Source organism: Lentzea alba, assembly GCF_047445655.1.
Classification (GTDB): Bacteria; Actinomycetota; Actinomycetes; order Mycobacteriales; family Pseudonocardiaceae; genus Lentzea; species Lentzea alba_A.
Window position 1 is genome coordinate 54,783 of sequence record NZ_JAJAEG010000030.1, and the last position, 57,345, is coordinate 112,127.

51 protein-coding genes (2 of these 51 running past the window's edge) are annotated in these 57,345 nt (G+C 68.8%); 34 read left to right on the forward strand and 17 right to left on the reverse strand.

Features of this window, described 5'->3' with window-relative positions:
• The 3 genes in view from LFM09_RS38290 to LFM09_RS38300 are tightly spaced (at most 20 nt apart) and all read right to left on the reverse strand, a layout consistent with a single transcriptional unit that may run on beyond the window.
• Positions 1-905: the 5' portion of a cytochrome P450 family protein gene (locus tag LFM09_RS38290; protein ID WP_414101516.1), read on the reverse strand. 346 nt of this gene lie to the left of the window's left edge; only the first 905 of its 1,251 coding nucleotides appear in the window; it begins with the start codon at positions 903-905; its stop codon lies beyond the left edge, outside the window.
• A 20-nt stretch (positions 906-925) separates the two neighbouring features.
• Entirely contained in the window at positions 926-1,687 is a 762-nt protein-coding gene (locus tag LFM09_RS38295) for an Fpg/Nei family DNA glycosylase (RefSeq protein WP_414101517.1), read from the reverse strand.
• Positions 1,680-2,525 (reverse strand): ParA family protein, encoded by an 846-nt coding sequence (locus LFM09_RS38300; protein ID WP_414101518.1) that lies wholly within the window; start codon positions 2,523-2,525, stop codon positions 1,680-1,682. The genes LFM09_RS38295 and LFM09_RS38300 overlap by 8 nt, the downstream gene beginning before the upstream one ends.
• A gap of 33 nt (positions 2,526-2,558) precedes the next feature.
• On the opposite strand from LFM09_RS38300, the gene LFM09_RS38305 reads away from it, so the two are divergent.
• The 7 genes from LFM09_RS38305 (at position 2,559) to LFM09_RS38335 (ending at position 7,246) form a co-directional block, all read left to right on the forward strand.
• Positions 2,559-3,278 (forward strand): class I SAM-dependent methyltransferase, encoded by a 720-nt coding sequence (locus LFM09_RS38305; protein ID WP_414101519.1) that lies wholly within the window; start codon positions 2,559-2,561, stop codon positions 3,276-3,278.
• A 100-nt stretch (positions 3,279-3,378) separates the two neighbouring features.
• The gene (locus LFM09_RS38310; protein ID WP_414101520.1) at positions 3,379-3,948 is read left to right on the forward strand and encodes a sigma-70 family RNA polymerase sigma factor; all 570 of its coding nucleotides are present in this window, start codon (positions 3,379-3,381) and stop codon (positions 3,946-3,948) included.
• On the forward strand, positions 3,945-4,661 hold the full coding sequence (locus tag LFM09_RS38315; RefSeq protein ID WP_414101521.1) for a class I SAM-dependent methyltransferase: 717 nt from the start codon (positions 3,945-3,947) through the stop codon (positions 4,659-4,661). The genes LFM09_RS38310 and LFM09_RS38315 overlap by 4 nt, the downstream gene beginning before the upstream one ends.
• Before the next feature lie 85 nt (positions 4,662-4,746).
• Positions 4,747-5,313: a sigma-70 family RNA polymerase sigma factor gene (locus tag LFM09_RS38320; RefSeq protein WP_414101522.1), complete on the forward strand. Its 567-nt coding sequence runs from the start codon at positions 4,747-4,749 to the stop codon at positions 5,311-5,313.
• A 118-nt stretch (positions 5,314-5,431) separates the two neighbouring features.
• A complete protein-coding gene (locus LFM09_RS38325) occupies positions 5,432-5,707 on the forward strand; it encodes a sigma factor-like helix-turn-helix DNA-binding protein (RefSeq protein ID WP_414101523.1) in 276 nt (91 codons plus the stop codon).
• A 73-nt stretch (positions 5,708-5,780) separates the two neighbouring features.
• The gene (locus tag LFM09_RS38330; RefSeq protein ID WP_414101524.1) at positions 5,781-6,500 is read left to right on the forward strand and encodes a sigma factor-like helix-turn-helix DNA-binding protein; all 720 of its coding nucleotides are present in this window, start codon (positions 5,781-5,783) and stop codon (positions 6,498-6,500) included.
• A 176-nt stretch (positions 6,501-6,676) separates the two neighbouring features.
• On the forward strand, positions 6,677-7,246 hold the full coding sequence (locus LFM09_RS38335; RefSeq protein ID WP_414101573.1) for a sigma-70 family RNA polymerase sigma factor: 570 nt from the start codon (positions 6,677-6,679) through the stop codon (positions 7,244-7,246).
• Here the strand turns inward: LFM09_RS38335 and LFM09_RS38340 are convergent.
• Entirely contained in the window at positions 7,227-8,537 is a 1,311-nt protein-coding gene (locus LFM09_RS38340) for a glutamine synthetase (protein ID WP_414101525.1), read from the reverse strand. The genes LFM09_RS38335 and LFM09_RS38340 overlap by 20 nt on opposite strands.
• Before the next feature lie 12 nt (positions 8,538-8,549).
• Between LFM09_RS38340 and LFM09_RS38345 the strand changes: the two genes are divergently transcribed.
• The 3 genes from LFM09_RS38345 to LFM09_RS38355 all read left to right on the forward strand — a co-directional run bounded on the left by LFM09_RS38345 (position 8,550) and on the right by LFM09_RS38355 (position 11,700).
• Entirely contained in the window at positions 8,550-9,647 is a 1,098-nt protein-coding gene (locus LFM09_RS38345) for an amidohydrolase family protein (protein WP_414101526.1), read from the forward strand.
• 33 nt (positions 9,648-9,680) lie between these two features.
• Complete coding sequence (locus LFM09_RS38350) at positions 9,681-10,955, forward strand: DNA polymerase IV (RefSeq protein ID WP_414101527.1); 1,275 nt, start codon at positions 9,681-9,683, stop codon at positions 10,953-10,955.
• Between the two features lie 85 nt (positions 10,956-11,040).
• A complete protein-coding gene (locus LFM09_RS38355) occupies positions 11,041-11,700 on the forward strand; it encodes a hypothetical protein (protein ID WP_414101528.1) in 660 nt (219 codons plus the stop codon).
• A gap of 414 nt (positions 11,701-12,114) precedes the next feature.
• On the opposite strand, the gene LFM09_RS38360 is transcribed toward LFM09_RS38355, so the two are convergent.
• A complete protein-coding gene (locus LFM09_RS38360) occupies positions 12,115-13,212 on the reverse strand; it encodes a DUF4034 domain-containing protein (protein WP_414101529.1) in 1,098 nt (365 codons plus the stop codon).
• A 15-nt stretch (positions 13,213-13,227) separates the two neighbouring features.
• Positions 13,228-14,727: a M48 family metalloprotease gene (locus LFM09_RS38365; protein ID WP_414101530.1), complete on the reverse strand. Its 1,500-nt coding sequence runs from the start codon at positions 14,725-14,727 to the stop codon at positions 13,228-13,230.
• A gap of 242 nt (positions 14,728-14,969) precedes the next feature.
• Between LFM09_RS38365 and LFM09_RS38370 the strand changes: the two genes are divergently transcribed.
• Together LFM09_RS38370 and LFM09_RS38375 are read left to right on the forward strand one after the other, a co-directional pair.
• The gene (locus LFM09_RS38370) at positions 14,970-18,110 is read left to right on the forward strand and encodes a S8 family serine peptidase (protein ID WP_414101531.1); all 3,141 of its coding nucleotides are present in this window, start codon (positions 14,970-14,972) and stop codon (positions 18,108-18,110) included.
• A gap of 494 nt (positions 18,111-18,604) precedes the next feature.
• Positions 18,605-19,003 carry a DUF3040 domain-containing protein gene (locus tag LFM09_RS38375; protein ID WP_414101532.1) on the forward strand — a complete coding sequence of 133 codons (399 nt, stop codon included), beginning with the start codon at positions 18,605-18,607 and terminating at the stop codon, positions 19,001-19,003.
• Positions 19,004-19,088: 85 nt separating this feature from the next.
• Here LFM09_RS38375 and LFM09_RS38380 read toward each other — a convergent pair whose 3' ends face one another.
• The 3 genes from LFM09_RS38380 to LFM09_RS38390 are packed head-to-tail and all read right to left on the reverse strand — an operon-like array spanning position 19,089 to position 24,017.
• Complete coding sequence (locus LFM09_RS38380; RefSeq protein WP_414101533.1) at positions 19,089-21,563, reverse strand: transglutaminaseTgpA domain-containing protein; 2,475 nt, start codon at positions 21,561-21,563, stop codon at positions 19,089-19,091.
• A 1-nt stretch (position 21,564) separates the two neighbouring features.
• Positions 21,565-22,830 (reverse strand): DUF58 domain-containing protein, encoded by a 1,266-nt coding sequence (locus LFM09_RS38385; protein ID WP_414101534.1) that lies wholly within the window; start codon positions 22,828-22,830, stop codon positions 21,565-21,567.
• A 2-nt stretch (positions 22,831-22,832) separates the two neighbouring features.
• On the reverse strand, positions 22,833-24,017 hold the full coding sequence (locus LFM09_RS38390; protein WP_414101535.1) for an AAA family ATPase: 1,185 nt from the start codon (positions 24,015-24,017) through the stop codon (positions 22,833-22,835).
• Between the two features lie 272 nt (positions 24,018-24,289).
• On the opposite strand from LFM09_RS38390, the gene mraZ reads away from it, so the two are divergent.
• The 5 genes from mraZ (at position 24,290) to LFM09_RS38415 (ending at position 29,746) form a co-directional block, all read left to right on the forward strand.
• Positions 24,290-24,721: a division/cell wall cluster transcriptional repressor MraZ gene (gene mraZ / locus LFM09_RS38395; RefSeq protein ID WP_112273234.1), complete on the forward strand. Its 432-nt coding sequence runs from the start codon at positions 24,290-24,292 to the stop codon at positions 24,719-24,721.
• A 167-nt stretch (positions 24,722-24,888) separates the two neighbouring features.
• Complete coding sequence (rsmH, locus tag LFM09_RS38400) at positions 24,889-25,842, forward strand: 16S rRNA (cytosine(1402)-N(4))-methyltransferase RsmH (RefSeq protein WP_414101536.1); 954 nt, start codon at positions 24,889-24,891, stop codon at positions 25,840-25,842.
• Positions 25,839-26,450 (forward strand): FtsB family cell division protein, encoded by a 612-nt coding sequence (locus LFM09_RS38405; protein ID WP_414101537.1) that lies wholly within the window; start codon positions 25,839-25,841, stop codon positions 26,448-26,450. The genes rsmH and LFM09_RS38405 overlap by 4 nt, the downstream gene beginning before the upstream one ends.
• A complete protein-coding gene (locus LFM09_RS38410) occupies positions 26,450-28,360 on the forward strand; it encodes a peptidoglycan D,D-transpeptidase FtsI family protein (protein ID WP_414101538.1) in 1,911 nt (636 codons plus the stop codon). Before LFM09_RS38405 ends, LFM09_RS38410 begins: the two co-directional genes overlap by 1 nt.
• Positions 28,361-28,558: 198 nt before the next feature.
• Complete coding sequence (locus LFM09_RS38415) at positions 28,559-29,746, forward strand: putative glycoside hydrolase (RefSeq protein ID WP_414101539.1); 1,188 nt, start codon at positions 28,559-28,561, stop codon at positions 29,744-29,746.
• Position 29,747: 1 nt separating this feature from the next.
• Here LFM09_RS38415 and LFM09_RS38420 read toward each other — a convergent pair whose 3' ends face one another.
• Both LFM09_RS38420 and LFM09_RS38425 read right to left on the reverse strand, forming a co-directional pair.
• Positions 29,748-34,724, reverse strand: a complete 4,977-nt coding sequence (locus LFM09_RS38420) for a TIR domain-containing protein (RefSeq protein ID WP_414101540.1) — start codon at positions 34,722-34,724, stop codon at positions 29,748-29,750.
• Between the two features lie 43 nt (positions 34,725-34,767).
• Complete coding sequence (locus LFM09_RS38425) at positions 34,768-35,517, reverse strand: universal stress protein (protein WP_414101541.1); 750 nt, start codon at positions 35,515-35,517, stop codon at positions 34,768-34,770.
• A 277-nt stretch (positions 35,518-35,794) separates the two neighbouring features.
• Between LFM09_RS38425 and LFM09_RS38430 the strand changes: the two genes are divergently transcribed.
• Genes LFM09_RS38430 through LFM09_RS38465 form a run of 8 tightly spaced genes read left to right on the forward strand, consistent with a single transcriptional unit; the run spans position 35,795 to position 45,946 of the window.
• Entirely contained in the window at positions 35,795-37,321 is a 1,527-nt protein-coding gene (locus LFM09_RS38430; RefSeq protein ID WP_414101542.1) for a UDP-N-acetylmuramoyl-L-alanyl-D-glutamate--2,6-diaminopimelate ligase, read from the forward strand.
• Entirely contained in the window at positions 37,318-38,778 is a 1,461-nt protein-coding gene (locus LFM09_RS38435; protein WP_414101543.1) for a UDP-N-acetylmuramoyl-tripeptide--D-alanyl-D-alanine ligase, read from the forward strand. Before LFM09_RS38430 ends, LFM09_RS38435 begins: the two co-directional genes overlap by 4 nt.
• Positions 38,775-39,860 (forward strand): phospho-N-acetylmuramoyl-pentapeptide-transferase, encoded by a 1,086-nt coding sequence (mraY, locus tag LFM09_RS38440; RefSeq protein ID WP_414101544.1) that lies wholly within the window; start codon positions 38,775-38,777, stop codon positions 39,858-39,860. The genes LFM09_RS38435 and mraY overlap by 4 nt, the downstream gene beginning before the upstream one ends.
• A 3-nt stretch (positions 39,861-39,863) precedes the next feature.
• Complete coding sequence (gene murD, locus LFM09_RS38445; protein ID WP_414101545.1) at positions 39,864-41,231, forward strand: UDP-N-acetylmuramoyl-L-alanine--D-glutamate ligase; 1,368 nt, start codon at positions 39,864-39,866, stop codon at positions 41,229-41,231.
• Entirely contained in the window at positions 41,228-42,697 is a 1,470-nt protein-coding gene (gene ftsW, locus LFM09_RS38450) for a putative lipid II flippase FtsW (RefSeq protein ID WP_414101546.1), read from the forward strand. Before murD ends, ftsW begins: the two co-directional genes overlap by 4 nt.
• A gap of 32 nt (positions 42,698-42,729) precedes the next feature.
• On the forward strand, positions 42,730-43,833 hold the full coding sequence (gene murG / locus LFM09_RS38455; RefSeq protein ID WP_414101547.1) for an undecaprenyldiphospho-muramoylpentapeptide beta-N-acetylglucosaminyltransferase: 1,104 nt from the start codon (positions 42,730-42,732) through the stop codon (positions 43,831-43,833).
• Complete coding sequence (gene murC / locus LFM09_RS38460) at positions 43,830-45,197, forward strand: UDP-N-acetylmuramate--L-alanine ligase (RefSeq protein WP_414101548.1); 1,368 nt, start codon at positions 43,830-43,832, stop codon at positions 45,195-45,197. Before murG ends, murC begins: the two co-directional genes overlap by 4 nt.
• Positions 45,194-45,946, forward strand: a complete 753-nt coding sequence (locus tag LFM09_RS38465; protein ID WP_414101549.1) for a cell division protein FtsQ/DivIB — start codon at positions 45,194-45,196, stop codon at positions 45,944-45,946. Before murC ends, LFM09_RS38465 begins: the two co-directional genes overlap by 4 nt.
• Before the next feature lie 42 nt (positions 45,947-45,988).
• Here the strand turns inward: LFM09_RS38465 and LFM09_RS38470 are convergent, their stop codons facing one another.
• The 3 genes from LFM09_RS38470 to LFM09_RS38480 are packed head-to-tail and all read right to left on the reverse strand — an operon-like array spanning position 45,989 to position 46,566.
• Positions 45,989-46,228: a hypothetical protein gene (locus LFM09_RS38470; RefSeq protein WP_414101550.1), complete on the reverse strand. Its 240-nt coding sequence runs from the start codon at positions 46,226-46,228 to the stop codon at positions 45,989-45,991.
• 22 nt (positions 46,229-46,250) lie between these two features.
• On the reverse strand, positions 46,251-46,430 hold the full coding sequence (locus tag LFM09_RS38475) for a hypothetical protein (RefSeq protein ID WP_414101551.1): 180 nt from the start codon (positions 46,428-46,430) through the stop codon (positions 46,251-46,253).
• 13 nt (positions 46,431-46,443) lie between these two features.
• Positions 46,444-46,566: a hypothetical protein gene (locus LFM09_RS38480; RefSeq protein WP_414101552.1), complete on the reverse strand. Its 123-nt coding sequence runs from the start codon at positions 46,564-46,566 to the stop codon at positions 46,444-46,446.
• Between the two features lie 94 nt (positions 46,567-46,660).
• Between LFM09_RS38480 and crtI the strand changes: the two genes are divergently transcribed.
• Complete coding sequence (crtI, locus tag LFM09_RS38485) at positions 46,661-48,073, forward strand: phytoene desaturase family protein (protein WP_414101553.1); 1,413 nt, start codon at positions 46,661-46,663, stop codon at positions 48,071-48,073.
• 44 nt (positions 48,074-48,117) lie between these two features.
• Here crtI and LFM09_RS38490 read toward each other — a convergent pair whose 3' ends face one another.
• Positions 48,118-49,002, reverse strand: coding sequence for an RICIN domain-containing protein (locus LFM09_RS38490; RefSeq protein ID WP_414101554.1), 885 nt, complete (start codon positions 49,000-49,002; stop codon positions 48,118-48,120).
• Between the two features lie 331 nt (positions 49,003-49,333).
• Here LFM09_RS38490 and ftsZ point away from each other — a divergent pair, with 331 nt between their 5' ends.
• The 7 genes from ftsZ (at position 49,334) to LFM09_RS38525 (ending at position 55,189) form a co-directional block, all read left to right on the forward strand.
• Positions 49,334-50,647 (forward strand): cell division protein FtsZ, encoded by a 1,314-nt coding sequence (gene ftsZ, locus LFM09_RS38495; RefSeq protein ID WP_414101555.1) that lies wholly within the window; start codon positions 49,334-49,336, stop codon positions 50,645-50,647.
• Between the two features lie 756 nt (positions 50,648-51,403).
• Positions 51,404-52,108 carry a peptidoglycan editing factor PgeF gene (gene pgeF / locus LFM09_RS38500; protein ID WP_414101556.1) on the forward strand — a complete coding sequence of 235 codons (705 nt, stop codon included), beginning with the start codon at positions 51,404-51,406 and terminating at the stop codon, positions 52,106-52,108.
• The gene (locus LFM09_RS38505; protein WP_414101557.1) at positions 52,105-52,803 is read left to right on the forward strand and encodes a YggS family pyridoxal phosphate-dependent enzyme; all 699 of its coding nucleotides are present in this window, start codon (positions 52,105-52,107) and stop codon (positions 52,801-52,803) included. The genes pgeF and LFM09_RS38505 overlap by 4 nt, the downstream gene beginning before the upstream one ends.
• 68 nt (positions 52,804-52,871) lie before the next feature.
• On the forward strand, positions 52,872-53,525 hold the full coding sequence (locus LFM09_RS38510; protein ID WP_414101558.1) for a cell division protein SepF: 654 nt from the start codon (positions 52,872-52,874) through the stop codon (positions 53,523-53,525).
• An 18-nt stretch (positions 53,526-53,543) separates the two neighbouring features.
• A complete protein-coding gene (locus LFM09_RS38515; protein ID WP_414101574.1) occupies positions 53,544-53,819 on the forward strand; it encodes a YggT family protein in 276 nt (91 codons plus the stop codon).
• 47 nt (positions 53,820-53,866) lie between these two features.
• Complete coding sequence (locus LFM09_RS38520; RefSeq protein ID WP_414101559.1) at positions 53,867-54,682, forward strand: DivIVA domain-containing protein; 816 nt, start codon at positions 53,867-53,869, stop codon at positions 54,680-54,682.
• A 15-nt stretch (positions 54,683-54,697) separates the two neighbouring features.
• On the forward strand, positions 54,698-55,189 hold the full coding sequence (locus LFM09_RS38525) for a hypothetical protein (RefSeq protein ID WP_414101560.1): 492 nt from the start codon (positions 54,698-54,700) through the stop codon (positions 55,187-55,189).
• An 81-nt stretch (positions 55,190-55,270) separates the two neighbouring features.
• On the opposite strand, the gene LFM09_RS38530 is transcribed toward LFM09_RS38525, so the two are convergent.
• On the reverse strand, positions 55,271-56,437 hold the full coding sequence (locus LFM09_RS38530) for a BTAD domain-containing putative transcriptional regulator (protein WP_414101561.1): 1,167 nt from the start codon (positions 56,435-56,437) through the stop codon (positions 55,271-55,273).
• A 155-nt stretch (positions 56,438-56,592) separates the two neighbouring features.
• A complete protein-coding gene (locus LFM09_RS38535) occupies positions 56,593-56,937 on the reverse strand; it encodes a DoxX family protein (RefSeq protein ID WP_414101562.1) in 345 nt (114 codons plus the stop codon).
• Positions 56,938-57,202: 265 nt separating this feature from the next.
• Here LFM09_RS38535 and ileS point away from each other — a divergent pair, with 265 nt between their 5' ends.
• On the forward strand, positions 57,203-57,345 hold the start of the coding sequence (ileS, locus tag LFM09_RS38540) for an isoleucine--tRNA ligase (RefSeq protein WP_414101563.1). Its footprint extends 2,962 nt past the window's final position; 143 of the gene's 3,105 nt are visible here — the first part of the coding sequence; the start codon lies at positions 57,203-57,205; the stop codon falls past the right edge of the window.

The following is a 57,345-nucleotide window of genomic DNA, read 5'->3' on the forward strand; positions in this document are numbered from 1 at the left end:
GGGATCTGCACGCCGCCGATGGTCACCGGCTGCGCGGCGAAGCGCAGCAGGTGCGAGGTCGGGCCGTCGAAGCGCAGGAACTCCTCGATCGCGCCCGGCAGCAGCGACGACGAGCGCTGCAGCAGCTCCAGCTGTTCGGGGTGGCGCAGCAACGCCAGCGTGCCGTTGCCCACGAGGTCGACGGCGGTCGTGTAACCGGCGACGAGCAGCAGGAACGCCAGCGACGCGAGCTCGCTGTCGGTCAGCGCGGCCTCGCCGGTGGCACGAGCCAGGGCTCCGATCAGGTCGTCGTCGCCGGAGGTCCGCTTGTGCGCCACGAGGTCGCGCAGGTAGCCGGAGGTCTCCTCACGCGCCGAGGTCGCGTCGCCGTCGGTCAGCCCGGTGACCACGTCGGCCCAGTACCGGAAGTTCTCCTGGTCGACGGCCGGTACGCCGAGCAGCTCCATGATCACGGTGATGGGCAGCGGCGCCGCGAAGTCCGCGATCAGGTCGCAGCTGCCGGACTCGGCGAACTCGGCGGCCAACGACGCGGCGAGCTGCTCGATCCGCGGGCGCAAGGCGGCGATGCGGCGTGGCGTCAGCTCGCTGGACACGGCGCGGCGCAGGCGGGTGTGGTCGGGGGCGTCGCTGGTCATCATGTGGTCGGACAGGTCGCCGAACCACCAGGACGCGAAGTGCGGATGGCCGCGCAGAGGTTCGGCGAGCGCGGTCCCCTTCGAGGACAGCAGCGGGTTGTCCAACGCGGCGCGCACGTCGGGGTATCGGGTCACGAGCCACATCGGTACGCCGAGGGTCTCGACCCGGTGCACGGGACCTGCGTCGCGCAGGCTCTTCAGCACCGAATACGGGTCGTCGGTGAAGCCGGGGCGCAGCGCATCCAGATTTACCGCCATGTCGAGGGACACGGGCAGGAGACCGCTCCGGTTCAACCGGACTGGCATTTTGGGCAGAAGTACACGAATCTCGTCTCGAACTCGCCCGATCGGACCCTTGTGCCGCAACGCAAACAGGGTTTGCCGGTGCGTTCGAAAACGTAGTGCTGGACGCGGCGGTCGCCCGTCGTGATCTGTTCGGGCCGCCACTGGTTCGCCTGCAACAGCTTGCGCGACAAAGCAACCGCACGTGAGGCGTCCACAGATGACACAGGTGCCGTCGGCAGAACCCCCAACAGGAAACACACTTCCGCGCGGTAGAGATTTCCGACGCCGGCCATGATCCGTTGATCCAACAATGCGGAACCGATCGGACGTGAATCGTCGGCGGTCAACCGCCGAACGGCCTCAGCGGCGTCGAACTCCGGTGAGAGAAGATCAGGTCCGAGATGCGAAATGAGCTCATCTTCGCGGGAGGTCGGCAGGAACTCCATGTCGTGCAACGCGAATCCGATGGCCTGCCGGTCGTCCACCTCGAACACCGCACGGGCCTGGTGCGCCGGGCGTCGCCAGCGCTCGCCGGGCCGGTAGAGGTGCCACGCGCCGTCCATCCGGAAGTGGCTGTGCAGGCTGTTGCCGTCGGAGAACCGGGTGAACATGCGCTTGCCGTACGTGCGCACGCCCAGCACGTCCAGGCCTTTGAGCTCCAATGTGGACAGTCGGGGGTGCCTCAGTTCGCCGCGGAGCAGCTTCTTCCCGGCCAGCGCCTCGTGCATCCGCTGGCCGGCCAGGAAGACGGTGTCGCCCTCAGGCATCCACCGCCTCTTGGATCTCGTCGTCGTCGAAGTCGTGGTGCACCGCGCGGCGGCGACTGCGGGAGATGCGCTGGATGCGGGCGAGCAGCAGGTTGAACGCCAGCGCCACCTCGCGCGCGCCCGGCGTGCCCCACTCGTGGATCGGCATGCACGCGCCCTGGGCCTGCTGCACCGCGAGCCGGTCCGGCAGCGCCACCGGCATCACCAGCGGACCGAAGATGTCGCGCAGCTCCTCGATGCGGAACTGGTGCTCGTGCGAGCGCGGCCGCACGCGGTTCACCACGACGCCCAAGGGCTGCAGGTCGGCGTTGTTGATCTCCCGCTCGTTCTGCACCGCCTCGAACGCCCGCTGCACGCCCGCCACCGCGAACATCGTCGGCTCCGTGACCAGCAGCGCGCGGTCCGCCGCGACCAGCGCGGACCGGGTGAGCTGGCCCAGTGAGGGCGGGCAGTCCAGCAGCACGAGGTGGTACGGGAACTCGTCGTACATGTCCCGCAACGTCCGCAGCGCGTCTTTCAGCCGGTGCAGCCGCGACTCGTTCGGATCGGGGTGGTTGAGCAGCTCGGCGTCCTCCGACCCGGACAGCACGTCGATGCCGTCGCCCCACCTGCTCGGGCGGATCGCCTGCTCCAGGTTCTCCTCAGACGGGTCCTGCAGGACGTCGTAGATGCTCGCCTTGGACTCCTCGGGCTCCAGCGTCGACGTGGCGTTGCACTGCGGATCAAGATCGATCACCAGCGTGCGAACGCCACGACGGAGAGCGGCCGAGGCGAGGCCGAGCACCACCGTCGTCTTGCCGACGCCTCCCTTGAGGCTGAGCACGGACACCGTATGCACAGACCTACTCTAGGGTCTCCTACTCTTATTGCCATGCGACCGGACGCCGTACACAGGGTGCTCGACGCCGAACTGGCAGCCGCACGTCAGCGCAGGGGCGGTGAGCCGCCGCGCGTGCTCGACGTCGGCGGTGGCAGCGGCGTGTGGGCCGTGCCCCTCGCGGCCGCGGGCTGCGCGGTCACGGTCGTCGAGCCGTCGCCGAACGCCCTGGCCACGCTGCACACCCGTGCGCGAGAGGCAGGCGTGACGATCAACGCCGTGCAGGGGGACACCGACTCGCTCGGCGTTCCCGCTGGTGAGGCGGATCTGGTGCTCGCGCACGGCCTGCTGGAGGTCGTGGACGACGCGCCCGCCGCGCTGGCCGCGCTCGCCGCGGCTGTGACGCCGGGTGGCGCGGTGTCCGTGCTCGTGGCGAACCGGTTCGCGGCGATCCTGCACCGGGCGATCGCCGGCCGTATTGTCGATGCTCGGCGGTTGCTGGACGACGACGCAGGCCAGCTGGCCGGGAGGCGCGAGGAGTTGCAGCGCCGCTTCGACGTTCCAGGGCTTGAGAAGCTGGTCCTGGAAGCAGGGCTCTCTGTCGAGATCCTGCAAGGTCATGGCATCGTTTCCGACCTCGTACCCGGAGTCGTGCTGGACATGAATCCGGGTGCCGCCGACGCGCTCGCCGAGCTGGAATTGGCTGCTGCCACACGGTCTCCGCTGAGAGATGTGGCGGCGAGATTGCACGTGCTGGCTCGCCGTACCGCCTGAAAGCGTTTGCAGTCGGGACTTTTATGGTCCCGATGACTGGTCCCAAACGACTTTGCGGCGAAAGATAGTGTGTCCGCTGCCGACCGTAGGGACCAACGCCATGGAGAGTTCCGACCTGCTGGCCTCGCTCGTGAACGAGGCTGTCGCGGGCGACCGGCGTGCCGTCGAACGGCTGCTGGCGTCCGTCCGGCCGCTCGTGTCGCGGTACTGCCGTGCGCGCGTCGGTCGCAACGAACGGGCGTACGCGTCGGCGGACGACGTCGCGCAGGAGGTCTGCCTGGCGGTGCTGACGGCGTTGCCCACCTACCGTGAGCAGGGACGACCGTTTCTGGCGTTCGTCTACGGGATCGCCGCGCACAAGGTCGCGGACGCGCACCGGGTGTCCGCGCGCAACCGGTCCGAGCCGGTCGCCGAAGTGCCGGACGGGCCATCCCTGGCCGTCGATCCGGAGGAGAACGCGCTGCTCGGGTCGCTCTCGGTGCGGCTGGGCCAGTTGCTCGGCGGGTTGCCGGACAAGCAGCGCGAGATCTTGTTGTTGCGCGTGGTGGTCGGCTTGTCGGCGGAGGAGACGGCCGAGGCGGTCGGCTCGACGCCGGGTGCGGTGCGGGTCGCTCAGCACCGGGCGCTGGCGAAGCTGCGGTCGTCCGTGGGGGTCGAGGAGCTGATTTGACCGGCGCCTTCTACGACGGTCTGGCTGGAACGTACGACCTGATGTTCCCGGACTGGGACGCGTCGATGGCCCGGCAGGCGTCGCAGCTCGCGGAGTTCATCCCGGCCGGCGCGCGCGTTCTCGACTGTGCGTGTGGCATTGGCACGCAGGCGATTGGTCTGGCTATGCGCGGCCATGAGGTCGTTGGCACCGATCTGAGCCCTAGGGCGGCCTCTCGGGCCGTTGTGGAGGCCTCTGCGCGTGGCGTCTCGTTGCCCGCAGCGGCGGCGGACATGCGTGCGTTGCCGTTCGCTGACGCGTCGTTCGACGTCGTGCTTGCTGCGGACAACTCGCTGCCGCACCTGCTGACCTCTGATGATGTGCTTGCGGCGCTGCGTGAGATGCGTCGTGTGCTGCGTCCTGGCGGTCGGCTCGTTCTCTCGACGCGCGACTACGACGCGATCCGCAGCGAACGGCCGTTGTCGACGCCTCCGTCCGTTGGTCCAGGCAGGGTCATCTGGTTCCAGCTCTGGCATTGGGACGGCGACCAGTACGAACTGGAGATGTTCCAGCTGCGCGAAGCCGAGTCGTGGCGCGTACTGGTCGGTAAGGCACGGTATTGGGCGATTACTCGTCACGAACTCACCGAATTGGCGGAACGCGCGGGATTTGGTTACGGGGAGTGGTTCCTCCACGCCTATTACCAACCGCTGTTCGTTGCGCCAATCGGGTGACGTTTGAAGTTTCTCCCTACTTTCCGCATAAGGAGTGACGTGTCGCACGTCTCCTCTCCGGGACGTCGACGAGGGGACGCTTCGAATGGAGAGTTCGGCTTTATCCGCGGATGTGGTCAACCTGGCCGTGCACGGCGATGCCAGGGCCATTGACCAGCTACTTCGCTACCTGCGCCCGCTGGTGGTGAAGTACTGTCGCGCGCGTGTGGGGCGTTCTGCGACAACCGCGGACGACGTCGCACAGGACGTCTGTCTGGCCGTGCTGACGGCGCTGCCGAACTACCGGGAGCAGGGCAGGCCCTTCCTGGCATTCGTCTACGGCATCGCAGCGCACAAGGTCGCCGACGCGCACCGGGCTCTCGCTCGTAACCGAGCGGAGCCGATGGCGGAGGTGCCGGACCAGCCGCTGCGCACTGGTGGGCCCGAGGATTACGTCCTTCAAGACGAGCTGAACGGGACCATGGGCCAGTTGCTGCGTCTTCTGCCCGAGAAGCAGCGCGAGATTCTCGTGCTGCGCGTGGTGGTGGGTCTGTCAGCAGAGGAGACCGCTGAGATGGTGGGGTCGACGCCAGGCGCGGTCCGGGTCGCGCAGCACCGCGCGTTGGGGCGGCTGCGCAAGGAGATCGCCGCCGCCAGTGTCGCCATCGGATGATCGACCCGCCGTCGAGCGGCTCCTCGGAACGATCCGCCCGCTGATCGTTCGGTACTGCCGCGCACGTCTGGCGTCGCTGCCATCGGCCGACGCCACCGCACGAGAGGTGTGTCTGGCCGTGCTCGCGGCCTGGCCCTCCGATCGCGGGTCACTTCTGGCGTTCGTCTACCGGATCGCCGCGCAGAAGGTCGCGGCCGTGCCGTCTCGCGAACACTCACAACAGTTCGTCGTGCTGCCCGAACGGCTGCGCGAGATTCTCGTGCTGCGCGTGGTGGTGGGTCTGTCGGCGGAGCAGACCGCAGAGGCCGTGGGGTCGACGCCCAGTGCCGTGCGGCTCGCCCAGCACCGCGCCCTGGTGCGCCTGCGTGAGGCGATCGATGGCGCTAACGGGTGAAGTACGTTTGCTTTAGCGACCAGGTTCGTCCGGATGCGTGGGATGCACGCGTCCAAACGACATACCTATTGACATGGATCGCGAACTGAACGAGCCCACGCCGTCTGTCTCAGACGTCGTGCAGCACTTCAGTTCTCTCGCGGCCGACCGGCTGCACACCGACGACGTGTTCGTGCGGTACTTCCGGCAGTCCGGGCTGGCAGGACCGGTCTGGCACGAGTTCCTTCGCCGACTTCTCGGCTACGGCGTCACGATCGTTACCAACCTCGTCGAGTCCGGCGCGATGTTCGCCCGGTGCGGCAAGCAGGGCCACCACCTGCACCGACAGCACGTGCCCGCGCACGAGGTCGACGAGTTGGTGAACGACGCCGTGTGGGAGGGCTTCGTCTTCTTCCGCGACAAGGGCGTGCTCGGCGAGCAGTGGACGGCCGGGCACGGCCAGCCGGTGAACGAGTACTTCATCAACGCGTGCGTGCTGGCGTTCCCCAACGTCTACCGGCGCTGGCAGACCCGCGTGAACGGGTGGCGGGACGTCCAGCTGCTGGATTCGTGGGCGCGTCTCGAACAGGTCGTCGCCGGCGGGGCTCCCGAGGACCTCGTCATGGCGCGGCAGGCGGTGGACGCGGTGTTCGCCGAGCTGAGCGAGGACAGCCGCACGCTGCTGTTCCTGCAGGACCAGAAGTACTCGCACGCGGAGATCGCGGAGTTCATGCGAATCACGCCGCGTGCTGTCGAAGCGCGGCTCCGGCGGGTCCGTCTCGCCGCGCGCAAGCAAGCGGACGGGGAACGGTGATGGCTGTGGAGTTCTCGGTCGGTCTGCATCGGAAGGTTCACGCCTCGGCGATTCCCGGCTCTTCCGTTGGCGGGGAGGCCGGTCGTCTTGCCGATCGTGCGGACCGGGCCGCGGTCGATGCGCTGGTCGACCGCGCTGGTGATTTGCCCGGTGGTGACGTGCCGGCCGATCCACCGCTGGCGCAGCTCTCGGCTCGCCCTGATCTGCTGCAGGATCACCTGGCAGGTGCGCTGGCGGGGGATCGGGAAGCGGTCTCGCGGCTGCTCACCGCGATCAGGCCGTCCATCGTTCGCTACTGCCGCGCGCGTGTGGGGCGTTCAGCGGCTACGGCTGATGACGTCGCGCAAGAGGTGTGCCTGGCCGTCCTGACCGCGTTGCCGTCGTATCGCGATCAGGGGCGGCCTTTCCTGGCGTTCGTCTACGGGATTGCGGCGCACAAGGTGGCTGACGCGCACCGGTCGGTGGCCCGCAACCGGTCCGAGCCGGTCGCCGAGGTGCCGGACCAGATGTCGTTCGACGGTGGTCCTGAGGAGCACGTGCTGCAGGGCGAGCTCTCCGGGGAGATGGGGCGGTTGTTGCGGCTTCTGCCGGAGAAGCAGCGCGAGATCCTGGTGTTGCGCGTGGTGGTGGGTCTGTCGGCGGAGGAGACCGCAGAGGCCGTGGGGTCGACGCCCGGTGCGGTGCGGGTTGCTCAGCACAGGGCGTTGGGGCGGCTGCGGAAAGCGATCAGTGACGCCAGCGGGTGATGTTCGCGATGCCCTGCGGGCTGGCGTCCTTGTACCGCTCCATCTCGCCCCGCCGCACGTCCACGATCGTGCCCGCGAGCTCCTTGCCGAACGCCTCGGTGAGCACGGCGTCCTTCTCGAACTCCTCGACGGCCTCCTGGAGCGACGTGGGCAGCCGCGGGATGCCGTCCAGCAGCGCCGGGTCGACGTTGATGCTCTCGGGCAGCTCTGCTTTGGTCGCGATGCCGTCCAGGCCGGCCGCGATCACGCCGGCGACGACGAGGTAGGGGTTCGCGGTCAGGTCGAAGCACTTGATCTCCAGGTTGTCCTGGATCAGGCGAAGTGACGTCTCGCGGTTCTCCTCGCCCCACGCCACGAACGGTGCGGACCAGGTGTGCGGTACGAGCCTGAGGTAGCTCGCGAGAGAGGGACAGCCGATCGCGCACAACGCGCGGATGTGGTTGAGGACGCCCGCGCTGAACTGCTTGGCCTCGTCCTGGAAGCCCTCGAAGAGGTTCGTGTCGCCGCGCCAGATGCTGAAGTGCAGGTGGCCGCCGTTGCCGACGCCGCCGTTGATCACCTTGGGGGAGAACGACGGGCGCATGCCGTGGCGGATCGTGATCGCGCGGATGGTCTCTTTGACGAGGACCGCGGTGTCTGCGGCTGCTGTCGGGCCTTCTGGCGCCGTGGAGACCTCGAACTGGCCGGCGGCGTACTCGGGGTGGAACTGAAGGACCTCGACGTCCTGCTGGTCGAGGGCGTTGAGGAGGTCGACGCAGTAGTCGGACAGTTCGACCTGGCGTGCGTGCCCGTACGCGGCGCCGGTCGTGGCGGGGACCCAGTCGTCGGTGTCGGGCTTGCCGACGCACCACTCGATCTCGAAACCGGCTTTGGCGGTGAGGCCGTGTTCGGCGAGGGCTTTCTCTGCTCTGCGTGCTTGAAGGCGCTGGTCCATCGGGTACGGGACGCCGCTCTGGAAGTGGCGGTCGGCGGGTGCCCAGGCCCAGCCGGGCTGGCCCGCGAGCACGGTGAGGCGGTCGATGTCGGGGTGCAGGCGCAGGTCGCCGACCGGGCCGCCGGCGAACCGGCCCTGGATGATCCAGTCGTCGAACAGGAACACGTCGAACACCGGTGACGCGCCGACGCCGTGTGCTGCTGCGTGGGCCAGTCTGCGCAGAGGCACGGACTTCGTGCGTGTGATGCCGCTGTTGTCGACCCAGGTGAGTGCCACGACGCGCACTTCCCTGGCGTTCAGGCCGTCGAAGAGTTCCGTCGCCCGGTCGAACCGCTGGTCCCGTTCCGCAGAGTCCACGATCCTAAGGTTATGGGCATCTTGCCGTTCGTCGCCGAACTCGCGCTGATAGATCACCACTGCCACGGCGTGTTGCGCGTTGACAGCACGCGGTCGGAGTTCGAGTCGCTGTTGTTGGAGGCCGACGGGGTCTCCGCGCTGGGCGGGTCGTTCTTCGACTCGGCGCTCGGGTTCGCGGTGCGGCGGTGGTGTGCTCCTCTGCTCGACCTGCCGCGGCACGCTTCGGCTGAGGCGTACCTCGAACGGAGGAATTCGCTGCACATCACGGAGGTGTCGCGGACGTTCCTGATGGCGTCCGGGATCCACACGTTCCTGGTGGACGGCGGGTTCCAGCCTTCGCGGTTGTTGTCCGCTCTTGAGCTGTCATCGCTGGCGGGGGCGGTGTCGCGCGACATCGTGCGGCTGGAGCACCTGGCCGAGGAGCTGCGGCCGTCGGTTTCTGCTGCCGACTTCGTTCCCTCGGTTCGTGCGCGGCTCGCTTCTGGTGGGGCTGTTGGGGCGAAATCCGTTGCGGCGTACCGGGTCGGGCTGGAGTTGCCGGGCTCGCGGCCGCTGGATTCGGAGGTCGAGGCGGCGGTTCGTGCGTGGTCGGGCGAGCGGCTGGCCGATCCGGTGCTGATCGCTTGGCTGGCGTGGGAGGCGTTGGACGCTGGTCTGCCGTTGCAGTTCCACGTGGGCTACGGCGACTCGGACATCGATCTGCACCGTTGCGATCCGTCGTTGTTGACGCCGTTCTTGCGCGCGACTTCGGGCTTGGGTGTGCCTGTGCTGTTGCTGCACAACTACCCGTTCCACCGGCAGGCCGGGTACCTCGCGCAGGTGTTCCCGCACGTGTTCTGCGATCTCGGGCTGGCGACGCACGGGTTGGGGCATCAGGCGTCGCGGGTGTTCGCCGAGGCGCTGGAGATCGTGCCTTACGGCAAGTTCTTGTTCTCGACTGACGCGTTCGGTCTGCCTGAGTTGTACTACCTCGGCGCGTTGCTGTTCCGGCGCGCGTTGTCGGACTTCTTGTCGGACGGATTGCGTCGCGATGCGTTTCTTGAGGAGGACGCGCATCGCATCGCACGACTCATCGCGTCGGAGAACGCGGCGCGTGTGTACAAACTGTAGGATTCCGTCGAACTGACGTTCGAGGGGGTGTTCATGGGTCGCAGTGCGAACCTGCCACGCGGCCTACGCGATCGGTTCCGTGCGCGTGATGGTGTGTGGCCGGACGACACGGGCTGCCGGATGCTGCACGTGGACATGGACGCCTTCTACGCGTCGGTGGAGATCCGCGAACGACCTGAGCTTTCTAACGTGCCTGTCGTCGTAGGCGGTGTCAGTGGGCGCGGCGTCGTGTGTTCCGCGAACTACCTCGCGCGCGAGTACGGCGTGCGTTCCGCGATGCCCACCGCTCACGCCCGCCGGCTGGCCCCGACCGCTGTGTACCTGCCGCCGCAGTTCGACCTCTACCAGGAGGTCTCGCGCGGGGTCATGGCGATCTTCCGCGACATCACGCCTCTGGTCGAGCCGCTCTCTCTCGACGAGGCCTTTCTGGACGTGGGTGGCGCTCTTCGTCGTCTCGGCCTGACGCCGGGCGGTGTGGGGGAGCTGATCCGGTCTCGGGTGTTCGAGGCTCACGGCGTGACTTGTTCTGTGGGCGTGGCACGGACGAAGTTCCTCGCGAAGCTCGCCTCTGGCATGTGCAAGCCCGACGGCATGATGGTCGTGCCTTCTTCGGCTGCGTTGGAGTTCCTGCACCCGCTGCCCGTGTCGGCGTTGTGGGGCGTTGGCGCGAAAACCGCTGCGCGCCTTGAGACTCTGGGCCTGGAAACCGTCGCCGACGTGGCTGCCACACCGCTGCCCCGCCTGCGCCGCATGATCGGCGTGGCGCTGGCGGAACACCTCTTCGCTCTGGCCGCGGGCGTCGACGACCGCGCGGTGGTACCTGAGTCGCGCGAGAAGTCGATCGGTGCCGAGGAGACCTTCGAGGTCGACCACTACGACCGCGCCGTGCTTCGCCGCGAGCTGCTGCGTCTGTCCGAGCGCTCCGCAGGTTCGTTGCGGGGCAAGGGTTTGCGCGGCCGAACGGTGTCCATCAAGGTCCGCTTCTCCGACTTCACGACGATCACCCGCTCGCGCACCCTGCCCGTGGCGACCGACGTGACGCAGGAGGTCTACCGCACCGCCGTCGAGCTCCTGGACACCCAGGTCCCCGAGGGCGCGGTCCGTCTGATCGGCGTCCGAATAGAGGGACTTGACAACGCCGACTCCGCCGAACAACTGATCTTCGACGCCCCAGAACGCGGCTGGCGCGAAGCCGAACAAGCCGCTGACCAGGCCCGTTCCCGCTTCGGCTCACTAGCGGTCCGCCCTGCCTCCCTGCTCGGCAACAGTCCGGAGAAGCCGGCCGAGTTCGACCCGAAGCCGGAATGATCGCAACCTGTCCACAACCCGCGAGTAATCCACAGCTTCCTCTTGCCCCCGGTTTTCTAGGTTTCGCCTGACGCACCATTGCCCCATGCGCCACCCCATCGACCTGGAAGCCCTCGGCTCCCTGTTCCTGCACCGAGTGGTCCCCACCGCCGCCCTGGTCCACCTGGGCCTCTCCGGCCATCTGATCGACCAGCGCTGCCGCCCAGGCGGCCCCTGGCAACGCCCGTTCCCAGGCATCCTCCTGCTCAGCAGCAAGGACCCGCCCCGCCTGCAGTTGATGCACGCGGCCCTCATGTACGCGGGCAAGGGCGCCATGCTCACCGCCTTCGACGCCCTGCACCTGCACGGCATGAAGTCGACGATCCCCCGCCCAGGCGCCATCCACGTCCTGGCCCCACGCGGCACCAGAGCCAGGGGCTTCGGCCCCCTGTATCTCGAACACACCGACCGAATCCCAAAACCGGTGCTAAGCCGAGGCTTCCACGTGGCCCCGCTGGAACGAGCCGCCATCGACGCCATCCGCCGAACCAAGTCCGCAGCCGACACCAAAGCCATCCTGGAGGAGGTGGCCCACTTCGTAGGCGTCCAATCCCTGCGCGCCGAACTGGCCCTGGCCCCACCGCGCGGCACCGCCCTGGCCCGCAAGCTGCTGGGCGAATCCCCGGCCCGCCAACTGGAACGCGCCGTGATGGACCGCCGAGCCCTGTCGCTGCCGCGGGCGCGCCAACCGCTGGCAATCGGCTAAGGCCTTACCGCACAGGGGATTCCGCGCCCCGGCACGCAACTGGCCCTCTGCACGGCACCGGCTCACGTGCCGTGCCGTCGCAGGCGAAGCCGTGCCGCTCAACGCAACCGCCGCCGAACGCTCGCAACCGGACTACCACCTGCGACGCCACCTCAGTTGTCGGCCAGCCAACCCACAGCCTCGCTCAGCGCTGCCCAACGAAAGGAGCCCCGAACAGCACAGACCTCTGAGTCCCTGTCACCGCAACCGATCCGTCAACCGGCGCCCCCTGTCCGAGTACCTGCGCTACCTCGCGCACATCGACCCGGCCAACGTCCCCGCCAGCCGTCAAAACACGGCCGAGTCGCAGTCCAACTCAAGCCGAGCAACGAAGGGTGCCCCAGCCCTACCGCGCCTGCCCGTCGACCCGCAGCCCTACCGAGCCCGAGCCTTGACCCCCTTGCCCTTGGCCGCAGCCTTGACCGCAACACCCCGCAGGCTCAAGAACTTCAGCCCAGGCTCCTCGTAGTAGTCCCAAGGCCCGGCATCAGCCAACGCCCCCAAAGCCCGGAACTGCCCGACAGCTTCCTCGAACCTTTCCAACTGAATCAGCGCATAAGCCGCATACCCGCGGTCATCCCGCACCGCATAGGTATCGGCACCCTCATCAGCCAACCGATCCAGCAAAGCATCAAGCGCACCAACAACTTCGGGCAACTTCCACGCGTCTGTGCTGCCCTGCCACTCATAAGCGGCCCGCAACGGCCAAGCCAAGAACTTGGGTGACTTGGCAGCAGCCTCCATAGCGAACGCGAGAGCCAGCTCATCAGAACCGTGCCACTTCCGGCACCAGTACTGCAGAGCCTGCGAATGCCCGTTGTGGTGCAAGGGATCCCGCGCAACGAGCTCATCCCAGACCGAACGGAACTCGTCGTGGTCCACCTGCAGTCCGCGGGCGAGCGTCAGCAGCGTGTTCCACGGCGTCGGGTCGTCCGGCAGCACCGCCGCAGCGGCCTGGGCGGCGTCGCGGGCCTCGAACAGGACGCGGTGGAAGCCCTCGAACTGTTCGCGGGTCGTCTCCGAGGCCGACGCGCTGCCGCGGATGTCCCAAGCCAGGGCCACGAGCGACATCGCGTGCACCACCAGCCAGTGCGGGTCGCCTGGGCGGGCCGCGTTCCAGGCGTCGAGCCAGGTCTCGTCCTTCGCGGCGAGGTCGGCCAAGGCCCACGTCACTCGCTGGCGGCGGTCCCAGTCGCCGTAGGTGGCGGCGGTCAGGTCGGCGGCGTTCTCCCAGTTGCCGGCGCGGACGTCGTCCTTCACGGCGGCGAGGGCCAGGTCCTCGATCGGGGAAGTCGAAGTCACCTCGGCGTCGGGGACCAGGCCATAGCGCTCGGGGTGGGTCTTGGGCAGCACGTGGGCTGCCACGACCTCCGGTGGGAGCTCGTCGACCTCCACGCCCAGGCGCTTGGCCTCGCGCATCAGGCGGATGACGGTGATGAGTTCCTTGGGCTTGAAGAGCAGCGAGAGCACCACGGGTTGGACTCCAGTTCAGCGCGCGGGGCGGTAGTCGGGGGCGACACCGGCTACGGCCAGCGCGCCGCGCAGGCCCTGAGTGTTGCCGGACACGGCGGCGTCCAGGTGGTCGGCCATGTCGAAATCATCGGAGGAGGTGACGAAAGTGGTTCGTCCCAGCCAGTCCAGCTCCCAGTGAGCCAGGCCCGCGTCGGAGAACGCCAGTGCCACCAAGGCGGACAGCTCGGGCAGCACCTCGCCGCGGGCCATCTCGCGGCGGGCGCGTTGGCCGGCGTCGCGGGCGCCCGGCGTGTAGGAGCCGAGGTCGGCCAGGCGGCCGGCATCCAGGGCGTCGAGGACGGTCGTGAGTGACGGTGGCTGTGCCATCGCGGCAGAGGCTGCCTGCAGGAGGCGGTCGGTGCCGTGCACGACTCGGGCGCGGGCGCCGATGTGGCCGAGCGTGGCCCAATCGACCCGTTCCTTCGACGAAGCGTCGGACACGAGTGTGTTCAGCACGGCGGCGTCGAGCAGTGGCATGGCGTCGACGAGGAGTTCCAGAGCCGGGCGGTCTCCCCAACCGGACTCCGGTTCCAGGGCCATGGCGTCGATGGCGGTGATGCGGTCCTGCAGGGGCGGGTGGGAGTCGTACGGGCCGCGGTCCGGGTCGGACGGGTCCTGGCGGATCTCCTCCAGCCTCTCGTGCAGCTCGGGGGAGGTGCGCAGGCGGGCGAAGCCGTCGAAGAACGTCGTGGGGAGGTAGCCCAGCTCCCACGCGACGGTGAGGTGGCGGTCGGTGAAGAGGTCCCACGCGGCGTCGATCACCGGCAGTTCGCGGAGCGCGGACGAGGCGGCTGAGGAACCGGCCAGCTGAGCGGAGAAGCGGTCGGCTTCGAACTCCTGGCGCCGGCTGATCGCCTGGGAGACGCGGAGGTACAGCTTGGCGTAACCCAGGAACAGCTTGGCGATCATGCGCTGGAACCAGTGCTCGGCGTTCATGTGGGAGCCGGCGCGCAGCATCGCGTTGCGGCCGGAGACCACGACGCCCGCCAGGCGCGTGTCGTTGTTGGCGTAGTGCCCGAGCTCGTGGGCGAGCACCGCGATGAGTTGCTTCTCGGTCAAGGAGGTGAGCAGGGGAGCGCCGATGAACATCCGGCGCTTGAGCACGCGCAGGCCCAGGAAGCGGGTGTCCTCGGCGACGCCGGCGTTCACCGCGGCGAGGATGCGGATCTCGTCCGGTGGGCGGGTGCCTACCTCGGCGGCCAGGCGGCGGACGAGGTCCCAGAGCGCGGGCTGTTCCGCTGGTGTGACGGGAATGCCCGGCACCTCGTCGTGGGTGCGGCGTTCCAGTGAGACCAGACCCTTGATGAGCGCGAACACCACCGGCACCACGAACAGCGCCAGCTTCAGGCCGACGAACGGCCGTTCGATCAGGGCGTACGTCTCCAGTGCGAGTAGCCCGCCGATCAACCCGAAGGCGAGCACGTAGAAGCCGACGAGGAGCGCGACCGAGATGGCGGCACGCAACGAAACACGCATGAGTAAAGCGACCTTCCCCCAGTGCCGCGTGCAGATGGCGGCAAAACGCAGTGTGCATGATGGAGGGTCACGACTCAATCCCGTATCAACAGCTGTTCTGTCAACCAGTCGAACGGCCAGTCCGCGTACCTCTGCGGGATGAGTTCGGTGGCAGGAGCTCCGGCCTTCAGAAGGAGGTGGGGTGACGCTCGGTGTCCCTACGGTCACTCAGGCAACACCTCATCGAACACTGGAGGTAACCAGTGAGATCAGGACAGCGAGGTGCCCGTCGGGGGATCACCGCGCTCGCCTTGTCGGCAGGCCTCGTCACCGCGACGGTGGCTGTCGCACACGCGGAAGAACCGGCGTCGGGAGAGCGTGACCACAGCGTCACGCTGATCACCGGTGACCGGGTGGAACTGGCGGGCGGCCGCGTCGTGCGGTACGTGCCGGGGCCGGGGCGGGACAAGCTCGCCGTGCGCACCTTCACGCAGAACGGGCACCAGCACGTCGTGCCCGCAGACGCGGTTCCGTTGGTGGCCAACGGAAAGCTCGATCCGCGGCTGTTCGACGTCACCCAGCTCGTCGAGTGGGGTTACGACGACGCGAGCCGCAAGACGGTGCCGGTGATCGTGCGGCCGGCGGCGGGCGCACGTTCGGGCATCACGGCGCTCACGGCCAAGGCCTCGGTGGCCGATCTGGTCACGGGCGCGGTCGAGAAGTCGGGCAGCGCCTGGGAGTCACTGCGCGGCGGCTCGGTCGAGAAGGTGTGGCTCGACGGCGTCCGCAAGGTGACGCTGGACCGCAGCACCAAGCAGATCGGTGCGCCGGAGGCGTGGCAGCAGGGCGTCACCGGCAAGGGCGTGAAGGTCGCCGTGCTCGACACGGGCGTCGACGAGAAGCACCCGGACCTGCAGGGCAGGCAGGTCGCCGAGAAGAACTTCACCACCTCGCCGGACAACACCGACGAGGTCGGGCACGGCACGCACGTCGCGTCGACGATCGCCAGCAAGGGCGAGAAGTACCGCGGTGTCGCGCCGGACGCGGAGATCCTCGACGGCAAGGTCTGCCAGCCGGGCGGCTGCACCGAGTCGGCGATCCTCGGCGGCATGCAGTGGGCGGCCGAGCAGGGCGCGCACGTCATCAACATGAGCCTGGGCGGCGGGGACACCCCGGAGATCGACCCGATCGAGGAGGCGGTCAACCGGATCTCCACCGAGACCGGCGCGCTCTTCGTGATCGCGGCGGGCAACTCGGGCCGGCCGGAGACCATCGGGTCGCCGGGCAGCGCCGAGACCGCGCTGACCGTCGGCGCGGTGGACCGCAACGACGGCATCGCGCCGTTCTCCAGCCGTGGCCCCGCCGCGGACGGTGCGGTGAAGCCGGACGTCACCGCACCCGGCGTCGACATCGTGGCGGCCGAGGCCGGAACGCAGGGCCACGTCGCGATGTCCGGCACGTCGATGGCGACTCCGCACGTCGCGGGTGTCGTCGCGCTGCTCAAGCAGCAGCACCCGGACTGGACCGGCGCGCGGCTCAAGGCGACGGTCATGGCCTCGGCGAAGGCGAACCCCGCGCTGAAGCCGTTCGACCAGGGCGCGGGTCGCGTGGACGTGCCGAAGATGTTGGGGCAGCAGGTGATCGCCGAGCCGGGCAACATCAACTTCGGCGTTCAGCAGTGGCCGCACGACGACGACCAGAAGATCGTCCGCGAGGTCACCTACCGCAACGCGGGCAAGGAGCCCGTGACGCTCGACCTGACCCTGGACGTCACCGGACCGGACGGCAAGCCCTCGCCCGCCGGTCTGTTCGCGGTGTCCCCGGCGAAGGTCACCGTCCCCGCGGGTGGCGAGGCCAAGACCACGATCACCGCTGACACCAAGGTGAACGCGGCCGACGGCGCCTACAGCGGCGCGCTCGTCGCGTCGAACGGCCAGCGCACGCTGATCAGCGTCAACCGCGAGGTCGAGAGCTACGACGTCGGGGTCTCGGTGCTGGGCGCCGACGGCAACCCGACGACGGAGCACGGCACGTCGTTCGTCAACACCAAGACCGGCAAGGGGTACGGGGCGCAGGGCAAGAACGTCCGGCTGCCCAAGGGCGAGTACATCGTGGACAGCGCGGTCTTCACCCCGGACAGGAAGGTCCTGTTCCTGGTCCAGCCCAAGTTCGTGGTGGGCGGCAAGACCACGCTCACGGTCGACGCGCGCAAGGCCAAGCCGGTCGCGCTCAAGACCCCGGACGCCGGGGCCAAGGGCATCATCGGCACGATCTCGTACTCCACCAAGGTGGCGGGCCAGCCGTACGGCTCGGGCTGGGCGTTCTTCGACGGCCTCGCGGGTCAGGTGTCGACCGCTCAGCTCGGCTCCGACGCTGCGGGCTTCTCGACGACGGTGGCCGAGCAGTTCCAGGGCACCCCGCGCGACGAGAAGACGTCGGTCAGCTACCGCCTGATGTGGACCGAACGCGGCTTCCCGACCGGCTACGAGCGCACCGCCAAGCCGTCCGAGCTCGCCGAGGTGACGAGCAACTTCCGCCCGGCCGGTGAGGGCTACCGCCACAGCATCGCGGTGATGCCCTACCCGACCGACGGCAGCGGCGGCTTCGCCTGGTACGCCCCGGCACCGGACGGCGGCCGAGCCGTCGACCTGGTGACGACCACGGGCGGCGAGTGGGGCTGGACCTACGACCGCAGCACGCCGGACAACACCAGCGAGTACTCCACGAGGACCCCGCCCCGCTCCTTCAAGGGCGGCAAGAAGTACACGCTGTCGTTCGGCAAGGCGGTGCTCGGTCCGTCGGTCCCGGCGGCGCCCGGCTTCGGCCTGGCCAGGCTCGAGGACCAGATCGCCGTCAGGGTCCCGCTCTTCACCGACCCCAACGGCGGTGAGGGCCGGGTCGGCACCGGAACGGCGAAGACCACGTTGTTCCACAACGGCACCAAGCTCGGCGAGCAGCCCCAGCCGTTCGCGATCTTCGACGTCCCGGCGGCGGAGGGCTCGTACCGGGCCGAGATGGAGCACAGCCGCAACGCCGAGGTGTCCACGAAGGTCAGCGGAGCCTGGACCTTCAAGGCCAAGCACACCACCGAGGTCACGCACCTGCCGCTCTCGGTGGTGCGGTTCCTGCCCAAGCTCGACGACAAGGACACCGCACACGGCCGTGTGCTCGTCGTCCCGCTGAAGGTCGAGCAGCAGCAGAACACGCCGAAGGTCAAGCGCGTCACCGTCGAGGTCTCGTTCGACGACGGCGCGACCTGGCAGCAGGTCCCGGTGGCGGGCGACAAGGCGATCGTGAAGCACGCGGACGGTGCCGAGTTCGCGTCGCTGCGGGCAAAGACGACCGACGCGGCGGGCAACACGGGTGAGGTGACGATCATCCGCGCCTACCGGATCGCAGGCTGACAGCGCGGCGGGGGGGGGGGGGGGGCACCCNGGCGGGCGACAAGGCGATCGTGAAGCACGCGGACGGTGCCGAGTTCGCGTCGCTGCGGGCAAAGACGACCGACGCGGCGGGCAACACGGGTGAGGTGACGATCATCCGCGCCTACCGGATCGCAGGCTGACAGCGCGGCGCGCGGGCGGGCAGAACCCCGCCCGCGCGCCTCGGCGATGTCACGCTCTGTCGTGGTTCAGGCCGGAACGAGGCGCGATCACCAACTGGAACGAGGATGTGAACGAAAGCCCACAAGGGCCGGAAAGGTGCCTCACGAGGGCCTCACCACTGCCCTAGAAGGATGATGGTGACAGAACCGACCGTATGAGAAGGCTGACTGGGTAGTCGCCGAGCCGTGTGGATCGTATCCTGGGGGGTGACGTCCCCAGGGTGGGCCGTCCGCCGGGTACGGCGGAAACCGAGAACACCCGGCGCCCGCGACCGCTGTGCCGGAGGAGGAACGATGCCACTCTCCGAGCACGAGCAGCGACTGCTCGACCAGATCGAGCGCGCGCTCTACGCCGAAGACCCGAAGTTCGCATCGACCGTACGAGGCGCCAAGTTGCGACGGCCGTCCAAGCGGCGCCGCATTCAGGGCATCGTGCTGTTCGTCGTAGGTGTGGCGGCGCTCGTCGCCGGTGTGAGCTTCCTGTCGAAGCTCGCCATCGTCGGGATCCCCGTCGTGAGCGTCTTCGGCTTCTTGCTCATGTTCTTCGGTGTGCTCATCACCCTGACGACGCTGCGTCGAGGTGAGCAGGTGGCCGAGGGAACGCAGGAGGACGGCAAGCCGTCTCGCACTCGCAGCTCGTTCTCCGAAAGGATGGAGGAGCGCTTCCGTCGGCGTTTCGACGAGGAGCAGTAAGCCTTCAGACCACACGCGAAGGGCCCGCCCCACCGGGAGCGGGCCCTTCGCGTTGCTGGATGAAGACCGGCCGGCCGAAGACCGGCTAGACCGGGACCGGGTCGCGGTCGGGCGTGTCGGCCATCGGCGCGGGCGCCGGCCGCAGCACCGACTTCGGGAACAACCGGGCCCGCAACGACAGCGGAGCGTTCTGTCGCAACGACTGTCGCACCGCCGCCAGCGCGGCGGGCAGCGCGGGATCGGCCGTGGGGTTCGCGCTGTACCAGGACCGCTCAATGGCCCCGATGACCGCCCGCAGTCCGGCCTTGCCCGCGTCGTCCAGGTTGTGCTCGCGCGCCAGCCGTCGTGCGGCGATCCGGATCGTCTCGGCGGACGGCACCGGCGCGCCGCGGTCGATCGACTCGGCCATCAGCTCGCTCCACGCCGCCGAGGCCGCGCCCGGACCGAGCGCCGTCACCGCGTGCAGGTGGTTGTGCCGGCGCACGGCACGGACCAGCAGTGGCGTCAGGGTGACCCCGGCGACCACCAGCGCGATCGCGAGCCACCACGAGAGCAACGCCGCCGCGAGGCCCACGGCTATCAGCCACAACGCGGCCGCGGCCGGGATCAGCAGCTTGCGCGCCCACCCCACGCCCAGCAGGCCCGCGCTGATCACGCCGAACAGCGCGAGCACCAGCAGCACCGTCAGCACCGCCGCGAGCACCAGCGCCACGCCCAGGGCCCAGAGGTGCCACGGCGGCGGTCCGCTGGGGCCGACCTCCTGCAGGTTCTGGTTGTCCTCGGTGCCGTCGGGCGAGGCCGAGGGCTGCGCGGAACCGGCCGTGGACGGGGACGTCGGCTCGGTCGACGTCTGGGCCGACGGCTCGTCCTCGGTGCCCTGCGAGGTCTCCCGCAGGTACGGCGGCACGACACCGCGACCGTCGTCGATCGGGGTCGGGTCGAACGTCATCCAGCCGTGGCCCGGGAAGAAGATCTCGACCCACGCGTGCGCGTCGTCCGTGCTGATCACGCGGTAGGAGTTGTCCGGGGACGCGACACCGGCGGTGAAACCGATCGCGACCCGCGACGGCAGGCCGACCACGCGGGCCATCACGGCCATCGCGGAGGCGTACTGCTCGCAGTAGCCGACCTTGGTCTTGGTGACGAACTCGGTCAGCGCGTCGTTCGTGACGTCGCCCTGGGTCTTGAGGTCGTACTTGAACCCGTTGACCGGGTTGTTGAAGAACTCGGTCAGCGCGGCGGCCTTGTCGAAGTCGTTGGTGGAGCCGTCCACGATCCTGTTCGCGAGGTCCACCACCTCCTGCTCGACGCCCTCGAAGCGGTAGTACTCGGAGTCGACCTGGTTCTTCGGGCCGGCCGCGAGGCGCAGCGCCTGCTTGGTCGGCGTCGTCAGGACCGTGTCGATCTCGTACGGCTCCGGCTCCCGTTCGCGCTGGGTGAAGATCACGCCCTTCTTGGTGTCGTACCGGTAGTCGTCGTCCGGCGTCTCGATGCGGCGCACGGACCCGTAGGTCGGCAGCCAGAAGCTCTTCCAGTCGCGCGGTTCGATGTTGATCCGGGTCGTCTTGCCCTCACCGCGGTCGCCCGGCTGCGGCGGCAGCTCACCGCGCGCGGGCTGGCCGCCGGGGTCGCTGCCGCGCTCCCAGCCCTTGTTCGGCACGTACCTGGCCAGCGTGGACGCCCGCATGTAGGTCTGCTCCGGCAGGCCGCGCACGTAGAAGACCTCGGCGGTCTTGCCGCGGTTCAGCATGCCGCGCAACGACGTCATCTCGCTCAGCCCGATGCCGCCCTTGCCACCGGCTCCGCCGCCGCCCATCGGCAGCCGGCCGACCGTGCCGACGATCGTGAAGCCTGCGCCGACGATCAACGCGATCACCATCGCGATGCTCGCCACGCCCGTCGCCGAGCTGCCGGAACCGCTCGCCGAACCGGAGCCGAGCCGTCCGCGCCACGCCTCGTGCCGGTGCTGGCCGTCGACCGCGAGCAGCATCGCGAACGCGGCCGCGCCCAGGATGAACGTCCAGAACGGCAGCATCTCGTCGGCCAGTGACGCCGGCACCGCGAACACGCACAGCAGCACCAGCCCGGACGCCGCCGGAGCCGCCGCCGCCACGGCCAGCGTGTCCACCAGCACCGCGACCAGGCCGATCGCCAGCACCACGAGCGCCTGGATCGCCGGCGTCGCGTGCACCGGCGGCACCCCGGTCTGCACCTGCGCGACCGAGTCCGCCAGCACGCTGCCCAGCTCGCTGAACGACTCGGGGCCGGGGATGAACAGCAGGATGCCAGACCGCGTGTGCAAGGCCGTGAGCAGGCACAACAGCACGAAGACCTGGGCCACCGCGACCAGCGGCGGAGTCAGCCGGGTCGCCCGCAGGAACGCGCCGGTCACCGTGATCGCGACGATCACGACACCGATGCGCACCAGCCAGAGGTCACCCTCGATGACGCCGGACAGCGCCGTCGACGCGCACAGCACGGCCAGCGCCGCGATCCACGGCGTCGCCGAGGTGAACCACTCGGACTCGGCACCCTTCGAAGGAGCGGAACGCGTCCCCATCTCAGCCCACCTCCGAGCGCACGGACGGTCCCCGGTTGCCCGCCGAGGCGCACAACTCCTGCCACACCTGCTGCATCGACGCCGACGGCCGCGCGATCGCCACACCCCAGCCCGCGCCGCCCAGCAACCGCCGGGCGTCCTCGGGATCGGGAGCGGAGGAGTCCGTGCCACCGGCCCAGGCGTTCACGTCCAGCAGCACGGCCAGGCTGCGCATGCCGCGCGGCCGGTACCGGATCAGTTCCTCGATCGACGCCGGCGACACCCCGCCGAGCACCGCGATGACCTCCTGGCCCGCGCCGGGGTCGACACCGCCGGAGAGCTCACGCCGGTGCGACGCCTGCAACGCGGCCAGCGAGTCCAGCACCACGTGGTCGCTGTGCCCGCCGTCCTGCGAACCGCCCGCGAGCACCCGCCCGTCCTCGGAGACCAGGCGCACCTGGTGGCCGAAGTGGTGCAGGTGCAGGCAGATCGACGCGCAGAACGAGATGGCCCACTCCATCGAGGCCGTGGGCCCGCTGCCGCGGTGCGCGCTCTGCCGGTGGTCCAGCAGCACCGTCGTGCCACCGCGCCACGGCCGTTCCTCGACGCGCACCATCAGCTCGTCGCGCCGGGCCGTGGACCGCCAGTGGACCTTCCGCAGGTCGTCGCCCTGCCGATAGGGCCGCACCACCGCGTCGTCCTCGCCCTGCCCGGCCCGCAGCCGCACCGAGCCGTCGTCGCCCGCGCCCATGCCGGAACCGCCGGGCAACCCCGACAGCCGCACGACCCGCGGCACCACGACCAGCCGCGACCGCCCGGCCAGCTCGCGGTCGAACTCCGCGAGACCGAACGGGTCGGTGATCCGCGCCATCAGCGGACCGACCTGCTGGATGCCGCGCATCACCGGCTTGAGCGGGTAGCGCAACGTCGTGGGCGTGTTGCGCGGCAACCGCTCCACCAGGAACCGCGGCCGCGCGCCCAACGCGTACGGCACGGTGTCCTCGAGCATCAGCCCGCCCGTCGGCAGCCGCCCGGTGCTGCGCAGGTCCAGCTTGACCTCCGACGCCACCCCGACCGGCACCCGGCTGGGCGCGAGGAAGCGGGCGGCGTGCAGCCCGACCCGCGCCCGCGTGGCGAGCCAGGCGGCCAGCAGGGGCAGCGCGATCACGAAGGCCGCGACCCTGAGCAGGTCGCGTTCGTTCAGCACGGCGGCGCACACTCCGGCGGCGAACCCCGCGGCCAGCAAGCATCTACCGCGGGTGGTCAGACCGGACAGTGCGGTTCGCATCGTTAGCGTGGCGTCCCTGCGTTGTTGTTGTTCATGCTGCGGACAAACGCCGCGCTCGGGTCCAATGCCGCCGTAGGCACCGGCACCCGCTGGAGCAGCGCCCTGATCAGCTCGGCGGGGGACCGGCGGGCGGCCTGCGCCTCCGCCGTCAGCACGAGCCGGTGCGCGAGCACGGGGATCGCGATCGCGTGGATGTCGTCCGGCACCACGAAGTCACGGCCGGCGAGCGCCGCCTGCGCCCGTGCGGCGCGCACGAGGTGCAACGTGGACCGTGGCGACGCACCCAGCCGCAGTTCCGGCAGACGACGCGTGGCCGACACCAGCTCAACGGCGTAGCGACGCACCTCAGGGGAGAGGTGCACGCGACGCACGGCCTCGATCAGCCGCAGGATCTGCGCCGCGTCCGAGACGGGCCGCAGGTCGTCGATCGGGTTGTGGCCCGCGTGCTCGTCGACCATGGCGAGCTCGGCCGCCGGGTCCGGGTACCCGATCGACACGCGCGCGGTGAACCTGTCGCGCTGCGCCTCGGGAAGGGCGTAGGTGCCCTCCATCTCGATCGGGTTCTGCGTCGCGATCACCATGAACGGCGAGCCCAGCGGGTACGTGTGGGCGTCGACCGTGACCTGGTGCTCCTCCATGCACTCCAAGAGCGCGGACTGCGTCTTGGGGGAGGCGCGGTTGATCTCGTCGCCGACCACGATGTTCGCGAAGATCGGGCCCGGCCGGAACTCGAAGTCGTTCTCCTGCCGGTTGTAGATGGAGGAGCCGGTGATGTCGCTCGGCAACAGGTCGGGCGTGAACTGCACGCGGCTCACCGTGCAGTCGATGGAACGGGCAAGCGCTTTCGCGAGGGAGGTCTTGCCGACACCCGGCACGTCCTCCACCAGCAGGTGCCCTTCGGCGAGCAGCGTCACCAGGGCGAGGCGGACCACGTCGGGTTTGCCGACGAGCACCCGCTCGACGTTGGCGGCGATCCGCTGGACGGCGCCGTGCAACTCTCCCAGGACCTGATCGACCGGCGCGTGACTGTTCGCGCTTGGGCTTCCCGGTGTCACTAAACCTCCAGCAGCCGTGTCCGGAACACGGACGTGTGAGCGTTTCACGCAGTGTGTCAAACCACGGCTAAGTGCCCTACACCTGCGGGCTACATCGGGTTCGCTCCACCAGTTTCCACCTTCCCCCACCATCGCGTTCCAACACGTGGTTTTGACGGAATTTGCTAGGCCGTTCGAGTGCTGAATCGGGCCTGAACCCTCACTCGGCAAGGTGGAGACTGACCAGCTCCCCCACCATCCCCCCACGCTGCCCCACGGCGTCTACCTGCAAAAACGGGTCACGAGTTGGTGTGTAAACACCTGTTTCAGCGTTGACTGTGGTGAAAAGTGGGGTACTGTGGCGGCCGGTGGGGCAGACGGGGGCTCCACTGCCGGTCCGTCGCCCGGCATGGGAGGTGGTTGCCGTGTTCCTCGGCACTCACTACCCGCGCCTGGACGACAAGGGTCGGCTGACACTGCCTGCGAAGTTCCGGGACGAACTGGCGGGAGGTCTCATGGTCACCAAAGGCCAGGACCACTGCCTGTACGTGTTTCCCCGGGCTGAGTTCGAGCAGATGGCGAGGAAGGTCGCCGAGGCGCCGTTCACCAACGACGCCGTACGCGCCTATCAGCGGTATCTGTTCGCGGGTACGGACGAGCAGCGTCCGGACGGTCAGGGCCGCGTTCTGATCGCACCGGAACTGCGCCGGTATGCCGGGTTGACCAAGGAGTGCGTGGTCGTCGGCGCGTTCACCAGGATGGAGATCTGGGACGCGACGGCCTGGCAGACCTATCTCGAAGAGCACGAGGACGGCTACGCCACGGCTCGCGAGGAGGTCATACCGGGCGTCTTCTGATGGCGGTCAGCCGAGCAACAGGCCGGATGTTCCACATCGCGATTCGGGTGCCGTGAGGCCTCGGTCCGCTCGACTATCGGCCCTGGCGCACCTTCCCCGGCGCCAGGTTCGACGGGCGGGCGGGGACCTGACGTCACCCGAACGCGCATCAGGGGAGTCGAGGGACGATGGATCAGCCGCGGCACGTTCCGGTGCTGCTGGACCGCGTCCTGGAACTCTTCGCTCCGGCGCTCGAAGGCAAGCCCGCCGTCGTTGTCGACACGACGCTCGGCATGGGTGGCCACTCCGACGCGTTGTTGAGCGCGCACCCCGAGCTCACGTTGATCGGGCTCGACCGCGACCCGCAGGCCATCGAGATGGCCGGCAAGCGGCTCGCGCGTCACGGTGATCGCGTCAAGCTCGTCAACGTCACGTACGACCACATCGACGAGGCCGTCGAGGACCTCGGGTACTCGCATGTGGACGGTGTGCTGATGGACCTCGGCGTGTCCTCGTTGCAGCTGGACGAGGAGGAGCGCGGGTTCGCGTACTCGAAGGACGCGCCGCTCGACATGCGGATGTCCAAGGGCACCGGCATGACGGCGGCGGACGTGCTGAACACGTACTCGCACGGCGACCTCGCGCGGATCCTCTCCACCTACGGCGAGGAGCGGTTCGCGGGCAAGATCGCGTCGGCGGTGCTGAAGGAACGGGAGAAGGCGCCGTTCACGAACTCCGGCCGGCTCGTCGAGCTGCTCTACGCCGTCGTGCCCGCGGCCTCGCGGCGCACCGGCGGGCATCCGGCGAAGCGCACGTTCCAGGCGTTGCGGATCGAGGTCAACGGCGAGCTGGAGTCGCTCAGGCTGGCCCTTCCCGCCGCGCTGGGCGTGCTCGGCATGGGCGGGCGCATCGTCGTGGAGTCGTACCAGTCCCTTGAGGACCGGATGGTGAAGCAGGCGTTCGCGGAGCTGGCGAAGTCGAAGACGCCGCCTGGCCTGCCGGTCGAGCTGCCGGGCCACGGGCCCGAGATCAAGTTGCTCACGAAGGGCGCGGAGCTCGCGTCGGAGCAGGAAATCGAGGACAACCCGCGGGCGGCCCCGGTGCGGCTGCGCGCGGCGGAACGGATCGGAGATCCGCGATGACGGCACCCGCACGGGTCGGTGGGCCGTCGCCCCGAGACCCTTCGAAGGAGCAGCGCGAGGACCACGACAAGGCGCGCCGCCGGACCGCCGGTGCCGAACGCGCCTACGCCCGCCGGGCCCAGCGCGCCCAGAACCTGCGCAACGGCGTACCGGCGCCGCAGCAGAAGACTGCCTCCAAGGCGCCGTTCGTCGTGCTCGTGATGCTCGTGCTGGGCGCGGGCGTCGCCGGGATCATGTACTTCTCCACCCAGGCCGCCGCCGACACGTACCGGCTGCAGGAGGCCCAGGCGGAGGCGGAGAAGCTGTCGTTGCGGGTCGAGCAGCTGCGCCGGGAGGTCGCGCTGCTGGAGTCGCCGACCGACCTCGCGCGCCGGGCGACCGAGATGGGCCTGGTCGAGCCGTCGAACCCGGCCCGGCTGCGGCAGAACCCGGACGGCTCGATCGAGGAGTTCGGCAAGCCGAGCGCGCCGACCAAGTCGACCCCGCCGCCGCCACCGTCGCCCGAGACGTCCACGCCGCCTGCCGGTCAGCAGCCGCCTGCCGGTCAGACGCCGCCCGCTGGTCAGACGCCGCCTGCCGGTAACCAGACTCCTCCGGCGGGTGGCTGATGCCCGGTCCGCAGCAGAGGGGGCCGCGCCGCCCGTTGTCGGTGCGCGGCCCTCGCCCGGCCGCGCGCACGGGTGGCAACAGCAAGCTGCGCCTCGCGGTCGGCCGCATCCTGCTGATCGGCGCGCTCGTGGTCGCCGGCGTGAAGCTCGTGCAGGTGCAGGGGCTCCAGGCCGACGAGCTGTCGTTGCAGGCGCAGCAGCAGCGCACGACGCGCCAGAACATCCCCGCCGAGCGCGGCTCGATCCTCGACCGCAACGGCAACCAGCTCGCGTTCTCCGTCGAGGTCCGCGCGCTCTACATCCTGCCGCAGCGGGCCCGCAAGACGTGGGACGAAGCCCGCGCGAAGGACCCCAAGCAGTACCCGGTGTCCTACGACGACCACATGCGCGAGGTCGCCAAGTTCGTCTCGTCGACGCTGGGGCCCGAGGTCAACGGCGAGAAGACCGACGAGGAGACCGTCTACCAGCAGCTCGTGAAGGACATCAGCTACGAGGTCCTGGTGAGCGAGGCGGAGCCCGCCAAGGCGCAGAAGATCGTGGAGAAGTACCCGGCCGAGATCGGCTCGGAGTACCGCTCGAAGCGCATCTACCCCAACGGCGACGTGGCGTCGAACGTCATCGGCGCCGCGAACTGGCGCCAGGACGAGAAGCCGCCGACCACCCTGGGCATCCTCGGTCTGGAGGCCGCGCAGGACAACGTGCTGGCCGGCCGCATGGGCCGCCGTGTGGTCGACACGATGTCCGGCGACGACACGCTCGTCATCCCGAACACCGAGCGCGAGCTCGTGAAGCCGCAGCCGGGCAAGAGCCTCGAACTGACCATCGACATCGACACCCAGTACGCGGTCCAGAAGATGGTCACCGACTACGCCAGGAAGTCGGGGGCCAAGGGCGCGTCCGCGGTGGTGCTGGACAGTCGCACCGGCGAGATCGTCGCCATGGCCAACGACAAGGTCTACGACCCGACCGACTTCGGCAAGGCCGACCCCGAGCAGCTCCGCAACGGCGCCGTCTCCAACGTCTTCGAGCCCGGCTCGGTGAACAAGATCGTCACGGCCGCCGCCGCCGTCGAGTACGGCCTGTTCAAGCCGGAAGACGTGCTGCAGGTGCCCGGCTCGCTGAAGGTCGCCGACCGCACGATCAAGGACGCGTGGACGCACGGCACGGTGCCCATGTCGTTCACCGGCGTCTTCGCCAAGTCCTCGAACGTCGGCACGCTGCTCGCCGCCCAGGAGGTCGGCAAGGAGCGCTACGCCGAGATGCTGCAGAAGTTCGGTCTCGGCCGCCGCACCCTGTCCGAGGTCCCCGCCGAGGAGTCCGGCCTCGTGCCGCCGCTGAACCAGTGGTCCGGCTCGACCTTCGGCAACCTGCCGATCGGCCAGGGCCTCTCGATGACGTTGCTGCAGATGACCGGCATGTACCAGGCCATCGCCAACGACGGCGTGCGCATCCCGCCGCGCCTGATCCGCGCCGAGATCGGTGCGGAGGGCGCGCGTTCCGAGAAGCAGCGACCTGAAGGGGTCCGCGTGGTGTCGGCGGAGACCGCGAAGACCGTCCGCAGCATGTTCCGCTCGGTGACGCAGGTCGACCCGCGCGACTCGGACCAGAACGGCACCGGCCGCCAGGCCGCCCTGCCCGGCTACCAGATCGCGGGCAAGACCGGCACGGCCCAGCAGATCGACCCGATCTGCAAGTGCTACTCCCAGTCGCAGTACTGGATCACGTTCGCGGGCATCCTCCCCGCCGACAACCCGCGCTACGTCGTCGGCATCATGCTCGACGCGCCGCACGGCACCCAGTTCAGCACCTCGGCAGCGCCGTTGTTCCACGACATCGCGGCCTACCTGACCCAGCGGTTCCAGGTGCCGATGTCGGCCGAGCAGACCCCGTACGTGCAGCTGCAGATGTAGATGTAGATCATTTGATCGGGTCGCGCATTCTTGGTGAAGCGCGCTGCTTTTGCAAGTGATTTGAGACACGCCCACGCGTGGCAATGACGCATTTCATTGTTTAACAGTGAAATACCGCACTGCACATTTCCGTAATGAGACGCATTTCATCAAGTCTAATACTTCGAAACCGGAGTGCTAGGCGAGATGGGGTTTGGCGTGCGTTTGATCGGGAAATTGATCTTGGCGGGCGTTCTGGCGGTGACCTTGGTTCCCGCAGCTCAAGCAGAAGAACTGGACTTCACCGCGAAGTCCTACTGGCTCCACATGAACAGCACGCCCACGTCCGACGAAATGATCAACACCGAAGCCTCGCGGCGCTCGTACGTGGTGCTCAACGCGTGGGAAAGTGATCTTGCGGCGAAGTTCAAGGCGGCTAATCCGAAGATCCAGACCTTCGTCTACAAGGACCTCTCCTCGACTCGCAGCTATGCGTGCTCGAACGGTGTCGACGACTCCGATCTGCCCACCGGCGTCGGTTACTGCGCGGCCGACCCCTCGTGGTTTCTTCTCGATCCAAATGGTCGGCGGTTCGAATACGACGGATATGACGGCCATTGGCAGATGGACGTCGGCAACACCGCGTACCAGAACGCCTGGGCCGACAACGTGATCGCGTCGTCCCAGAAGGTGTTCGACGGCGTGTTCATGGACAACGCTTTGTTCACCTGCGACACGTACCACGACGGCGTCTGCCCGGCGGCGTACCGCACCGACGAGGCGATGCGCGACGCCTACCGCTCGATGCTCGCCAACACCCGGCAGAAGTTCGTCGACGCGGGCCTCAAAACCGTCGCGAACATGTCCAACGCCCGCCTGCACGACGGCGCGTGGGACAGCTACGTCGAGCACCTCGACGGCGGCTTCGACGAGTGGTGGCTGACCTTCAACGACAACGACCTGCTCTCCGAGTACCCGCAGGGCTGGAGCCGCCAGGTCGCCCAGATCACCGCCAACGAGGCCAAGGGCAAGATCACCTGGGTCCAGCCCCACCACAGCGGCGCCGAGCAGCCGTTCCGGTACGCCTACGCGAGCTACCTGCTGGCCAAGGGCGAGCACGCGGCCATCTCCGAGATCGAGGAGACCGACCGCTACGACAACCCCTCGCAGTGGCGCGCCGAGTACGACTGGGACCTAGGCGCCCCGGCCGACGCGCACTATGCCGTGGCGTCCAACGTGTACCAGCGCGACTTCGCCTGCGGCACGGTGATCGTCAACGCGAACAAGACCGGCAGCGCGGCCGTCACCGTCCGCCTGCCCGAGGCTCACACCAACGAAAAGGGCGCCTCGGTGCGCACGGTCTCGTTGCCGGGGACGACCGGCACGGTGCTGCGCAAGGCCTGCTGAGTCAGTCCCGGCGGGGGTGCCGGTCGGTGATGCCCCAGATGAGCTGCTCGATCGGGTCGGGGTCCGCGGTGCGCATGTCCACCGTGGACCACACCCGCAGAAAGCCCGGCAGCACCGGATCTTGGGCTGTGCCTTCGAGGATCACCGGGATGACCCGCCGGCGGTTGTCGCGCACCGACCAGTCGCTGATGAGCTGCATCTCGGTGTCGTGCCACGGCCCGAACCCGGCCGGCCCGACCAGCACCGCCGCCGAACGGCTCTTCTCGATGCCTTCGGCCATCGCGTAGTGCCATCGCGTGCCGGGCTGGAGGGAGTCGACGTCGAGCCACGGCAGGATGCCGCGTTCCTCAAGCTTCTTCGCGATCTTGAGGACCTGCGGCTTGTCCTTGACGTTGTGGCACAGGAAGACGTCGTAGTCCTCGGTCTCGCGCTTGCCCTTGAGGGTGGTGGCGGCGACGTCCTGGTCCCGTTGCGCGTTGGCGTTGGAGTTCATCTCGGCGACGGCTGGCCGGACGTCGGTGGGCTCCTGCTGGTCGACGATCGGGATCTGCCGGTCACAGAGCTGACAGATCACCGTGGTCAGGCCTCTTTCGAGCCGGCGCTGCACGACCTCGTCGGCGACCGCGTAGTCGCACGGCTTGCACCTTCTTATGCGGCGCAGTTCGACGGCGACCGCTCGCTGGTGCAGGTGTTCCACGACGTACGCCTCGAACTGGTGCCGGGTGATCGGTTGCGCCTGCTCGTCGTAGCAGAGGGTCAGTTCGCCCTTGCCCTCCTCGATCTCACGGATCGCGATGCCGCACGTGCCGTCGGCTTCCGCTTTGTACGACGCGGAGTTGTGCCACATCGCCTCCCGTTGGAACAGGCGGGAGTGCGACAGGCGGACCGCGAGGGTCGAGTAGATCGTGTGCAGGTCGCCGTCGAACGTGAAGACCACGTCCTGGCCTGGTGGCTGCGGGGCGTCGGGGCGTTCCCTGGTGAACTGCGACGGGAAGATCAGGTCGACCTCCCGGTCAGTGACCTCTTTGAGTGCGATCTCCCTGCGGAGCAGCTCTTCGACCACGCTGATCAGCAGCACTCGTTCCTGCTGCCGGTTGGTCAGGCGTTCGGACTCGGGCATCCGGAAGCTGCCTTCGAGCGCGTCCTTCTCCGGCACGAAGCCCAGTCCGTCCGGCTCATCCTTGGCCGTCTGGACCAGCGACGATGCGTAGGAGTCGAGGAGCTCGGGTCGTAGGAGGACGTAGTCGCCGAACGCCATGCGCCTGATGACCCCGACGCTCTCCAGCCTGCCTAGGCACGCCTCGAACCCGTCGGTGAGCTCTTCGGCTGGCTCCTCGTTGCCTTGCACGCGCCGGAAGCTGTGCAGCAGATCGTCCACAGTGGTCAGGATGCGACCCTGCTTCTTCTCCTCCACCACGAAATCTTTGATCGACTGGAACAGCGCGGTCGAGCTGACCTTCGGCACGGCGTCCCAGTCGATGGCGTCCCGGACCGTGCGGACCAGCTCGCCGACGCCCCAGCCTTCCTTGGCGCTGGTCTCGATGTATCCGTCGAACCCGTGTGCCTCCACGGCTTGCTGGACCCGCGCGGTGCTGACGGCCGTGCCGCCGCGGTCGGCTCTGGCGGCCACGAGGTAGGCCTTGAGCCTCACTGCCGCTGCCCCGTCCAGCCGTCGGGCCTGGTTCAGCGCGCGGCTCCAGTACTGCACGCCTGCGAACGGATCGGTTTCGCTGCGGGCGTCGAACACCACGAGGGCCACTGCCACCTCGTTGAGGTGGAGTTGGTGGACCATCCGGTAGCCGGGCTGGCCGGCGAGGTCCCAGAGCAGCGTTTCCCTGGTCTGCGTCTCGCCGGATTCCGTGGTCGCGATGGACTTCTCGAACGTCCACACGTTGCGGCCGTGCGTCGACTCGGTGGGCTCGAACGGGCGGCCGCTGAGCACCAGACCAAGCCCGGACTTGCCGACTCCGGAGTCGCCGACGAGCACGATCTTCGCGTTGGCGTAGCGGCGTGACTCCGCTGCCGCCCCGATCGTGCCGATCGTGCCGCGGTCGAGCCGCACGATGTCGACCCGGTTGCCGTTCGCCAGAGCCAACAACGGTTTGGTGGGGTGGAAGGCGACCGTGCCGCGGTCGTGGACGTTCTCGCGGCGCAGCAGGGCGACGCACTGCCAGTCGCGTTGCCGCCAGATGCGGACGGTGTCGTCCAGCGACATCGACACCAGGTAGTCGCCATCGGGAGAGAACCTGGCGCAGACGACGGGTTTCGTGTGCCCTTCCAGTGTCGTCGGCGCGCCTGCGTCGATCAGGTGCCAGACCTCGATGCTCGTCTGAGACTTGGGCCGGGTCGCGATGAGCCCACGCTCGTCGGCCGTGATGGAGACATCCAACAGTTCATTGTTGAAGGTGCTGTGTCTGGTCGGTCCCGACACCGGATCCGCCGCCATGTCGAAAACGCTCACGGTGTGCGCGCTGGTCGTGCAGATGTACTGCCCGGACCACTGCAGTGTCCGCACATCCTCCGCTCTGGAGCGGCGGGCTTTGACAATGTCCTGCCAGTGACCGGCGTCGGTGTCGTAGATCGACAGCGTCGAGTCGCGGTACACGCCGAGCCGCTTGCCGTCAGGCGACCAGCAGACCAGGGCGCCGCTGTCCTCGGCCCATGGCAACCGCAGGGGTTCGGCGCGGAAGTCGCTGACCAGCAGCTCGTGGTCGCCACCCAGTCCGGGTTCTGCCTGGACGATCGCGGCAATCGAGCGCTTGGGGTGCCAGGCCGTGTCGGCGACGCCGGCGTATTCGCTGACGAACTCCGGATCCTCCTCAAGACGCCAGCACGAGCCGTCGCCATCTGTGGTGATGATCTGCAACTCGCTGCCCGCGGACCAGTAGACCTCGCGGATCTCGTGTGGCCCAGGTACCCACTCGCGCAGGACCTCGACTCCGGCCGGCGCGTCCGAGTCGAGCTCGGCGACCGGTTCCGCCGTGTGCTCCTGGCGTCGCGTGAACCCCTTGTCCTTGAACGCGACCATGGACCTGATGGCGTGAAAGGTGCCGGCGTCCAGGCGCGTCCGCCACAGGAGGATGAGGTTGTTCGAGACTTCCGGTGCGACGAACGTCCGCTGGTCCGCCGGCTGGACGAAGAGCTGCAACAGGACCAGGTTCGCCGTGTAGGCGGACAGGGAAGGGCCGGTCCGGCGTCGGTACCTGTCGAGGAGTGCCTTGAGGACGTAAGTCAGTCCGGTCCGCTTGTCGTCGTCCAGTTGCGCGGCGAGCTGAGCCACGAATGTCAGCACCGGCGGACGAAGCGCCAGCGGGCGACGTGACAGGAGGTCGAGCACCAGGTCTTTCTGCCCGCCGATGAGTTCTCGGAGCACGAAGTCCGCGATCACGTGTTCGATGAACGACGTCGGCCGGTTCTCCATATCGCGGAGTACCGCGGGGACCACGTCCAGGTCCTCGAAGCCGGCGGCGGCGAGGTCGTCACGAAGCTCGTCCTCGGTGAGCGCTCGCCAGCCGCGGTTGAGCATCCCGAACGCGGCGACGGCCAACATCGAGAAGTCCGGGTTCGTGAACGGCAGCGAGCTCATCGAGAGCTGCAACGGATTCCGCGCTGTTCCCACAGGCACGGCCAGTGGCCACTTCTTCGCCCACTCACGTACCTGTTCGTCGTCGAACTCGGCGAGGTTGATCGTCAGCGTTCCGTCGGGAACGAGCACCTGGTCCAGAAGCCCGGTTCTGGCCGTGACGACGACCGCCACCGGACGGCCCTGCGCGGCCTCGGACTGCTGGAACCTGACTACCTCGTCGAGGTAGTTCCGGTGCCGGCCGGGCGCCAGCTCGTCCAGCTCGTCCAGCATCACGACGCCGGTCTGTTCCGTGCTCTGCCGGAACAGGTCCAGCCACGTGACCTGGTCCCCGGTCTGGCGACGCAAAGCCTCGTCGATCTGGTCGACGATCGGTGCGTCCCGGTCGACGCCGCGCAACGGCACCCGCACGCTGGTGAACCCCGGCAGTCCGACGGCCATCGTCGTGATCATCGTCGTCTTGCCCACGCCGGGTGCGCCGATCATCAGCAGGGGAGTCCGGAACGCCTCGGCTGAGGTGAGGTGACCGATCAACAGCGTGTGCAGGGCCCCGCGCGGTTCGATCCCGGCCCACCAGCTCTCGTCCGCCAGCCGGGTCCGCGCGTCCGCCTCGGTCATGCGGAACCGCGGGGCGATGTAGACGTTGTGGATCGCCGGAAAACCAGGTTCGCCCAGCACGGGTTCGCCCGCGGCTTTCAGGTTGGCCTGGAACAGGGTGGCGCGTGGATTGTCCTCGGGAACCTCCGGTGTGATCGGCGCCAGGCCGTGTTCGAGCACCTCGGCCGAGCCGCCGGACCACAGCTCGAACTCCGGGATGTCCGCCGCGTACGTCTCGTACCCGGCCTCGTAGCGGTCGAGGACCCCGCGCGCGAAACCGCGAGTCAGCAGCGCCTCGCTGCCACAGGCGGGATTCGACCTCTGCACGGCGCGGTGGACGCGTTCGCCCCGGTGGGACGCCCACCTGCGGAGCTCGTCGAAGCCGCGGGTGGCCGACGGCGTGGGCAGGTCGTCCGAGTACAGGTAGGAGACGAGCGAGTGGTCTTCCTGGTCCCACTCGTGGCCGACCGGCAGGGCGAGATCGCGAACGCCCCGCAGGGTGGAGCAGACCGACTCGAAGAACGCCGTTGCCACCAGTGCGGTGTGCAGCGCGGAGACCGTGTCGCGCCGCGACTGGCCGTACGAGTCAGGCAGCTGCCGGACTGTCCGGCTCATCGCGTCCTGGACCACCGCCAGCGCGCCGCCGGTGAGCCAGCCGAACAGCCCTCGCTTGGACTGCTGGATCGAGGTGCCGGTGAGCGCCCGCCCCAGTACCGAGTCGACGGTCTCCAGCCACGCCGGGTCGTCCTTGCCCAGGTGCAGCAGGGCGCCTCGGAGCGTGGTCGTGGCAGGCGGCATCAGCACATGTTAAAGAGCGGCGTAAGCGTCCGAACGAATTTTGTTACGGCACCACCCGATCGTCGTTAAGAGGCTCGGGCCGAGCAACCAACACAGGACAAGAGGCGTGATAAAGCGCCGCGCGGGTAATGAGTCCAACGCCGTCGCCCTGTCCGCCGCGACCAACAACAACGAGATCGGAATCCAAAGCCGCAAGGGCCTCGTGCGGATGCCGTGACTCCACGACAACGTCAGGAGTCAACTCGGGCGCGGTGGTGCGCAAGAACAACACGGCGCGCCGGACAGCGGCCTCGTCGCGCGGTACGACGACGCCGTGCTGGGCCGGCGGGTGGACGTGCAACAGGCGAAGGCTCGCGCGGCGGGTGCGGCAGAACTCGACCGCGCGCCGCAGCACGACCGGGTCCTCGCACCCGCCGACGGCGGCGGTGATCCAGCCGTATTCGCCACGGATCGCCGGGGGTCGTCCGCGCACCACTACGACACCGCACCGCGCGCGGCGCAACACCGGGAGGACGAGGGAGCCCAGACCCAGGCTGCGGTGCTGTTCGCCCTTGCACCCCAAGACCAAGGTCGCGCTGGAGTCCGACGCCCTCACCAGTGCGGCCACCGGGTCGTCACCGCTCGGGCGGAAGTGGGCGGTGAGCATGGGGAGTCGTTCGAGTACTCGCTGGACCGTCGTGTCGCCGGGGTCCGCCAGGTACACCTGAAGATCTGTTCGCAGCGACCACGCGTGCCGCGCGGCCCACTCGAAAGCGTGATAGGCCGATTCGGAAGTGTCCAGGCCGACCGTCACGGAACGACTGAAATCCGGTGCCCAGAAAGAAAATCTCCTGGGTTGCACCGCCGTGGGTGTTCTCATTGCCGCCTCCTGCCGTCGTCTACCTCACCGCGCGCTGCACCAGTGGTCACAGGGCCCAAAGTCACAAAGCGGGCAGGAACTTGTTCGGCCGGACGGGCTCACTCCTGAAGACCAGCGCAAGCGGCCACTCGAACGGCCCATCTGGGCCGATCATCACCCGATTGCCAACGCGCCGCTCGGCCACTCTGTGCACGCCGGTAGCCTCTTGCCCGTGCCTGCCAAGCTCGAGGGCAAGGTCGCGACCGCCCCGCCCCGCCCCACCAGCATCCGACCCGTGTCCGTGGCCGCTCTGGCCGCGGACGCCGACGTGCACCTGACCAGGCCAGCACATGCCGACGTCCAGGTGACGGGCGTGACTCTGCGTGCCCAGCACGTGGTGCCCGGAGACCTCTACGCCGCGCTGCCAGGCGCCCGTGTGCACGGTGCCGACTTCGCCGAGACGGCGATCGCGAACGGTGCCGTCGCTGTGCTGACCGACGAGGCCGGTGCCGCGCGCGACGCGCTCAAGGACGTGCCCGTGCTGATCCACCCGCGGCCGCGCGAGGTCGTGGGTCTGCTCGCCGCGCACGTCTACGGCCGGCCGTCGACCAAGGTGAAGCTCTGGGGTGTCACCGGCACGTCCGGCAAGACGACCACCACGTACATGATCGAGTCCGCGCTCAAGGCCGCCGGGAAGAAGACGGGCCTCATCGGCACCGTCGGCACCCGCATCGGCGACGAGCAGCTCGACAGCTCGCACACCACACCCGAGGCGCCGGACCTGCAGGCGCTGTTCGCGGTCATGGCCGAGCGCGGCATCACCGACGTGGCGATGGAGGTGTCGAGCCACGCGCTGGAGCTCGGCCGCGTCGCCGCCACCGAGTTCGAGATCGGCGCGTTCACGAACCTCAGCCAGGACCACCTCGACTTCCACGCCTCCATGGAGGAGTACTTCGAGGTCAAGGCTCAGCTGTTCGACGGCCGCAGCCGCAAGGAGATCGTCTGCGTCGACGGCGAGTGGGGTCCGCGGCTCGTGAAGCCGGAGACCATCACCGTCGCCACCACCAAGCCCGCCACCTGGACCGCGAGCAACGTCGAGGTGAGCCCGACCGGTGAGCAGACGTTCACCGCGCACGGCCCCGGCGGCGACATCGAGATCCACCTCCAGCTCGCCGGCAGCTTCAACATCGCGAACGCCCTGCTCGCGATCGCCTGCCTGCACGCGGAGGGCATCGCCCCGGAAGCGATCCGGGAAGGCCTCGACACCGTCCAGGTCCCCGGCCGCATGCAGCGCGTCGACGAGGGCCAGGCGTTCACCGCGGTCGTCGACTACTCGCACAAACCCGCCGCCGTCGCGCTCGCGCTGGACGCGGTGCGGGCGAAGACGGACGGCCAGGTGATCATCGTGCTGGGCTGCGGCGGTGACCGGGACCGGGCCAAGCGGCCGCTGATGGGGGAGGCCGCGGCGCAACGAGCCGACGTGTTGATCATCACCGATGACAACCCGAGGAGCGAAGAAGCGTCTTCTATTCGGGCCGCCATGCTCGAAGGGGCCCTCGCCACCGAGAACCGGGGCGAGGTGCTCGAGATCGGCGACCGGAGGCTCGCGATCGAAAAGGCCGTTGAGCTGGCAAATCCGGGCGATGTCGTCGTCGTGGCAGGCAAGGGACACGAGACGGGACAAGAGATCGCCGGCGTGATCCACCCGTTCTCGGACGTCGAGACGCTGACCGCCGCGATCAGAAAGGCGCACCGTTGATCGCACTCACGCTCGCCGAGATCGCAGAGATCGTCGGCGGACGGTTGCACGCAACCGATGGCAGCCAGACGGTGACGGGCTCGATCGAGTTCGACAGCCGCAAGATCACCGAAGGTGGCCTCTACCTGGCGCTGCCCGGTGAACGCGTGGACGGCCACGACTTCGCCGCGCAGGCCGTGGCGTCGGGCGCCGTCGGCGTGCTGGCGGGCCGTGAGGTCGACGCCCCCGCGGTGATCGCGCCGCCGGTGGAGACCAAGCACGCCAACGCCTACGTGCTCGCGGGCGACAAGACCGGTGAGGGCGCCGCGGTGCTGGCCGCGCTGGCCAAGCTCGCCCGGCACGTCACGGACCGGCTGAAGGACCTGACGATCATCGGGATCACCGGGTCGGCCGGCAAGACGTCCACGAAGGACCTCATCGCGCAGGTGCTCCAGCCCGCGGGCGAGACCATCGCGCCGCCCGGCTCGTTCAACAACGAGCTCGGCCACCCCTGGACCGCGCTCCGCTCGACCGAGGACACCAGGTTCCTGGTGCTGGAGTTGTCCGCGCGCGGCATCGGCCACATCGCGAGCCTCGCCGAGATCGCGCCGCCCAAGATCGGCGCCGTGCTGAACGTCGGCACCGCGCACGTCGGCGAGTTCGGCTCCCGTGAGGGCATCGCCAAGGGCAAGGGCGAGCTGGTCGAGGCACTGCCGGAGGACGGCATCGCGATCCTCAACGCCGACGACCCGCTGGTCGCGGGCATGGCGAGTCGCACGAAGGCCAAGGTCGTCATGGTCGGCGAGAACCCCCAGGCCGACGTCCGCGCCGTGGACATCGAGCTGGACGACCAGGCCCGCGCGAGCTTCACGCTGAAGACAGCGCAGGGTGACGCACGGGTCAAGCTCGCCCTGAACGGCCCGCACCAGGTGGGCAACGCGCTGGTCGCCGCCGCGATCGCACTGGAGCTGGGCGCCACGCCCGCCGAGGTCGCCGAACGGCTCGGCAGCGCACAACGGGTTTCCGCGCACCGCATGGTGATCGCCGACCGGGAAGATGGCGTGACCGTCATCGACGACGCGTACAACGCGAACCCGGACTCGGTGCGGGCGGCGTTGAAGGCGCTCGCGACGATCTCGCGCGCCACCACGCCCGCCCGCCGCAGCTGGGCCGTGCTCGGCCCGATGGCAGAGCTGGGCGACGACGCGGTTCGTGAGCACGACGAGATCGGCCGTCTCGCGGTGCGCCTTGATATCAGCAAGCTGGTCGTGATCGGTGATGCGGCCCGCGCGATGCACCAGGGTGCGCACCTGGAAGGATCTTGGGGAGAGGAATCCGTCCTGGTGCCGGACGCGGACGCGGCGATCGCGTTGCTGCGCGCGGAAATCCGGCCCGGTGACGTCGTGCTGGTCAAGGCATCCAACGCCTACCGCCTGTGGCGCATCGCCGAGGCCCTGCTGGAGGCAGGAACCAAGTGAAGAGCATCCTGATCGCGGCAGCGATCGCACTCGCGGTGTCGATCCTGCTGACGCCCTACCTGATCAAGATCTTCTCCCGTCAGGGCTTCGGCCAGGAGATCCGCGAGGACGGACCGCAGCATCACAAGACCAAGCGCGGCACCCCGACCATGGGTGGCCTCGCCATCCTGGTCGCGATGTGGGCCGGCTATCTCGGCACGCACCTGGTCAACTCGATGTCGGCGTCGGCGTCGGGCCAGACCCCGACGGCGTCCGGCCTGCTCGTGCTGATGCTGACGACGTCGCTGGGCGTCGTCGGCTTCCTGGACGACTTCATCAAGATCCGCAAGGCCCGCAACCTGGGCCTGAACAAGACGGCGAAGCTGGTCGGCCAGTTCATCGCGACGATCACGTTCGCGATCCTGGTGCTGCAGTTCCCGAACAAGGACGGCCTGACGCCCGCGTCGGTCAACCTGTCGTTCGTCCGCGACATCAGCGTGGTCTCGTTCGGCGTGGTCGGGTTCATCGTCTTCTGCTACGGCATGGTCGCCGCGTGGTCGAACGCGGTGAACCTGACCGACGGCCTCGACGGCCTCGCCGGTGGCACGTCGGCGATGGTGTTCGGCACGTACGTGGTGATCTCGTTCTGGCAGTTCCGCTACAACTGCTCCAGCTACGCCGTGGCCGGGTGCTACGACGTGCGCGACCCGCTGGACCTGGCGGTGATCGCGGCCGCCGCGATGGCGGGCTGCATCGGCTTCCTGTGGTGGAACGCGGCGCCGGCCAAGATCTTCATGGGTGACACCGGTTCGCTGGCGCTCGGCGGTCTGGTCGCGGGTCTCGCGATCGCGACCCGCACCGAGCTGCTGATGATCGTCATCGGTGGTCTGTTCGTGGTCGAGGCGCTGTCGGTCGCGCTGCAGGTCGCGGTCTTCCGCAGCTCACGACGGCGGCTGTTCCGCATGGCACCGTTCCACCACCACTTCGAACTCGCCGGGTGGGCGGAAACCACGGTCATCATCCGGTTCTGGTTGATGGCCGGCATCTGCTGCATGTTCGGTCTGGGCGTGTTCTACAGCGAGTGGCTGACAGGCGGGTTTTAAGACATGACGAAGCTGGCCGGTTCACGGGTACTGGTCGCCGGTGCTGGTGTGACCGGCCGGTCCGCCGCCGAGGCGTTGCTCGCGGCGGGCGCGGAGGTCGTGGTGACGGACTCGTCACCGGAAAGACTGATGGCCCTGGAAACGTTGCTGGAGGGCGTCGAGCTGGTAGCCGGCTTGACGGAACCGCCCGCTGGCACGTCACTGGTCGTCACAAGCCCTGGCTGGCAGCCGTCGAGCCCATTGCTCGCGGCTGCCGCCTCGGCGGGCATCGAGGTGATCGGCGAGGTCGAGCTCGCCTGGCGGATGGCGGCCGAGCTGGCCGACCCGCCGGTGTGGCTGGCGGTCACCGGGACGAACGGCAAGACCACGACCGTCGGCATGCTGGAGTCGATCCTGCACGCGGCCGGAGCGGACGCGGTGGCGTGCGGCAACGTCGGGCTTCCCGTCGTGGACGCGCTGCTGGCCGGGCGCAGGGTGCTCGCCGTGGAGCTGTCGAGCTTCCAGCTGCACTGGGCGCCGTCGGTGCGGCCGCAGGCGGGCGCGCTGCTGAACCTCGCGGAAGATCACCTCGACTGGCACGGCGGCATGGAGCAGTACGCACAGGCCAAGGCCCAGATCCTCACCGGTGACGTGGCCATCGGCTGGCTCGACGACGACCTCGTCGTCAGCCTGCTGGAGGACTCACCGGCTCGCGATCGCGTCGGGTTCACGCTGGAGGAGCCCTCGGAGGGTCAGCTCGGCGTGCGCGACGGCTGGCTGGTCGACCGGGCGTTCGCCGACGACGAGCCGTTGATCGAGGTCGCGAAGATCCGCCCGGCCGGTCCTCCCGGTATCGCGGACGCACTTGCCGCCACGGCCCTGGCGCGCGCGTACGGCGTGCCGTCGGAGGCTGTGCGCGAGGGCTTGGAAGCGTTCGAACCGGCTGCTCACCGCGCTGTGCTCGTGGCCGTCGACGGTGCTGATATCCAATACATCAATGACTCCAAGGCGACGAACCCGCACGCTGCGGTGGCGTCGTTGCGCGCGTTCGACAGCGTCGTGTGGATCGCCGGTGGGCTGTTGAAGGGCGCGTCGGTCGAGGAGATGGTCCGGTCGGAGGCACACCGGCTGCGCGGTGCGGTGCTGATCGGGCAGGATCGCCAGGTCATCGCGGACGCGCTGGCGCGACACGCGCCGGATGTCCCCGTTCGTGTGCTTGACACAGGGGACGATGACCCCATGACCACCGCCGTACGTGCTGCTCAGGAACTGGCGAGGCCGGGTGACACCGTGCTGCTCGCACCCGCGGCGGCGTCGATGGACATGTTCACCGACTACGCCCATCGCGGGCAGGCCTTCGAGGCCGCGGTGCGGGAGCTCATCGGCCGATGACTGCCGTCGCGGAGAAGGCGAGGCCGAAGCGCAAGGTGCGTCCCGCGGGCCGCGTCGGATCGTTGCGCAGCGGTCTGACGGCGTGGCTGGGCCGGCCGCTCGCCGATTTCCACCTCCTGCTCGCGATCTTCGGCATGCTCACCGTGCTCGGCCTGGTGATGGTGCTGTCGGCGTCGGCGCCGGGACAGGTCGCCTCCGGTGTGTCCGCGTACAGCGTGTTCCAGAAGCAGCTGATCTACGTCTGCATCGGCGCGGTGCTGTTCTGGGTCGTGCTGCGGTTCCCGTTGCGGCGGCTGCGTCATCTCTCGACGGCCGCGATGGGCATCGGCGTGCTGTTGCTCGTGCTGGTGCTGACACCGCTGGGTGACGTTCGCGGTGGCGCCCGGTCGTGGTTCACCGTCGGGCCGATCTCGTTCCAGCCGATCGAGGCGGTCAAGCTCGCGCTGGCGTTGTGGGGCGCGCACGTCCTGGTGACCAAGAGGGCGTTGTTGTCGCAGTACCGGCACCTGCTGGTGCCCGTCGTGCCGGTCGCGATGCTGGTGTTCGCGCTGGTCATGCTGCAGCCCGACCTCGGTGGCACGATCACGCTCGGCGTCGTGCTGATCAGCCTGCTGTGGTTCGTGGGCGCGCCGATGCGGTTGTTCGGCGTGATCGCTGGCGGCGCGGTGGCGGGTGCCGTCGTGCTCGCGGTCGGTGCCGCGTACCGGCTGCAGCGCGTGACGACGTTCCTCAACCCCGACGCGGATCCGCTGGGTGCGGGTCTGCAGGCTCGGCAGGCGATGTTCGCGCTGGCCGAGGGCGGACTGTTCGGCAAGGGGCTGGCGCAGGGCAGCTCGCAGTGGCGGTACCTGCCCAACGTCGAGTCGGACTTCATCTTCGCCGTGATCGGCGAGGAGCTCGGGTTCGTCGGGTGTGGGCTGGTGCTGGCGCTGTTCGGCGGCCTCGCGTGGGTCGGCCTGCGGGTGGCCTCGCGCAACACCGACCCGTGGATCCGCATCGTGGCCGCCACGCTGACGGTGTGGCTGGTCGCGCAGGCCGCGATCAACATCGGCTACGTCGTGCGGCTGCTGCCCGTCACGGGCCTCACGCTGCCGTTGATCTCTTCCGGCGGCACCTCGGTCGTCACGACCATGGTGGTGTTCGGCATCCTCGCGAACTGCGCCCGGCACGAGCCCGAAGCCGTGCAGGCGCTGCGTTCGCTCGGTCCCGGCCGGGTCGGCGGGCTGCTCAAGCTGCCCGCGCCCGAGGCGTACCGGCCGCCGCCCAAGCGCAAGCCCGTGCGGCCCTCGACGCCGCCGCGCGCACCAGGGCGGAACCGCACACAGCAACTTCCAGTGGTGGATGAACGTCGTATGGCAGGGCGGTCCGCTCCGCCCTCGGAGTACCGTCGCCGCGAAACGCGGCGGGTCAACCAAGGACGTTCCGAGCAGGGCCGTTCGACCCGCGGTCGCGGGCGATACAACTGATATTGCAGCCAACCTAGTAATCGGGAGAAGTCTTGACCGGGCACCCTGCCCCCAGTGGTCCGTGCGTCGTGGTCGCAGGTGGTGGCACCGCCGGCCACATCGAGCCGGCACTGGCGCTGGCCGACGCGGTCATGCGGCTGCGACCTGACGCACGAGTCGTCGCGCTCGGCACCGCGCGCGGCCTCGAGACCAAGATCGTGCCGGCCCGCGGCTACCCGCTGGAGCTGATCCCGCCGGTGCCGATGCCGCGCAAGCCCACTCTCGACCTGCTGAAGCTGCCGCTGAACGTGCGCGGTGCGGTGAAGCAGACCCGTGAGGTCCTGGAGCGCGTCGGAGCGGACGTCGTCGTCGGGTTCGGCGGCTACGTGGCACTGCCCGCGTACCTGGCCGCGCGTGGACGCATCCCGATCGTGGTGCACGAGGCGAACGCCAAGGCGGGCCTCGCGAACAAGGTCGGCGCCAAGTTCGCCGCGCACGTCGCGGCCGCCGTGCCGGACTCGGGGCTGGCCGACGCGGAGATCATCGGCATCCCGCTGCGCCAGTCGATCACGTCGCTGGACCGCGCGGCGCTGCGTGACGAGGCCCGCCGGTTCTTTGGCCTCGACCCGCACGCGCCGACGCTGCTGGTGTTCGGCGGCTCGCAGGGCGCCCGTTCGATCAACGAGGCCGTCGCGCCCGTCGCCGCCGAGTTCGCCCGCGCGGGCGTCGGTGTGCTGCACGCGTACGGTCCGAAGAACTCCGTTGCCGTGCAACAGGTTCCGGGCGCGCCGGCGTACGTGCCGGTGCCGTACCTGGAGCGCATGGACCTGGCGTACGCCGCCGCGGACGCCGTGCTGTGCCGTTCGGGCGCGATGACCGTCGCCGAGGTGTCGGCCGTCGGCCTGCCCGCGGTGTTCGTGCCGCTGCCCATCGGCAACGGTGAGCAGGCCCTGAACGCCGGTCCGGTCGTGTCCGCCGGTGGTGGCCTGCTGGTGCCGGACGACGAGCTCACGCCGGAGAAGGTCGCTTCTCTTGTTGTACCGCTGGTCGCGGACCGCGCCCGGCTTGCCGCGATGTCCGCCGCGACGCTGGGCACCGGCCGTCGTGAGGCGGACGAGGTCCTGGCCCGCAGGGTGCTGGAGGTGATCAAGAAGTGAGCCTCGAGCGCGTTCACCTCGTCGGGATCGGTGGTGCCGGCATGAGCGGCATCGCCCGGATCCTGCTGGCCCGCGGTGCGCAGGTGTCCGGTTCGGACGCCAAGGACTCGCGGACCGTGCTGGCGCTGCGGGCCCAGGGCGCGCGGATCGCCGTCGGCCACGACGCTTCGAACCTGGACCAGCTCGTCGGCGGGCCGACCGAGGTCGTGGTGTCGACCGCGATCAAGGAGTCGAACCCGGAGTACGCGGCGGCTCGCGAGCGCGGCATCACGGTGCTGCGTCGTGCCGAAGCGTTGGCCGCTCTCATGGAAGACCACCGGGTTGTGTGTGTTGCCGGCACGCACGGCAAGACGTCGACCACGTCGATGCTGACCGTTGCGCTGCAGCACTGCCGGTTGGACCCGTCGTTCGCGATCGGTGGCGACCTGAACGAGTCCGGCGCCAACGCCCACCAGGGCACCGGCGGCGTGTTCGTGGCCGAGGCCGACGAGTCAGACGGCTCGTTCCTGTTCTTCTCGCCGTCGGTCGCCGTCGTGACGAACGTCGAGGCCGACCACCTGGACCACCACGGCACCGTTGAGGCCTACACGGCGGTGTTCGACTCGTTCCTGGAGCGGATCGTTCCGGGCGGCGTGCTGGTGTCCTGTGTGGACGATCCGGGTGCGGCGCGGTTGATCGCCGAGGCTCGTGCGCGCGGGATTCGCGTGCGCGAGTACGGGCGTGGTGCCGCTGACGCGCGGATCGTCGACTACAAGCCGTTCGAGTCCGGTGGTTTGGCGTCGGTCGAGATCGACGGTGTCGCGGTCGAGGTTCAGGTCGCGGTGCCGGGCGAGCACATGGCGTTGAACGCCATCGCTGCTTTGCTGGCCGGCTTGGAGCTGGGTGCCGACCAGGCCGGGCTGCTGGAAGGGCTCGCTGCCTTCGGTGGCGTGCGGCGGCGGTTCGAGTTCAAGGGCCGTGCCGGTGGCGTGTCGGTGTACGACGACTACGCGCACCATCCGACCGAGGTCGACGCACAGCTGCGTGCGGCGCGTCCGGTCGCAGGTGCGGGCCGTGTTGTTGTGGTGTTCCAACCGCATCTGTACTCGCGCACCCGCACGTTCTCCGTCGAGTTCGCCGCCGCTCTGTCGCTGGCCGATGAAGTGATCGTGCTCGACGTGTACGGCGCCCGCGAGGAGCCCGAGCCGGGTGTCTCCGGTGCGCTGATCGCCGACCAGGTCACCGCTTCCGTGCACTACGAGCCGTCGTTCGACCGCGTGCCCGCTCTCGTGGCGTCGCTGGTCCGCGAGGGCGACCTCGTGGTGACCATGGGCGCGGGCGACGTGACGATGCTCGGCCCCGAGATCGTCAGCGCACTGTCATGAGTGCCCCGGTTCGCGGCAGGTCCACGCGAGTACGTCCCGCTTCGAACCGGCGGCCGAAGAGCGCCGAGTACCGGGCGCGGCGCAGGGTCATCATGCGCCGCCGCCTGGTAGCGGTGCTCACACTTCTGTCCGTGGTCGGCCTGACGTACAGCGTGTTCTTCACGCCGTTGCTGGGCGTCCGCAACGTAGACGTGCACGGCGCAGTGGTCCTCACCGACGACGAGGTCCGCACCGCCGCCGCAATCGCACCAGGCTCCCCGCTGGTGCGCCTGGACCTCCGCGGCATCCGCGAACGCGTGGCCGCCGTGCCACGCGTCGCCACCATCGAGGTCGAACGCCAACTACCCGGCACCGTCCGCCTGCTGATCACCGAACGAGTCCCGGTCGGCTCGGTGAAACTGCCCGACGGCTACCACCTGATCGACTCGACCGGCAAGGACTACGCAACCCTGCCGACCGCCGCACCGGGCGTCCCCGAACTGGTGCTGGCCGCTCCGTCGTCCGCGGACCCGGCCACTCGCGCCGTGGTCGGGGTCGTGAACGAGCTGCCGGAAAAGCTGCGGCCCGAGGTCCTGCAGGTCTCCGCCACGTCCGGCGCCGACGTGAAGCTGACGCTGACCGGTGACCGCGTGGTGAAGTGGGGCAGCTCCGACGACACACCACGCAAGGGCGCCGTGCTCGTCGTGCTGCTCTCGCGGCACGGCAAGACTTACGACGTGTCCTCTCCGGACCTGGCCACGGTTTCCTGACCTCTCGGCGCGTCGGCATCCCTGGTGCCGGCGCGCTTCGGGTCAGCCCAGCGTGAGGTGGAAGCCCTCTGCCACCGCCTCTTCCTGCGTCTTCGAGAGCACGCCACAGAGCGACTCACCTGCCGGAATGTCCCGCACCGTGAAGGTGATGACGCAACTCCCGTTGGCCGTGTTCAGCGAGGACACACCGAGGACCTTGTTGTCCTGGTCGACGATCTCGACCTGCGCGCCGTCGCGGATGTCGCAGAAGCCGCCTGACCCGCGGCTGCTGTTCATCGTCATGCTGCCACTGACGGTGAACGGGTCAGTGCCCCAGGCGGTCGCGCACGCGGTCGTTCCTGGGGTTGTTCTGGTGGAAGAGGCTCCACGATTGTCCTTTGGCTTGATTGCTGCCGGTCAGCGCTACGGACGCGGTGTCGGCGGCCGCGATGGAGTGGGGTACCGGCGGCGCCGGAACGGGGACCGGGGAGTCGGCTGCGAGCACATGGGGAGCTCCCTCAGCCGTTCGGCTTGAGTGCCGTCGCCATCCGCACGAACAGGTTGCCCAACCTGCTCGTCACGAGTTCCAACACGATCGCCTCGATGACGAGCGAACGCACGGACGCGGGTGCGGGTGCCAAGACGGGCCTCCTCGAAGTGAACGACTACCGTGCTCATCGGACTGATCCGCGCGGCATTAGCCGGATTGATCGTTGTCACCCGAAGGAAGTACGCATGGCAGGCCACGTCGTGGTGGTGGGCGCTGGGCTCGCCGGCCTTTCGGCCGCGTTGCACCTGCAAGGCAGCGGGCGGCGGGTCACCGTGCTCGAAAAGGCTGATGTCCCAGGCGGCCGGGCTGGGACGGTTCGGGTCGGCGGGTTCGTCGCGGACAGCGGGCCGACGGTGCTGACGATGCCGGAGTACCTGGAGGAAGCGCTCTCAGCTGTGGGGGAGCGGCTTGCGGACTGGCTGACGCTGGACCGGGTTGATCCGGCCTATCACGCGAGGTTCGCGGACGGGTCGCGGATCGCCGTGCACACCGATGCCGAGGCCATGGAGGCCGAGGTTCGGAACGCTTGCGGGGCAAGAGAAGCGGCCGGGTACCGGGAGCTGCGGCGGTGGCTGGGTGAGCTGTACGCGGTGCAGCGGGAGCACTTCATCGGGGCGAACTTCGACTCGCCGTTCGACCTCGTCCGGCCGGAGCTCGCGCGGCTTGCCGGGCTGGGTGGGTTCGGGCGGTTGGAGCCGCAGCTGCGGAGGTTTCTGAACGACGAGCGGTTGATCAGGCTGTTCTCGTTTCAGGCGTTGTACGCGGGGGTGCCGCCGCAGCAGGCCCTCGCGGCGTATGCGGTCATCGCGTACATGGACACCATTGCGGGCGTGTACTACCCGCGCGGTGGGATGCATGCGGTGCCGCACGCACTGAGCAAGGCGGCGGAGAAGCACGGCGCGGAGTTCCGTTACGGCGCAACGGTCACGCGGCTGGAGTGGAGTGGCGCACGCGTTAAGGCGGTGCATACGGCAGACGAGCGCATCGAGTGTGATGCGGTGGTGCTGGCGTGTGAGTTGCCGGATGCGTACGGGCTGCTGGGCAAGAGGCCGCGGCGGCTGCTCAAGCACCGGTGGTCGCCGTCCGCGGTGGTGTTGCACGCCGCGACGGACCGCACGTGGGACCTCGGGCACCACAACATCCTGTTCGGGGACGCGTGGCGGAGCACGTTCGACGAGATCGTCCACAAGGGACGGTTGATGGCCGATCCGTCGCTGCTCGTGACGCACGCGCAGGACGGGCTGCATTTCGTGTTGGCGCCGTGCCCGAACCTCACGACCGGGCCGATCGACTGGCGGCGCGTCGGACCGAGGTACCGCGACGAGCTGGTTCGCACGCTCGAGAAGCGCGGGCTCGACGGGTTCGGTGCGGCGATCGAGGCCGAGGAACTGGTCACGCCGCTGGACTGGGGCAACGCGGCGGGCACGCCGTTCGGGCTCGCGCACACGTTCGCGCAGACCGGGCCCTTCCGGCCGCGCAACGTCGTCAAGGGTGCGGAGAACGTGGCGTTGGCCGGTGCGGGGACGACTCCGGGTGTCGGGGTGCCGCCGGTGCTCATCTCCGGGCGGCTGGCGGCTCAGCGGATCACCGCGGGGTGACCGGGCGGTCTCGGCGCGAGGAGACCGCCCGGCGCTCCGGTCGTCTAGGCGGCGGTCACGTACCAGGTCTGCCAGCCGATGGCGTTCCCGTACCTCTGCATCGCAGCCATGGTGTCGCCGCCCGGCGTGAGGTGACGTTCGCCGGACTGGATCCGGAAGTTGCCGACGGCGGTGCGGTTTACTGACCACCGCTGGCCGGCCTTGGCGGCATCGCAGTCGTTCAGCGCGTGAACCAGGGCCTCTTCGCCGTCCTCGGCCTCGACGCACTTGCCGGTCACGACGCTTCGCAGCGCGGTGCCGCCGTCGCCGAGCTCGATCCGCTGGAACTTCTGGGCGGGCGCGTCGGCGCAGGGCATCGGCTTGAGGGCGGGCACGCCCTCGACGCCGAGACAGCCGAAGTCGTAGCCGACGACCTCCATCCGCACGACCTGGCCCGCGGTGTCGGCAGGCGGCGGCGTCGTGGCGACCTGGCGCACCCGCCAGCGCTGGTGGTCGGTGTCCTTGAACCGGCTTCCCCACACGGAGGTGAACCCGTTGTGCTCGAAGTGCTTGTCGCCGTACTTGATCCGCACCGTGTCCGCGCCGTCGGGAATCAGCTCCCCGTGCTGGTACTCGTACAGGTCGTCGCAGTAGTCGTGCGTCAGGCTGACGCTGGTGTCCACACATCCGCTGTGCGTGAGGTTGCGCAGGACGAACTTGTCCCCGCCCACCGACATCTGCTCCCACCGCTGCTCAGGAGCTCCGGTGCAGTCGGCGAGCACGAGTCTCGGCTGCTCTGGTTTCGGCTCGAACTTGATCTGCACGCACTTGTCGTCCACGGCACTCGTGATCTCGATGACCGGATTGCCGTCCGCCGCACTCGCGGGTCCGACCGTCACTGCCCCCAGAGCGATCGCGGCCAGCGCGACGCTCAGCATCTTCATCCCCATCTACCGACGGTAGCGAGTGATCACCGGAAAAACGTGTGGAAGTGACGAAGGTATGGGCGAGACGATCTCTGATTCGAGGTCCGACTACGCTTGTGGTGCGCCGTGCTCTGCACCGTGTGCACTACTTGACGGCACGACCGGGGAGTAGTAGCGCACAGTGTTGGGACCCTACGGCGTGGCTGCTGGACCGACGCACCGCCGGTGCTTACCGTCCAGCAGGAACATATGGGGTTGACATAACTCTGAGCCTCGACGAGAGGTTGAGAGTTTCAATCCGGGTGCATCACCACCCAGCACCACAGCACGGACCACGATCAGGAAGGCGGATCCGATGACGCCCCCGCACAACTACCTCGCGGTGATCAAGGTCGTCGGCATCGGTGGTGGCGGCGTCAACGCCGTCAACCGCATGATCGAGGTCGGGCTCAAAGGCGTCGAGTTCATCGCGGTGAACACCGACGCACAGGCCTTGCTGATGTCTGATGCCGACGTCAAGCTCGACATCGGCCGGGAGCTGACGCGCGGCCTCGGTGCCGGCGCGAACCCAGAGGTCGGGCACAAGGCCGCCGAAGACCACCGAGAGGAGATCGAGGAGGTCCTCAAGGGGGCCGACATGGTCTTCGTGACCGCCGGCGAGGGCGGCGGCACGGGCACCGGCGGCGCGCCGGTGGTGGCCTCGATCGCCCGCAAGCTCGGCGCACTGACGATCGGTGTCGTGACGCGCCCGTTCTCCTTCGAGGGCAAGCGCCGCGCCAAGCAGGCCGAGGACGGCATCCAGGCGCTGCGCAACGAGTGCGACACGCTGATCGTCATCCCCAACGACCGACTGCTCCAGCTGGGTGACATCGGTGTCAGCCTGATGGACGCGTTCCGCTCGGCGGACGAGGTCCTGCTGTCCGGTGTTCAGGGCATCACGGACCTCATCACGACCCCCGGTCTGATCAACCTGGACTTCGCCGACGTCAAGTCGGTCATGTCCGGCGCCGGCTCGGCGTTGATGGGCATCGGTTCGGCGCGCGGCGAGGGCCGCGCGGTGCAGGCCGCTCAGAAGGCGATCAACTCGCCGCTGCTGGAGGCCTCGATGGAGGGCGCCCACGGGGTGCTGCTGTCGATCGCCGGTGGCTCTGACCTGGGGCTTTTCGAGATCAACGAGTCTGCTTCGTTGGTCCAGGAGGCCGCGCACCCGGACGCGAACATCATCTTCGGTACGGTCATCGACGATTCTCTGGGCGACGAGGTCCGGGTCACGGTGATCGCCGCGGGTTTTGATGGTGGTGGGCCTACGCACAAGAAGCTTGAGCCCACCGCTTTGTCCTCGCCGCCACGGACGGCTTCCGGGCCGATCGCTTCGGCTTCTGCGGCGCCTGCGCATGCTGCTCCACAGCCGGTTGCGCAGACGCCGCAGCCGGTGGTGCAGACGCCGGTTGCCCAGACTCCGCCGCCGGTTGCTCCGCAGCCTGCGCCGCCTGTTGCTCCGCCGCCGCCTACCACGGTGCCGCCGCAGCCTTCGCCGGTGCAGGGGAACGGGTATGTGCCTTCTGTTCCTCGGTCGTTGTCGCAGAACGGGTCGTTGCCTTCTCGGCCTGTGCCGGTCACTGATGATCCGGATGATGAGGTGGATGTGCCGCCGTTCATGCGGCGCTGAGATCTCGACGATCTTGTCGGACCCCCTGAGTAGCGTTTGGGCTCAGGGGGTCTTCGTTTTTGGGGGACGCCTGCGGGAGCGTGCGGTGGGCGGTTTGTGGGGCGCGTGGTGTGTAGCGTTCCCTGGCTTGTGGCGGCGGCCTCGGCTTGCTAGACGCGGGCTTGCGGGTGGTCGCCTTAAGGGGCGCGAGCCGGGTGGGTGGTGGCCGTGCGAGACGCGACCGGGCGGGTGGTCGCCGTGCGAGACGCGACCGGGCGGGTGGTCGCCGTGCGGGCGGCGGGCTCACCTTGCGATCCGCGGCCTTGCGGGATGGTCGCCTTGCGGGCGGCGACCTCACCTTGCGTGCTTCCCCTGGGGGCTCTGCCCCCAGACCCCCGGCAATCTGATCAGGGGGTCAGCGCCGTGGGCGGGTTGATGGCACGCCTGTTGCGTTGGGCGCCGCCGGTTGCGTAGTTGGGTTGCGTCCGAAGGTGGCTGTGTGGGCGGTGGGGGTCCCGTCCCGAGCCGCACGGGTTGGCAACAGCCTCCATGCGACTCGTGACGGGATCCCCACCGCCGGGACCGCACGGGAGAGACGGCTTGCCTGCGGCATCGCATAAGAGCATCGGGCTCACCCGGCGCGTAAGGGCGGTGGGCTGACCCGGCGTGGCGCGGCAGGGTTGCTCGGCTTCGGTGGCGCGTGAGGGCGGTGAGGGCTTGCCTTGCGGGGTGGCTTGCCTTCGGTGGTGCGGGAGAACTGCGAACTAGGGTGTACGCGTGCGCATTCGTCGTGTTGTCACCACTCGTGCTGGTGGCGTGTCCAAGGCCCCGTACGACTTCTTCAACCTCGGTGATCACGTCGGTGATGACGAGAAGGCGGTTGAGGCCAACCGTGCTCGGCTTGCTGAGGGGATTGGTCTTACGCCGGATCGGTTGGTGTGGATGGAGCAGGTGCACGGGCGGACTGTTGGGGTGGTTGACGGGCCGCAGGTCGAGCCGCTTGAGGCCACTGATGGTGTTGTGACGAAACAGGCTGGTCTTGGGCTTGTGGTGTTGACGGCGGACTGTGTGCCGGTGCTGCTCGGTGATGAGGAGGCCGGGGTTGTTGGGGCGGTCCACGCTGGGCGGGTCGGGGCGCGGGTCGGGGTTGTTGTCGAGACGTTGAAGGCGATGATGGCGCAGGGCGCCGAGCTGGAACGGATCGAAGTGTTGCTTGGGCCTGCGGTGTGCGGTGAGTGCTACGAGGTGCCCGCTGACATGCAGAAGGATGTTGAGAAGCACCTGCCTGGCAGTGCGTCGAAGTCGCGGAAGGGGACGCCTGCGCTGGATCTGCGAGCCGGGTTGTGGAACCAGCTCGGTAGTGCCGGGGTGGGGAAGATCGGGGTGGATCCCCGGTGCACGTTCGAGGAGCGGGATCTCTTCAGTCACCGCAGGCAGGCGCCTACTGGGCGGCTTGCGTCGGTGATTTGGATCGAGCCGTGAGCAGGCGGGAAGAGCTTGCGGCGAACCTTGCTGAGGTTGAGGAGCGGATCGCCAAAGCGTGTGAGGCGGCACACCGCGATCGTGCGGAAGTGATGTTGCTCGCGGTGACGAAAACCTGGCCCGCGAGCGATGTGGAGATCCTTTATGAACTCGGGCTTCGGAACTTCGCCGAAAACCGGGATCAAGAGGCGGGCGACAAGGTCGGCCAATTGAGACACCTCGTTGAGGCGCGGTGGCACATGGTCGGGCGATTGCAGCGGAACAAGGCCAAGTCGGTGGTCGAGTGGGCCGATCAGGTCGACTCGGTCGACAGCGTGCGATTGGCCGAGGCGTTGGCGAGAGCGGCGCGCGCGAAAGGCAAGAAGCTCGACGTGTTGTTGCAGGTCAGCATCGACGGGGACACGTCGCGCGGTGGGTGTGCCGTCCCGGATGTTGAGGAACTGGCTGGCGTGATCACTCGTTCGGGTGATCTTATTCTCCGGGGTGCGATGACCGTCGCCCCTTTGACGATGAAGCCATCGCAGGCGTTTGAAGCGTTGGCGTCAGTGGTATCAGGCCTACGTGATCATCATCCCACTGCCACCCGGGTGTCAGCGGGAATGAGCGGAGACCTGGAAGATGCCATCTCGCACGGATCGACCTGTGTGCGTGTCGGAACGGCGTTGCTCGGCAGTCGGCGACTAACCTCGCCATAGGTTGTCGGGAACCTCGGGGCCGTCCGCACCGTCCCTAAGGTGGGGAACTCGCGGAGGAGGGGCTTGGGATGAGCGCTTTGCACAAGCTGAAGGCCTACTTCGGGATGGTCCCCGCCGAGTACGCAGACGACCCCGGCTACGACGACGACCGCGGTCGCTACGGCGACTACCGGTCCGAGTACGCGGCCGAGGCCGACGACTACGACCCCTACCCGCGGCGCAACCGCGTGTTCACGCCGGGCCGGTCGGAGCTTCCGGGCTCCGGGTACCGGACCGAAATCGACGAGTCGGACGACTACGAGCCGGAGCCGCGGCGCGGGGGCAGCCCCTCGAGCACGCGACGCTGGAGCGCCGATGCACCCGTGCACGGAGCACTCGCCGTCGAGCCGCAGCGCGAGCCCGTGAGCAGGCTGCGTCCGGTCGCCGAGCCGGCAGGCAACCCGTTGGCGCGCATCACCACGCTTCACCCCCGTACCTACAGCGAGGCGCGCACGATCGGGGAGCACTACCGCGACGGCACTCCGGTGATCTTGAACTTGACCGACATGGACGACGCGGACGCCAAGCGTCTCGTCGACTTCTCGGCCGGTCTCGCGTTCGCTCTGCGCGGGTCGATGGACAAGATCACCAGCAGGGTGTTCCTTCTCTCACCGCCGAACGTTGACGTGACGGCGGAGGACCGCAGGAAGCTGGCGGAGGGTGGGTTCGGGAACCACGGTTAGAGTTGACCCGTGGACCCGATCCGTCTCGTCATCTTCTACGTCCTCTTCGCGTTCTCCCTGTTCCTGACCGCGCGTGTTGTGGTCGAACTGGTGCGGAGCTTCGCGAGGGAGTGGCGCCCCGCGGGCGGCGTAGCCGTGACGCTTGAGACCGTATACACCGTGACCGACCCACCGGTCCGCGCGCTGCGTCGGGTGATCCCGACTGTGCGGATCGGGGGCGTCGGGCTGGACCTATCGATTATTGTGCTGTGGCTGCTCGTTATCATTTTGATGCAAGTTGCAGATCCCAGGTGACGGGGAACCGGGGATGACCGCAGCCCAGGAGTGCGAGAGGTGATCCGATGCCGTTGACCCCCGCTGACGTGCACAACGTTGCATTCAGCAAGCCGCCGATTGGCAAGCGGGGCTACAACGAGGACGAGGTGGACGCGTTCCTCGACCTGGTTGAGGGCGAGTTGGCCCGCTTGATCGAGGAGAACAACGACCTCCGTCAGCAGGTCGAGCAGCTCGACCAGCAGCTCGAGACCGCGCGTGCCGACCTCGACGACGCCCGTGTGAAGGCTTCGTCCGGCCCCGTGACGAGCCGTATGCCGGTGGAGGAGCCGCGCCGTCTGGCGCCGGTCCCGCCGCCGACCGTGATGGAGCAGACGTCCCCCGGCGGTGGCGGTGACCACCACGTGCAGGCCGCGAAGGTCCTGGGTCTTGCCCAGGAGATGGCGGACCGGCTGACCGGTGAGGCCAAGGCCGAGGCGGACGGGATGCTGTCCGAGGCGCGCACGAAGTCGGAGCAGTTGCTCTCCGAGGCGCGTGCCAAGGCCGACACGATGGTCAACGAGGCGCGCACGCGTGCCGAGACCATGCTGAACGACGCGCGTACGCGCTCCGAGACGCTCGAGCGGCAGGCCCGTGAGAAGGCCACCGCGCTCGACCGCGACGCGCAGCGCAAGCACGCCGAGGTGATGGGCAACATCACCCAGGAGAAGAACACGCTCGAGAAGCAGATCGACAAGCTGCAGACCTTCGAGCGCGAGTACCGCACGCGACTGAAGACGATGCTCGAGTCGTCCCTGCGCGACCTCCAGGACCGCGGCCCGGCCGCTCCGTCCGAGGGTCGTTCCCAGGGCTACTCCTTCGGCGCACGCGCCGAAGCGGGCTGAACTACTGTTCATTAGGTGCTCTTCGTAGTTCTACTTCTGGTGCTGGCTGCCCTCGGGTTGCTCGTGCCTGCGCTGACCACGTCCAACACGATCTGGGCGTGGTCGTCCGTGGGCGCGAGCGTGCTCGCCGCCCTGGTCCTTGCTTGGGACTGGTGGCGACGGCGTCCGGGGGACCCCGCAGCCGTCGCGCAGAGTGTAGATCAACAGGCTGTAGCTGATGATCAACGGGTAGTGGCTTCGGCTGAAGCCGACACACCGCCCGCTGACGAAGAACCACCGGAAGAGGACACCGACGCGGCAGACCTGCTCGTCGTGGCCGATCTGGTGGACGAGGTTCGGGTGCTGGACGAGCGGCCCCGGTACCACCTGAGCTCGTGCTCCTGGCTCGCCGGGAGGCCCACGCTGGGCCTCCCGGTGCAGGAGGCACGGCAACTCCAGTTCACACCCTGTGCGGTGTGCCGGCCCGACGCGACGCTGGTTCGCCGGAGCCGGACCGAGTCGAAGTGACCGAGATGTCGACGTGATCGAGATCCGGCCGGGCGAGGTCTACGAGGACTGGTCGACGGCTGACACCTCATCAGCGTTCCTCTAGCCCGCTGTCAGCACCACCGGGCGAGCGCCGTGAGCGGTCACGAGGCCGGGTAGGCGTTCCCGGCTCGTCACGAGCACCCGGCAGCCCGAGGTTCCCGGCAGCAGCGGCACGACCTGAGCGGTGTCCGCCGCGTTGTCCAGCACGATCAGCATTCGCCGGCCCGCCAGCAACGTGCGGTAGAGCGCTGTCTGCGCGTGCGGCTCCGGTGGGATGCCGTCCGGACCAGTCCCGAGCGCGGCGATGAACGAGCGGACGACCTCTGCGGGGTCGGTGCCGTCCAGATCGGCGAACAGCTGGCCGTCCGGGTAGTCCGGCGCGTGGTCGTGTGCCCACTGCAGGGCGAGCCACGTCTTGCCGGTGCCCGTGGGCCCGGTGATCGTGACGATCGGCCCGTCCACGTCCAGTGCCGTCAACTCGGCCGACCTGCCCGTGAAGCCGCTGGGAGCAGCGGGCAGCCGGTGTGGGCTCCGCTGCGGACGCTGGACCAGCGACGCGTGCAGGTCGCGCAGGGCCGGGCCGGGGTCGAGGCCCAGTTCGTCCGCCAGCCGGTGCTGGAGCCGGGCGTAGTGGGCGAGTGCGTCGGGGCGGCGGTCGGCGCCGATCAGGGCCCGCATGAGCTGGCCCGCCAGGCGTTCGTCGAGCGGGCGGGCGTTGGCGCGCGCGGTCAGTTCGGCGACCAGGGCTCGGTGTTCGCCCGCAGCCAGCCGGGCGTCGGTGTGGTCCAGTTCGGCGGCGGTGATCTCGCCGGCCAGCGTTTCGCGCAGACCGGCGAACCACGCGCCTTGCAGGCCCTCGAACGGTTCGCCGCGCACGAGTGACATCGCCTCGCCGGGCAGACCGGCGGACACGAGAGAGCGGAACCTGTGCAGGTCGATCACGGCAGGGTCGGCCTCCAACACGTAACCGCCGGAGCGGCGCGCGATCGGGAGGCCGTCGAGGGCGGACCGCAGCCGGGACACGTAGCTGTAGAGGGCGGACTTGGCCTGCCGCGGTGGCGCCTCGCCCCACACCCTGGTGAGCAGCTTCTCGACGTTGACGACCTGGTTCACGTCGACCAGCAGCACCGCCAGCACGCTGAGCTGGCGGGCGTGCCCCACGTCGACGCGCTCGGTGCCGCGCCGGACCTCGGGCGTGCCGAGGAGCCGGAAGCCGAGTTCCCCCATGCGCCGATCATCCGGTGGGCGTTCGAGGTTTGTCCAAGGATTGTCAGGACTACTGCGTCATGAGACGTGTGTCTGCATTGATCACAGGTTTGCTGGCCGTGGGGCCGCGCTGGCGGGGAGCCGCCGCGAGTCCTTCCCGGACTCGCGGCGGTTTCTCAGCGGTCCAGGAACAGCAGGGTGATCAGCAACGCCAGCAGCACCAGGTCCACGACGACGCCGGTGTGCTTCGAGTCGAACCTCAACCGGGTGATCGTGGCGCCGACCATCAGCAGCCCGAGCCCGACGGTGGCCGCGTGCGCCAGCCACTCCCAGGTGAACAGGCCGACGACCAGGCCCGCCGCGCCCGCCCACTCGAGCGCGCCGATGGTCCGCCAGAGCGTCGCGCTCATGCGGAAGTGGTCGCGGGCCTCGATCGACTTCTTCGCGCCCAGGACCTTGCCCGCGCCCGTGGCCACGAAGAGCAGGGCCAGCACGATCGACAACGCGATGGTCAACGTCATGGCGGCGAGCATACGGTTTGCGGGCACCCGTACCCTGTAGCTACAGGCACCGATCCGGCCATCACCGGGGAGCCTCCGGAAGAACGGGTTCAGCGAACCTCAGTAGAACCGGACGGGACCGGCCCGTCACAGCCGAAGAACGAGAGGCTCGCCCCGCTGTGTTCGTCAAGCAGAGGGGCGTGCAAGCGGGGTGGTACCGCGGCCTGCCGAGCAAGATCGGCGTGTCGTCCTCGCGTGTCCTACGTGACCGCGAGGAGCAGCGAAGATGGCCTACCCCAGGGCCGGACAGAACGAGGTCCCGGCGCAGCCGTCCTTTCCGAACCTCGAGCAGGACGTGCTCGGGTACTGGAAGGACGACGAGACCTTCCAGGCGAGCATCGACCGCAACCCGGCGGGTGACAACGGCGC

Bases quoted from the DNA above. Each gene is read 5' to 3' on its own strand.
- LFM09_RS38295 (WP_414101517.1), bottom strand. From the start codon at position 1,687: ATGCCTGAGGGCGACACCGTCTTCCTGGCCGGCCAGCGGATGCACGAG.
- LFM09_RS38305 (WP_414101519.1), top strand. From the start codon at position 2,559: ATGCGACCGGACGCCGTACACAGGGTGCTCGACGCCGAACTGGCAGCC.
- LFM09_RS38310 (WP_414101520.1), top strand. From the start codon at position 3,379: ATGGAGAGTTCCGACCTGCTGGCCTCGCTCGTGAACGAGGCTGTCGCG.
- LFM09_RS38320 (WP_414101522.1), top strand. From the start codon at position 4,747: ATGGAGAGTTCGGCTTTATCCGCGGATGTGGTCAACCTGGCCGTGCAC.
- LFM09_RS38330 (WP_414101524.1), top strand. From the start codon at position 5,781: ATGGATCGCGAACTGAACGAGCCCACGCCGTCTGTCTCAGACGTCGTG.
- LFM09_RS38345 (WP_414101526.1), top strand. From the start codon at position 8,550: ATGGGCATCTTGCCGTTCGTCGCCGAACTCGCGCTGATAGATCACCAC.
- LFM09_RS38350 (WP_414101527.1), top strand. From the start codon at position 9,681: ATGGGTCGCAGTGCGAACCTGCCACGCGGCCTACGCGATCGGTTCCGT.
- LFM09_RS38355 (WP_414101528.1), top strand. From the start codon at position 11,041: ATGCGCCACCCCATCGACCTGGAAGCCCTCGGCTCCCTGTTCCTGCAC.
- LFM09_RS38365 (WP_414101530.1), bottom strand. From the start codon at position 14,727: ATGCGTGTTTCGTTGCGTGCCGCCATCTCGGTCGCGCTCCTCGTCGGC.
- LFM09_RS38375 (WP_414101532.1), top strand. From the start codon at position 18,605: ATGCCACTCTCCGAGCACGAGCAGCGACTGCTCGACCAGATCGAGCGC.
- LFM09_RS38380 (WP_414101533.1), bottom strand. From the start codon at position 21,563: ATGGGGACGCGTTCCGCTCCTTCGAAGGGTGCCGAGTCCGAGTGGTTC.
- LFM09_RS38385 (WP_414101534.1), bottom strand. From the start codon at position 22,830: ATGCGAACCGCACTGTCCGGTCTGACCACCCGCGGTAGATGCTTGCTG.
- LFM09_RS38390 (WP_414101535.1), bottom strand. From the start codon at position 24,017: ATGGTGGGGGAAGGTGGAAACTGGTGGAGCGAACCCGATGTAGCCCGC.
- rsmH (WP_414101536.1), top strand. From the start codon at position 24,889: ATGGATCAGCCGCGGCACGTTCCGGTGCTGCTGGACCGCGTCCTGGAA.
- LFM09_RS38405 (WP_414101537.1), top strand. From the start codon at position 25,839: ATGACGGCACCCGCACGGGTCGGTGGGCCGTCGCCCCGAGACCCTTCG.
- LFM09_RS38410 (WP_414101538.1), top strand. From the start codon at position 26,450: ATGCCCGGTCCGCAGCAGAGGGGGCCGCGCCGCCCGTTGTCGGTGCGC.
- LFM09_RS38420 (WP_414101540.1), bottom strand. From the start codon at position 34,724: ATGCCGCCTGCCACGACCACGCTCCGAGGCGCCCTGCTGCACCTGGGC.
- murD (WP_414101545.1), top strand. From the start codon at position 39,864: ATGACGAAGCTGGCCGGTTCACGGGTACTGGTCGCCGGTGCTGGTGTG.
- ftsW (WP_414101546.1), top strand. From the start codon at position 41,228: ATGACTGCCGTCGCGGAGAAGGCGAGGCCGAAGCGCAAGGTGCGTCCC.
- LFM09_RS38465 (WP_414101549.1), top strand. From the start codon at position 45,194: ATGAGTGCCCCGGTTCGCGGCAGGTCCACGCGAGTACGTCCCGCTTCG.
- LFM09_RS38470 (WP_414101550.1), bottom strand. From the start codon at position 46,228: ATGACGATGAACAGCAGCCGCGGGTCAGGCGGCTTCTGCGACATCCGC.
- crtI (WP_414101553.1), top strand. From the start codon at position 46,661: ATGGCAGGCCACGTCGTGGTGGTGGGCGCTGGGCTCGCCGGCCTTTCG.
- LFM09_RS38490 (WP_414101554.1), bottom strand. From the start codon at position 49,002: ATGGGGATGAAGATGCTGAGCGTCGCGCTGGCCGCGATCGCTCTGGGG.
- ftsZ (WP_414101555.1), top strand. From the start codon at position 49,334: ATGACGCCCCCGCACAACTACCTCGCGGTGATCAAGGTCGTCGGCATC.
- LFM09_RS38510 (WP_414101558.1), top strand. From the start codon at position 52,872: ATGAGCGCTTTGCACAAGCTGAAGGCCTACTTCGGGATGGTCCCCGCC.
- LFM09_RS38520 (WP_414101559.1), top strand. From the start codon at position 53,867: ATGCCGTTGACCCCCGCTGACGTGCACAACGTTGCATTCAGCAAGCCG.
- LFM09_RS38530 (WP_414101561.1), bottom strand. From the start codon at position 56,437: ATGGGGGAACTCGGCTTCCGGCTCCTCGGCACGCCCGAGGTCCGGCGC.
- LFM09_RS38535 (WP_414101562.1), bottom strand. From the start codon at position 56,937: ATGACGTTGACCATCGCGTTGTCGATCGTGCTGGCCCTGCTCTTCGTG.